46 protein-coding genes are annotated in these 54,269 nt (G+C 62.1%); 20 read left to right on the top strand and 26 right to left on the bottom strand.

The window, feature by feature from the left end; translation table 11 throughout:
- Positions 1-373 precede the first annotated feature (373 nt).
- The 3 genes from ACM6IP_RS14970 (at position 374) to ACM6IP_RS14980 (ending at position 4,382) form a co-directional block, all read left to right on the top strand.
- Complete coding sequence (locus ACM6IP_RS14970; RefSeq protein ID WP_159994302.1) at positions 374-1,495, top strand: beta-ketoacyl-ACP synthase III; 1,122 nt, start codon at positions 374-376, stop codon at positions 1,493-1,495.
- A 272-nt stretch (positions 1,496-1,767) separates the two neighbouring features.
- On the top strand, positions 1,768-3,111 hold the full coding sequence (locus ACM6IP_RS14975; protein WP_095170900.1) for an OprO/OprP family phosphate-selective porin: 1,344 nt from the start codon (positions 1,768-1,770) through the stop codon (positions 3,109-3,111).
- A 146-nt stretch (positions 3,112-3,257) separates the two neighbouring features.
- Positions 3,258-4,382, top strand: coding sequence for a GNAT family N-acetyltransferase (locus tag ACM6IP_RS14980; RefSeq protein ID WP_414861766.1), 1,125 nt, complete (start codon positions 3,258-3,260; stop codon positions 4,380-4,382).
- Positions 4,383-4,402: 20 nt separating this feature from the next.
- On the opposite strand, the gene aqpZ is transcribed toward ACM6IP_RS14980, so the two are convergent.
- From aqpZ to ACM6IP_RS15005, 5 genes are all read right to left on the bottom strand, one after another.
- On the bottom strand, positions 4,403-5,101 hold the full coding sequence (aqpZ, locus tag ACM6IP_RS14985) for an aquaporin Z (protein ID WP_095170905.1): 699 nt from the start codon (positions 5,099-5,101) through the stop codon (positions 4,403-4,405).
- Between the two features lie 271 nt (positions 5,102-5,372).
- Positions 5,373-7,205: an ABC transporter ATP-binding protein gene (locus ACM6IP_RS14990; RefSeq protein WP_414861767.1), complete on the bottom strand. Its 1,833-nt coding sequence runs from the start codon at positions 7,203-7,205 to the stop codon at positions 5,373-5,375.
- 88 nt (positions 7,206-7,293) lie between these two features.
- Positions 7,294-7,857 carry a peptidylprolyl isomerase gene (locus ACM6IP_RS14995; protein WP_095170909.1) on the bottom strand — a complete coding sequence of 188 codons (564 nt, stop codon included), beginning with the start codon at positions 7,855-7,857 and terminating at the stop codon, positions 7,294-7,296.
- Between the two features lie 3 nt (positions 7,858-7,860).
- On the bottom strand, positions 7,861-8,664 hold the full coding sequence (locus tag ACM6IP_RS15000) for an alpha/beta fold hydrolase (RefSeq protein WP_095170911.1): 804 nt from the start codon (positions 8,662-8,664) through the stop codon (positions 7,861-7,863).
- Between the two features lie 14 nt (positions 8,665-8,678).
- On the bottom strand, positions 8,679-9,602 hold the full coding sequence (locus ACM6IP_RS15005; protein ID WP_166592111.1) for a LysR family transcriptional regulator: 924 nt from the start codon (positions 9,600-9,602) through the stop codon (positions 8,679-8,681).
- Positions 9,603-9,651: 49 nt separating this feature from the next.
- Between ACM6IP_RS15005 and ACM6IP_RS15010 the strand changes: the two genes are divergently transcribed.
- The 3 genes from ACM6IP_RS15010 to ACM6IP_RS15020 all read left to right on the top strand — a co-directional run bounded on the left by ACM6IP_RS15010 (position 9,652) and on the right by ACM6IP_RS15020 (position 11,862).
- Positions 9,652-9,966, top strand: a complete 315-nt coding sequence (locus tag ACM6IP_RS15010) for a 3-phosphoglycerate kinase (RefSeq protein WP_095170914.1) — start codon at positions 9,652-9,654, stop codon at positions 9,964-9,966.
- Positions 9,967-10,115: 149 nt separating this feature from the next.
- Positions 10,116-10,715, top strand: a complete 600-nt coding sequence (locus tag ACM6IP_RS15015; protein WP_095170916.1) for an FMN-dependent NADH-azoreductase — start codon at positions 10,116-10,118, stop codon at positions 10,713-10,715.
- 280 nt (positions 10,716-10,995) lie between these two features.
- Positions 10,996-11,862 (top strand): carboxylate/amino acid/amine transporter, encoded by an 867-nt coding sequence (locus ACM6IP_RS15020; RefSeq protein WP_095170918.1) that lies wholly within the window; start codon positions 10,996-10,998, stop codon positions 11,860-11,862.
- Between the two features lie 10 nt (positions 11,863-11,872).
- On the opposite strand, the gene ACM6IP_RS15025 is transcribed toward ACM6IP_RS15020, so the two are convergent.
- Complete coding sequence (locus ACM6IP_RS15025; RefSeq protein WP_095170920.1) at positions 11,873-13,171, bottom strand: mechanosensitive ion channel family protein; 1,299 nt, start codon at positions 13,169-13,171, stop codon at positions 11,873-11,875.
- 194 nt (positions 13,172-13,365) lie between these two features.
- On the opposite strand from ACM6IP_RS15025, the gene ACM6IP_RS15030 reads away from it, so the two are divergent.
- On the top strand, positions 13,366-14,712 hold the full coding sequence (locus ACM6IP_RS15030) for a DEAD/DEAH box helicase (RefSeq protein ID WP_414861768.1): 1,347 nt from the start codon (positions 13,366-13,368) through the stop codon (positions 14,710-14,712).
- A gap of 193 nt (positions 14,713-14,905) precedes the next feature.
- Here the strand turns inward: ACM6IP_RS15030 and ACM6IP_RS15035 are convergent, their stop codons facing one another.
- Positions 14,906-15,181 carry a hypothetical protein gene (locus ACM6IP_RS15035; protein WP_095170923.1) on the bottom strand — a complete coding sequence of 92 codons (276 nt, stop codon included), beginning with the start codon at positions 15,179-15,181 and terminating at the stop codon, positions 14,906-14,908.
- A gap of 71 nt (positions 15,182-15,252) precedes the next feature.
- Positions 15,253-15,984, bottom strand: a complete 732-nt coding sequence (locus tag ACM6IP_RS15040) for a DUF899 domain-containing protein (RefSeq protein ID WP_159994312.1) — start codon at positions 15,982-15,984, stop codon at positions 15,253-15,255.
- Positions 15,985-16,185: 201 nt separating this feature from the next.
- Between ACM6IP_RS15040 and ACM6IP_RS15045 the strand changes: the two genes are divergently transcribed.
- Entirely contained in the window at positions 16,186-16,578 is a 393-nt protein-coding gene (locus tag ACM6IP_RS15045; protein ID WP_095170926.1) for a transcriptional regulator, read from the top strand.
- A 31-nt stretch (positions 16,579-16,609) separates the two neighbouring features.
- On the opposite strand, the gene ACM6IP_RS15050 is transcribed toward ACM6IP_RS15045, so the two are convergent.
- From ACM6IP_RS15050 to ACM6IP_RS15060, 3 genes are all read right to left on the bottom strand, one after another.
- Positions 16,610-17,467 carry a DUF6279 family lipoprotein gene (locus tag ACM6IP_RS15050; RefSeq protein WP_414861769.1) on the bottom strand — a complete coding sequence of 286 codons (858 nt, stop codon included), beginning with the start codon at positions 17,465-17,467 and terminating at the stop codon, positions 16,610-16,612.
- Positions 17,468-17,533: 66 nt separating this feature from the next.
- A complete protein-coding gene (locus tag ACM6IP_RS15055; protein WP_159994314.1) occupies positions 17,534-18,250 on the bottom strand; it encodes a TorF family putative porin in 717 nt (238 codons plus the stop codon).
- A 91-nt stretch (positions 18,251-18,341) separates the two neighbouring features.
- Positions 18,342-18,530, bottom strand: a complete 189-nt coding sequence (locus tag ACM6IP_RS15060; protein ID WP_030131898.1) for a hypothetical protein — start codon at positions 18,528-18,530, stop codon at positions 18,342-18,344.
- A 351-nt stretch (positions 18,531-18,881) separates the two neighbouring features.
- On the opposite strand from ACM6IP_RS15060, the gene ACM6IP_RS15065 reads away from it, so the two are divergent.
- The 3 genes from ACM6IP_RS15065 to ACM6IP_RS15075 all read left to right on the top strand — a co-directional run bounded on the left by ACM6IP_RS15065 (position 18,882) and on the right by ACM6IP_RS15075 (position 21,120).
- Positions 18,882-19,718, top strand: coding sequence for a S1 RNA-binding domain-containing protein (locus ACM6IP_RS15065; RefSeq protein ID WP_095170932.1), 837 nt, complete (start codon positions 18,882-18,884; stop codon positions 19,716-19,718).
- Positions 19,719-19,919: 201 nt separating this feature from the next.
- The gene (locus ACM6IP_RS15070; RefSeq protein ID WP_095170934.1) at positions 19,920-20,852 is read left to right on the top strand and encodes a DMT family transporter; all 933 of its coding nucleotides are present in this window, start codon (positions 19,920-19,922) and stop codon (positions 20,850-20,852) included.
- 139 nt (positions 20,853-20,991) lie between these two features.
- Entirely contained in the window at positions 20,992-21,120 is a 129-nt protein-coding gene (locus ACM6IP_RS15075) for a PA1414 family protein (protein ID WP_256562504.1), read from the top strand.
- Between the two features lie 210 nt (positions 21,121-21,330).
- Here ACM6IP_RS15075 and ACM6IP_RS15080 read toward each other — a convergent pair whose 3' ends face one another.
- Both ACM6IP_RS15080 and speB read right to left on the bottom strand, forming a co-directional pair.
- Positions 21,331-22,710, bottom strand: a complete 1,380-nt coding sequence (locus tag ACM6IP_RS15080) for a sodium:solute symporter (protein WP_095170936.1) — start codon at positions 22,708-22,710, stop codon at positions 21,331-21,333.
- A 293-nt stretch (positions 22,711-23,003) separates the two neighbouring features.
- Positions 23,004-23,954 carry an agmatinase gene (gene speB, locus ACM6IP_RS15085; RefSeq protein ID WP_159994318.1) on the bottom strand — a complete coding sequence of 317 codons (951 nt, stop codon included), beginning with the start codon at positions 23,952-23,954 and terminating at the stop codon, positions 23,004-23,006.
- Positions 23,955-24,190: 236 nt separating this feature from the next.
- Here speB and ACM6IP_RS15090 point away from each other — a divergent pair, with 236 nt between their 5' ends.
- Together ACM6IP_RS15090 and ACM6IP_RS15095 are read left to right on the top strand one after the other, a co-directional pair.
- Positions 24,191-25,084 carry a LysR family transcriptional regulator gene (locus tag ACM6IP_RS15090; protein ID WP_414861770.1) on the top strand — a complete coding sequence of 298 codons (894 nt, stop codon included), beginning with the start codon at positions 24,191-24,193 and terminating at the stop codon, positions 25,082-25,084.
- Between the two features lie 5 nt (positions 25,085-25,089).
- A complete protein-coding gene (locus ACM6IP_RS15095) occupies positions 25,090-25,686 on the top strand; it encodes a tRNA-uridine aminocarboxypropyltransferase (RefSeq protein WP_159994320.1) in 597 nt (198 codons plus the stop codon).
- Positions 25,687-25,829: 143 nt separating this feature from the next.
- Here the strand turns inward: ACM6IP_RS15095 and ACM6IP_RS15100 are convergent, their stop codons facing one another.
- From ACM6IP_RS15100 to ACM6IP_RS15110, 3 genes are read right to left on the bottom strand one after another with little or no spacing between them, the layout of a single operon-like run.
- Positions 25,830-27,185, bottom strand: coding sequence for an HlyD family type I secretion periplasmic adaptor subunit (locus ACM6IP_RS15100; RefSeq protein ID WP_159994322.1), 1,356 nt, complete (start codon positions 27,183-27,185; stop codon positions 25,830-25,832).
- 9 nt (positions 27,186-27,194) lie between these two features.
- Positions 27,195-29,354 carry a type I secretion system permease/ATPase gene (locus tag ACM6IP_RS15105; RefSeq protein ID WP_095170946.1) on the bottom strand — a complete coding sequence of 720 codons (2,160 nt, stop codon included), beginning with the start codon at positions 29,352-29,354 and terminating at the stop codon, positions 27,195-27,197.
- 18 nt (positions 29,355-29,372) lie between these two features.
- Positions 29,373-30,731, bottom strand: coding sequence for a TolC family outer membrane protein (locus ACM6IP_RS15110; RefSeq protein WP_095170947.1), 1,359 nt, complete (start codon positions 30,729-30,731; stop codon positions 29,373-29,375).
- Between the two features lie 581 nt (positions 30,732-31,312).
- Between ACM6IP_RS15110 and ACM6IP_RS15115 the strand changes: the two genes are divergently transcribed.
- Positions 31,313-37,687, top strand: a complete 6,375-nt coding sequence (locus ACM6IP_RS15115; protein WP_414861771.1) for a retention module-containing protein — start codon at positions 31,313-31,315, stop codon at positions 37,685-37,687.
- A gap of 48 nt (positions 37,688-37,735) precedes the next feature.
- Here ACM6IP_RS15115 and lapD read toward each other — a convergent pair whose 3' ends face one another.
- From lapD to ACM6IP_RS15135, 4 genes are read right to left on the bottom strand one after another with little or no spacing between them, the layout of a single operon-like run.
- On the bottom strand, positions 37,736-39,676 hold the full coding sequence (gene lapD / locus ACM6IP_RS15120; protein ID WP_401130691.1) for a cyclic di-GMP receptor LapD: 1,941 nt from the start codon (positions 39,674-39,676) through the stop codon (positions 37,736-37,738).
- 26 nt (positions 39,677-39,702) lie between these two features.
- Positions 39,703-40,410 (bottom strand): cysteine protease LapG, encoded by a 708-nt coding sequence (lapG, locus tag ACM6IP_RS15125; RefSeq protein WP_414861772.1) that lies wholly within the window; start codon positions 40,408-40,410, stop codon positions 39,703-39,705.
- A 58-nt stretch (positions 40,411-40,468) separates the two neighbouring features.
- Entirely contained in the window at positions 40,469-40,834 is a 366-nt protein-coding gene (locus ACM6IP_RS15130) for a YbaN family protein (RefSeq protein ID WP_162530221.1), read from the bottom strand.
- A 40-nt stretch (positions 40,835-40,874) separates the two neighbouring features.
- Entirely contained in the window at positions 40,875-41,462 is a 588-nt protein-coding gene (locus ACM6IP_RS15135; protein WP_095170955.1) for a YecA family protein, read from the bottom strand.
- Between the two features lie 301 nt (positions 41,463-41,763).
- Here ACM6IP_RS15135 and recQ point away from each other — a divergent pair, with 301 nt between their 5' ends.
- The gene (gene recQ, locus ACM6IP_RS15140; RefSeq protein ID WP_095170957.1) at positions 41,764-43,890 is read left to right on the top strand and encodes a DNA helicase RecQ; all 2,127 of its coding nucleotides are present in this window, start codon (positions 41,764-41,766) and stop codon (positions 43,888-43,890) included.
- Positions 43,891-44,008: 118 nt separating this feature from the next.
- Positions 44,009-44,443 (top strand): MarR family transcriptional regulator, encoded by a 435-nt coding sequence (locus tag ACM6IP_RS15145; protein WP_095170958.1) that lies wholly within the window; start codon positions 44,009-44,011, stop codon positions 44,441-44,443.
- 23 nt (positions 44,444-44,466) lie between these two features.
- Here the strand turns inward: ACM6IP_RS15145 and ACM6IP_RS15150 are convergent, their stop codons facing one another.
- The gene (locus tag ACM6IP_RS15150) at positions 44,467-46,656 is read right to left on the bottom strand and encodes a patatin-like phospholipase family protein (protein WP_414861773.1); all 2,190 of its coding nucleotides are present in this window, start codon (positions 46,654-46,656) and stop codon (positions 44,467-44,469) included.
- A gap of 70 nt (positions 46,657-46,726) precedes the next feature.
- On the opposite strand from ACM6IP_RS15150, the gene ACM6IP_RS15155 reads away from it, so the two are divergent.
- A complete protein-coding gene (locus tag ACM6IP_RS15155; protein ID WP_095170962.1) occupies positions 46,727-47,011 on the top strand; it encodes a SelT/SelW/SelH family protein in 285 nt (94 codons plus the stop codon).
- Positions 47,012-47,020: 9 nt separating this feature from the next.
- Here the strand turns inward: ACM6IP_RS15155 and ACM6IP_RS15160 are convergent, their stop codons facing one another.
- Both ACM6IP_RS15160 and ACM6IP_RS15165 read right to left on the bottom strand, forming a co-directional pair.
- Positions 47,021-47,914 (bottom strand): DMT family transporter, encoded by an 894-nt coding sequence (locus ACM6IP_RS15160; protein WP_401130697.1) that lies wholly within the window; start codon positions 47,912-47,914, stop codon positions 47,021-47,023.
- A 92-nt stretch (positions 47,915-48,006) separates the two neighbouring features.
- Entirely contained in the window at positions 48,007-48,765 is a 759-nt protein-coding gene (locus ACM6IP_RS15165; RefSeq protein ID WP_414861774.1) for an AraC family transcriptional regulator, read from the bottom strand.
- A 134-nt stretch (positions 48,766-48,899) separates the two neighbouring features.
- On the opposite strand from ACM6IP_RS15165, the gene ACM6IP_RS15170 reads away from it, so the two are divergent.
- Complete coding sequence (locus tag ACM6IP_RS15170; protein ID WP_095170967.1) at positions 48,900-49,715, top strand: UDP-2,3-diacylglucosamine diphosphatase; 816 nt, start codon at positions 48,900-48,902, stop codon at positions 49,713-49,715.
- Positions 49,716-49,846: 131 nt separating this feature from the next.
- Here ACM6IP_RS15170 and ACM6IP_RS15175 read toward each other — a convergent pair whose 3' ends face one another.
- Together ACM6IP_RS15175 and ACM6IP_RS15180 are read right to left on the bottom strand one after the other, a co-directional pair.
- The gene (locus ACM6IP_RS15175) at positions 49,847-50,422 is read right to left on the bottom strand and encodes an HD domain-containing protein (protein WP_159994332.1); all 576 of its coding nucleotides are present in this window, start codon (positions 50,420-50,422) and stop codon (positions 49,847-49,849) included.
- A 98-nt stretch (positions 50,423-50,520) separates the two neighbouring features.
- Entirely contained in the window at positions 50,521-50,832 is a 312-nt protein-coding gene (locus tag ACM6IP_RS15180; RefSeq protein WP_159994334.1) for a DUF962 domain-containing protein, read from the bottom strand.
- Between the two features lie 161 nt (positions 50,833-50,993).
- On the opposite strand from ACM6IP_RS15180, the gene ACM6IP_RS15185 reads away from it, so the two are divergent.
- Positions 50,994-52,055 carry an AraC family transcriptional regulator gene (locus ACM6IP_RS15185; protein WP_095170971.1) on the top strand — a complete coding sequence of 354 codons (1,062 nt, stop codon included), beginning with the start codon at positions 50,994-50,996 and terminating at the stop codon, positions 52,053-52,055.
- On the opposite strand, the gene ACM6IP_RS15190 is transcribed toward ACM6IP_RS15185, so the two are convergent.
- Complete coding sequence (locus ACM6IP_RS15190) at positions 52,012-53,466, bottom strand: TrkH family potassium uptake protein (protein WP_095170972.1); 1,455 nt, start codon at positions 53,464-53,466, stop codon at positions 52,012-52,014. The two genes, ACM6IP_RS15185 and ACM6IP_RS15190, sit on opposite strands and share 44 nt — an antisense overlap.
- A 119-nt stretch (positions 53,467-53,585) precedes the next feature.
- Here ACM6IP_RS15190 and ACM6IP_RS15195 point away from each other — a divergent pair, with 119 nt between their 5' ends.
- Entirely contained in the window at positions 53,586-54,152 is a 567-nt protein-coding gene (locus tag ACM6IP_RS15195; protein ID WP_095170974.1) for an NAD(P)H nitroreductase, read from the top strand.
- The last annotated feature ends 117 nt before the right edge of the window (positions 54,153-54,269 follow it).

The raw sequence follows: 54,269 nt of genomic DNA on the forward strand, positions 1-54,269 counted from the left end.
GTAAGAGCGGAACCATAGGTGGCCGTTACCGAAGAAATGGATATGTACTCGGCCTAATCCCACACCCCGGTCGGCCCAGAGGCCGCCACGGGAGCAAGTCCACGTAGATACCTATGCCCATCGCGGGCAAGCCCGCTCCCACCGGCAAAGTGTTGGGTCGATGGCCGTTTGATCCAGCCAATAGGGCCAAACCCCGAGGTTTATGGCAAACTTCGCGCCTATAAACGCCGGTCCCGCGGTTTTGCGTGTCTGCAGGCCAGGACGGATCGGAATAAAGCGACGCCAGGTCGATGCCCACTGACGGGATACGACCATTTATGTATTGGTACGTCGGTGCCAATGCTTTCTGCCTGAACAGATTAGAGAAACGAGCATGCATAACGTCGTCATCAGCGGCACCGGCCTGTATACCCCGGCCAACAGCATCTCCAACGAAGAGCTGGTGCAGTCTTTCAATACTTACGTCGCCCAGTTCAACGCCGAAAACGCCCAGGCCATCGAGCGTGGCGAAGTCGAGGCGCTGACCGAGTCCAGCGCTGCCTTTATCGAAAAAGCTTCCGGGATCAAGAGCCGCTTTGTCATGGACAAGGAAGGCATTCTCGATCCCGCGCGCATGGCGCCACGCCTGCCTGAGCGCTCCAACGACGAATGGTCGGTGCTCTGCCAGATGGCCATCGGCGCTGCCGAACAAGCCCTGCAACGTGCCGGCAAGACCGCCGCGGACATCGACGGGGTAATCGTCGCCTGCTCCAACCTGCAGCGCGCCTATCCGGCCATTGCCATCGAAGTTCAGGAAGCCTTGGGCATCCAGGGGTTCGGGTTTGACATGAACGTGGCCTGCTCCTCGGCCACCTTCGGCATCCAGGCCGCCGCCAACAGCGTGCAACTGGGCCAGGCCCGGGCCATCCTGATGGTCAACCCGGAAGTCTGCACCGGTCACCTGAACTTCCGTGACCGCGACAGCCACTTCATCTTCGGTGATGCCGCCACGGCGGTGATCATCGAACGTGCGGACCTGGCGACCTCCCCGTACCAGTTCGATGTGGTCAGCACCAAGCTGTTGACCAAGTTCTCCAACAACATCCGCAACAACTTCGGCTTCCTCAACCGCGCAGCAGAAGAGGGCATCGGTGCCCGCGACAAACTGTTCGTCCAGGAAGGCCGCAAGGTGTTCCGTGACGTTTGCCCGATGGTCGCGGAGCTGGTGGGCAGCCACCTGCAGGAGAACAACCTGAACGTCAGCGACGTCAAGCGTTTCTGGCTGCACCAGGCCAACCTCAGCATGAACCACCTGATCGTCAAGAAGCTGCTGGGCCGTGAAGCCACGGAAGAAGAGGCACCGGTGATCCTCGACACTTACGCCAACACCAGCTCGGCCGGTTCGGTGATTGCTTTTCACAAGCATCAGGATGATCTGCCTGCCGGCTCCCTGGCGGTGCTCAGCTCGTTTGGCGCCGGTTACTCGATCGGCAGCGTGATTCTGCGCAAACGCTGATCCTGCGTTAGCAAAATGCCCCCCACAGCCTGCAGTCGCACTGCAGGCTGTCGCTTTGCCTCCCTCGTAATCGCCCTATCTCGCGGCTCTCAGCCCGCTCGACGACGCGTAGCAGATTTATTTCGATTCGAAGTAAAAAAGTTCCGTTGTCATCAAATCTTTATCTAATGGCAACTTGCCTGCAATACGTCCTCGCCAAGATTCCCTCCCAACACAAGCGGGCCTGAACCGCGTGTTTCCAGCTTTAGACCACCAATTAGGGGAACTCTTCGATGATCCGTAAGCACTTCGCCGGTTTTGCTGCCAGCGCACTGGCCATGGCAGTGACCGCCCAGGCTTTCGCTGGCACCGTCACCTCTGACGGCGCTGATATCGTAGTCAAGACCAAGGGCGGCCTCGAGGTCGCAACCACCGATAAAGAATTCAGCTTCAAACTGGGCGGCCGCGTGCAGGCGGACTACAGCCAGTTCGACGGCATCTACACCAAGAATGGTGACACTGCGGATGCGGCCTACCTGCGTCGCGCGTTCCTGGAACTGTCCGGTGTGCTCTACACCGACTGGGCCTACACCGTCAGCTACGACTTCTCCCACAACAGCGGCGACTCCGACAACGGCTACTTCGACGAAGCGTCCCTGGCCTACAACGGCTTCAAGCCGGTGTCGATCAAGGTCGGTCGTTTTGACCCGGACTTCGGCCTGGAAAAAGCCACCAGCTCCAAGTGGGTCACCGCGCCAGAGCGCAACATGGCCTATGACATGGTCGACTGGGCCAACGGTCACCAGAATGGCCTGGGCCTGCAAGCCTCGAGCACCTTTGCCGAGTCGTTCTATGCCTCCGCCGGCGTGTTCAGCAAGGACACCGACGACACCGACGGCAACAGCGTCAAGCAGGTCAACGGACGTTTTGTCTTCGCCCCGATGCACGATGCCGGCAATGTCCTGCACTTCGGTCTGAACCTGGCGTCGCGTGATGTCTCGGATACGGCCTTCGACTCCCGTTATCGCACCCGGATGGGCATGCGTGGCGTGGAAACCCTGGGCGGCAACGATGCGGGCAGCAACGGCAACCGTCCGGTGCTGGGTGGCAGCTCCTCGTCGCCAGCCGGTTCTTTCGACCGCGACGACGCATTGGGTCTGGAAGCGGCCTTCGCCATGGGCCCAGCCTCGATCCAGGGTGAATACGTTACCCGCAAGACCAAGGCCGACGACAGCGCCTATGAAGACATCAAGGGCCACGGCTTCTACGTACAGGGCGCCTACACCCTGACTGGCGAATCGCGCGGCTATAAAGTCGGCAAGTTCGACGCAATCAAGCCGGCCAACAAGTCGATTGGTGCCTGGGAAGTGTTCTATCGCTACGACAGCCTGACCGTCGAAGACGACAACATCACCACCGCCACCCTGACCCGAGACGTCGGCGATGCCGAAGCCAAGGTGCACACCCTGGGTGTCAACTGGTACGCCAACGAAGCAGTGAAGATCTCCGCGGCCTACCTCAACGCCAAGACCGAGAAGGTCACCAACGCCACCGCAGCCAGCGGTACGACCCCGGCACAGCGCACTGGCGATGACAACGGCGACGGTTTCGTGGTCCGCGCGCAATACGTGTTCTAAATCGCAGCACCCGCAGCACGAGCTCTTACTTCATCCGTTAAAGCTCCTTTCGTTTCCCCCGCCTCGGCGGGGTTTTTTTTATTTCGGCAAGCCTCAGGGATGGGCGATACTCGGCAGGTCTTGGGGTTGTGCCTGCGGGGAACAGAATGCCGTTACATGTTTTGGACAGTCTGTCCGCCATTGCGCCGACAGAGTGGGACGCCCTGGTACCCGACACTCAGCCGTTTCTGCGGCATGCTTTTCTCAGCAGCCTGGAAGACAGTGCCAGCCTCGGCCCGCACTCGGGCTGGCAGCCGGAACACCTGCTGCACATCGAAGACGGTCGCTTGCTGGCAGCATTGCCCAGTTACCGCAAATGGCACTCCTATGGCGAGTACGTGTTCGACCACGCCTGGGCCGATGCCTGTGAGCGTGCGGGAATCGCCTATTACCCCAAGCTGCTGAGCGCCGTGCCGTTCAGTCCGGTCAGTGGCCCGCGCTTGCTCGCGGCCGATGGGCAGGATGGTGTCGAGTTACTCAAGAGCTTGGCGGGGTATCTGGAGATCGAAGAACTCTCCAGCGCCCATATCAATTTCACCGATGCTTTTACCGACGCCGCCCTGGCCCAGCAACCGGGCTGGTTGCAGCGCATCGGCTGCCAGTATCACTGGCAGAATCGCGGCTACCGGGACTTCCAGGACTTTCTCGATGTGCTCAGTTCGCGCAAGCGCAAGCAGATGCGCAAGGAGCGTGAGCAGGTGGCGGGGCAGGGCATCGAGTTTGAATGGCTGGAGGGGAGGCAACTTGATGAGGTGCAGTGGGATTTTGTCTATGCCTGCTACGCCAATACTTACGCCGTGCGCCGGCAGACACCCTACCTGACCCGGGAGTTTTTCAGCCTGCTGGCCGAGCGTATGCCGCAAGCCATTCGTGTGGTGTTGGCCAAGCAAGGTTCACGGCCGGTGGCCATGGCTTTCAGCCTGGTGGGCGGCGATAGTTTTTATGGTCGTTACTGGGGCTGCCTGGCGGAGTTCGATCGCCTGCACTTCGAGACCTGCTTTTATCAGGGCATGGACTATGCGATTGCCAATGGGTTCCAGCGCTTTGATGCCGGTGCCCAGGGCGAGCACAAGCTGATTCGTGGTTTTGAACCGGTGATCACCCATTCCTGGCATTACTTGCGTCACCCTGGACTCAAGTCGGCGGTGCAGGACTTCCTGGCGCGTGAGCGCGTCGGGGTGCTGGGGTATGCCGAGGAAGCGAGGAGCGCCTTGCCTTATCGACAAGGCTGATCCTCGCGTCAGCGCGCCGCTCAGTTGTCCTCTTTGCCCAGCCAGCGATAGACCACGCCGCCAATCACCGCGCCCAGCAGTGGTGCCAGCCAGAACAGCCACAGTTGCTGGATCGCCCAGCCGCCGACAATCAGCGCCGGTCCGGTGCTGCGTGCCGGGTTGACCGAGGTGTTGGTGACCGGGATCGAGATCAGGTGAATCAGGGTCAGTGCCAGGCCGATGGCGATCGGGGCAAAGCCTGCGGGTGCACGCTTGTCGGTGGCACCGAGGATGATCAGGATGAACATCGCGGTCATCACCAGCTCAGTGACAAAACCTGCGGCCATCGAGTAGCCGCCGGGGGAGTGTTCACCGTAGCCGTTGGAAGCCAGGCCGCTGGCCAGTTCGAAGCCGGGTTTGCCGCTGGCGATGAAGTAGAGCAGGGCGGCAGCGATGATCCCGCCGAGCACCTGGGCGATGACGTAGGCCGGCAGTTCCTTGGCCGGGAAGCGTCCGCCGACCACCAGCCCGAGGGATACTGCCGGGTTGAGGTGGCAACCGGAGATGTGGCCGATGGCAAAGGCCATGGTCAGCACCGTCAGGCCAAACGCCAGTGATACCCCCAGCAGGCCGATGCCCACCTCGGGAAAACCCGCCGCCAGCACCGCACTGCCGCAACCACCCAAAACCAGCCAGAACGTACCTACCAACTCTGTAGCCGAACGTTTTAACAGAGACATGAGAGTGTGCCCTTTCGAGTTAACGCTGCCTTGTGCCTCCGCAGATGGACTACAGAACCATCTCCAGAACCTTTGCTGAGTGAAGCAGGGTTTTTCTGGAATGCCAGTGTGAGGAAAAACCCCAGAGGCTCTGAGTAAAGGGCTTTGGTGGGTTGTGGGGGCATATCGAGCAGCGTTTGTGGGAGCGAGCCTGCTCGCGATGGCAGTGTGTCAGGCGTCATTGATGTTGGCTGTGCTGGCGCCATCGCGGGCAAGCCAGCTCGCTACGATTTCAATCGATGCCGACAAATCCTCCGGTCTGGTGCTGCCACAGCCGTGCATACAAGCCGCCGTGGGCGAGCAGTTCGGCGTGGGTGCCGCTTTCGGCGATCTGGCCGTTTTCCAGGACTACCAGGCGGTCCATGCGGGCGATGGTGGAGAGGCGGTGGGCGATGGCGATCACCGTTTTGCCCTGCATCAGGGTTTCCAGGCTTTCCTGGATTGCTGCTTCGACTTCCGAGTCGAGGGCCGAGGTCGCTTCGTCCATGATCAGGATCGGCGCATCCTTGAGCAGCACCCGGGCGATGGCGATCCGTTGGCGCTGGCCGCCGGACAGTTTCACCCCGCGCTCACCGACGTGAGCGTCGAAGCCGCTCCGCCCTTCGGCGTCCGACAGCAGCGGGATGAATTCATCGGCGCGGGCCTTGTGCGCCGCCTCCCAGAGTTCGGCGTCGCTGGCGTCAGGTTTGCCGTACAGCAAGTTGTCGCGGATCGAGCGGTGCAGCAGCGAGGTGTCCTGGGTGATCATGCCAATCCGCTCGCGCAGGCTTTCCTGGGCGACGTGGGCGATGTTCTGGCCGTCGATCAGGATCTGCCCGGCCTGCACGTCGTACAGGCGCAGCAGCAGGTTGACCAGGGTCGATTTGCCAGCGCCCGATGGGCCGATCAAGCCGATCTTCTCACCGGGCTGGATGACCAGGTTGAGGTCGCTGATGATTCCGCTTTTTTTTCCATAGTGGAACGCCACGTGCTCGAAGCGCACTTCGCCACGAGTCACTTCCAGGCGGGGCGCCGGTTCGCGGTCGGTCACGCTGATCGGCTGGGCGATAGTCTGCAGGCCGTCCTGGACCATGCCGATGTTTTCGAAAATGCCGTTGACCACCCACATGATCCAGCCCGACATGTTGACGATGCGGATCACCAGGCCGGTGGCCAGGGCAATCGCCCCCACCGAGATCAGCGACTGGGTCCACAGCCACAACGCCAGGCCGGTGGTGCCGACGATCAACAAGCCGTTCATGGTGGTGATGACCACGTCCATGCTGGTGACCACACGGCCGGCCAACTGGGATTTTTCGGTCTGTTCCGCGATTGCCTCGCGGGCGTACTGCTGTTCGAAATTGGTGTGGGCGAACAGTTTGAGGGTGGTGATGTTGGTGTAGCCGTCGACGATCCGCCCCATGAGTTTGGAACGAGCATCGGACGACACCACCGAGCGCTCCTTGACCCGGGGCACGAAGTAGCAAAGGGCGGCGATGTACGCGGCGATCCAGGTCAGCAGCGGGATCATCAGGCGCCAGTCGGCCTCGGCGAACAGCACCAGCGAGCTGATGGCATAGATCAGCACGTGCCACAACGCATCCACGGCTTGCACCGCGGAGTCGCGCAGTGAGTTACCGGTTTGCATGATGCGCTGGGCGATGCGCCCGGCGAAGTCGTTCTGGAAGAAATTCAGGCTCTGCTTGAGCACGTAGCTGTGGTTCTGCCAGCGGATCATGCTGGTCATGCCGGGGCTCAGGGTCTGGTGCACCAGCAGGTCGTGCAGGCCGACAAACACTGGCCGCAGAATCAGGGCAACCACGGCCATCCAGGCCAGCTCGGCACCGTGCACCTTGAAGAAGTCGGCATTCGGTGTGCCCTGGGCGAGGTCGATGATCCGGCTCAGGTAGCTGAACAGCGCCACTTCGACCAACGCGGCAAATAGGCCCACCACCAGCAGCGCGACGAAGCTGGGCCAGACCTGGCGCAGGTAGTAGGTATAGAAGGGCAGCACCTGGTCGGGCGGGGCCGCCGTCGGGGCTTCACGGAAGATATCGATGAGTTTTTCGAAGCGGCGATAGAGCATCAGTCAAACGCCCGCGTACGGGCTCTCCTTTTTTTGATGCGAGCGGCGCGATCAACCATCCGCTGCCGCTCAGGACGCCCTGTACAGCTTAGTCGATGCGCTTGGCCGACTTGATCAGCACCGGGTCGATCGGCACGTTCTGCATGCCTTGTTTGGTGGTGGTTTGCGAGTTGACGATGATGTCGACGACGTCCATGCCCTTGACCACTTTGGCGAAGACCGCGTAGCCGGCATCGCGGCCCGGATTGAGGAAATCATTGTCGGCGACGTTGATGAAGAACTGGCTGGTGGCCGAGTCCGGATTGGACGTACGGGCCATCGACAGGGTGCCACGCACGTTGTGCAGGCCGTTGCTGGCTTCGTTCTTGATTGGTGCCTTGGTGTCTTTCTGCGCCATCTGTGGGGTGAAGCCACCGCCCTGGACCATGAAGCCCGGGATCACCCGGTGGAAAATGGTGTTGGTGTAGAAGCCGCTGTCGACGTACTCAAGGAAGTTCTTGGTACTGATCGGCGCCTTGACCGGGTCCAGTTCGATTTCGATCTGACCGTTGGTGGTCTCCAGCAGTACATGGGGAGCCTTGGCTGCTTCGGCGGCCATCAGGTTGGCGGCGAACAGTACGGAGCCGGCCACGAGGGCGATTTTTTTCAGCATGGGTCAGTGATCCTGGGTAGTGGTGTCGACTGTGGTTAAAAACTCAAGCAGGGTTTGGTTGAAGCGGTGTGGCTGATCCAGCGGGGTGGCGTGGCGGGAATCGTCGATCACCACCAGGCGTGCATCGGGCAGCAGTTTGACATAGGCCGCCTTGAGCGCCACCGGGGTGTAGTCGCGGTCGGCGCTGATGACCAGGGTTGGACAGGTCACTCGTGACAGTCGTTCCTCAACCCCCCAGCCAACAATGGCGTTGAAGCTGGCGAGATAAGCACGTTTGTCGTTTTTTGCCCAGCGCTCGGCCATCTTTTGCCGCAGCCCAGCCTGTTCTGGCTTGGGGAACAGCTTGGCGCCCAGGGCTTTGCCGATGGTGCCCAGGCTCAGCACGTGCATCAGGCTCCAGCGCTTGAACCATTGCCAGTAATCATCGGCACTGCGCAGCTTGACCTGGGGTGCGCTGTTGACGATAGACAGGCTCTTGAGCAACGCCGGTTGATCTACCGCCAACTGAAAACCGATCATCCCGCCCATGGACAGTCCCACCAGGTGGGCCGGGCCAAGGTTGAGGTGTTCGATCAAGGCCACCAGGTCGGCGCTGAAGCCGGCAATGCTGTAGCGCTCGCGGGGTTTGTCGGAACGGCCATGGCCGCGCACATCGGGGACGATCACCCGATAGTGTGCCGCGAGCTGGGGAATCTGCTGCTCCCAGTCCAGGGTGCTCGAGCCCAGTCCGTGCACCAGCAGCAACGGTGTGCCGTGGCCATACTCCTCGTAGTGCAGGGTGCAACCTTCATGCTCGAAATAGGCCATGGCGCAACTCCTTGTCAGGCTTGTTCTGGGGCGGCGAACGGGGCATCCAGCGGCGCGGTGTCGAAGGTGCGCAGCAGTTCGATGAGGATCTGCGTGGCCGGACCCAAGGGTTTGTCCTTGTTTGAGTAGAGATAGAAACTGGGGTTGCGGCTGCCACCCTGGTCCAACGGTAGCAGCTTGAGCACGCCTTCCTTGAGTTCACGCTCGATCAGGTGTCGCGGCAGCCAGGCAAACCCCAGGCCGCTGCTGACGAAGGTGGCTGCGGTGGCCAGGCTGCCGACGGTCCAGCGCTGCTCGGCACCCAGCCAGCCGACGTCGCGTGGCTGCTGCCGGCCGGAGTCGCGGATCACCACTTGCAACTGGCTTTCCAGGTCCTGGAAGTTCAACTCGCGATTGAGTCGGTGCAAGGAGTGCTCGGGGTGGGCCACGGCGACAAATTCGACATCGCTCAACTCTGCCCCGAGATAGCCGGGAATGCTGAATCCACAGATGGCCAGGTCGGCCACGCCTTCGAGCAGCACCTCTTCGACCCCGGACAGCACTTCTTCGCGCAAGCGCACGCGGCAACCTCGGCTTTGCGGCATGAACGCGGTGAGCGCGCGGACCAGCCGGGCACTGGGGTAGGCAGCGTCGACCACCAGCCGCACCTCAGCCTCCCAGCCTTGCTCCATGTGGTGGGCCAGGTCTTCCAGCTGGCTGGCCTGCTTGACCAGTTGCCGCGAACGCCGCAACAGCACGCCACCGGCCTCGGTCAGCACCGCTTTGCGCCCGTCGATGCGCAGCAGCGGCACGCCGAGCTGATCCTGCATGCGCGCTACGGTATAGCTGACGGACGATTGCGAGCGGTGCAGCACTTCGGCCGCCTGAGCGAATCCGCCGTGGTCGACCACCGCCTGCAGCGTGCGCCATTGATCAAGGGTCACGCGGGGCGCTTTCATGATGGGCTCCTCTTGTCCTAAGCTGGCGGCTTCCATTGGAGGCTGCCGAATGAAAAAAATCTGTTGTGTGCTGCTGGCGATGTTGCCGTTGAGTGCGTTTGCCTATCCCATCGATGTTGAAAAACACCTCAATGATCTGAAGATTGACTACACCACCTACGCCACCGACTACGACATGGGCTCCATTACCCTGAACAACTACGGCGATAAAGCTGCCGACTGCAAGGTGATCTTCCGCAATGGCCCGGAGTCTCCACGCACCCGCCGAGTCAGTGTCGAGCCGGGGCGCAGCGCCGAGCTGTCGGCCAAGTTCAGCCGCAAGATCATCAAGCTCTACCTCACGGTGACCTGTACCCCGAAATGATGGGCAGCGGGACGCTGTGGTTGAGCATACGTGCTTATAAACGAATTTATTGATGGGTTATAGCAGTTATTTGCGCTTTTTCATCGATATGACTCTGTTTAATCTCCACTCCATCGACTTACAGCATTCACCGATGGAGGCTACATCCCATGTCCCGCGTTCTGATCATCGAAAGCAGTGCCCGCCAGCAAGACTCGGTATCCCGTCAACTGACCCAGACCTTCATCGAGCAGTGGCAGGCCGCACATCCGGCCGACTCGATCAGCGTCCGCGACTTGGCGAGCCAGCCGGTCCCGCACCTGGATGCCAACCTGCTGGGTGGCTGGATGAAGCCTGCCGAGCAGCGCACTGACAGCGAACAGGCTTCGCTGGAGCGCTCCAACCTGCTGACCGACGAACTGTTGGCCGCCGATGTCCTGGTAATGGCCGCGCCGATGTACAACTTCGCGATCCCCAGCACCCTCAAGGCCTGGCTCGACCATGTGCTGCGTGCCGGGGTTACCTTCAAGTACACCGCCACCGGCCCGCAAGGCTTGCTCAGCGGCAAGCGTGCCTATGTGCTGACCGCTCGCGGCGGGATCTACGCTGGCAGCAACAGCGATCACCAGGAACCCTACCTGCGTCAGGTCATGGCCTTCATCGGTATCCACGACGTCACTTTTATTCATGCCGAAGGCATGAACCTGGGTGGCGACTTCCAGGCCAAGGGCCTGGACCAGGCTAACGCCAAGCTGGCCAAAGTGGCTTGATATGTTAATCGCCAGATAATCGCTGGATGGTCTAGTGAACTGGCGTACCCCTTCAAGGTTGCATGCGCATCGAACCTCCCTTTGCACTTGTTGCTCCTGAGTGCTCCCGCCCGATTGCACGCTTTAGCGAGATCGGGCTTTTTTTTGCCTGGAGTTTGCCGGGTGGCCAGCGTGTACCAGTTGTGCAAGCCGGTTTGTCCCACAAGGTTTGTGTTGGTTGGGTGTTCGCGATCAGGCCCAAAACCCGTTATCGTCGCCGCCATTGAAAAATGAGGCGAACATGGGCTATCTACTTTTTGTCACGCTGATCCAGGCGTTTTCCTTCAGCTTGATCGGCGAATACCTGGCCGGTCACGTCGACAGCTACTTTGCGGTGCTGGTGCGGGTGGTCCTGGCCGGGCTGGTGTTCATTCCGCTGACCCGCTGGCGCTCGGTGGAACCGGCGTTCATGCGCGGGATGCTGGTGATCGGCGCCTTGCAGTTCGGCGTGACCTACGTCTGCCTGTACCTGAGCTTTCGAGTGCTGACGGTGCCGGAAGTGCTGCTGTTCACTATCCTTACTCCCCTGCACGTGACCTTGATCGAAGACGCGCTGAACCGCCGTTTCAACCCCTGGGCACTGGTGGCAGCGCTGGTGGCGGTGCTGGGTGCCGCGGTGATCCGCTACGACCGCATCAGCCCCGACTTCCTCATGGGCTTCCTGCTGCTGCAACTGGCCAACTTCACCTTCGCCGCGGGGCAGGTGATGTACAAGCACCTGGTGGCGCGGCACCCCAGTGACCTGCCGCACTACCGACGATTTGGCTATTTCTACCTAGGCGCCTTGCTGGTGGTGTTGCCCGCGTTCCTGATGTTCGGCAAAAGCAACTTCCTGCCCGAAGCCCCGCTGCAATGGGCCGTGCTGCTGTTTCTCGGGCTGGTGTCGACGGCGCTGGGCCTGTACTGGTGGAACAAGGGCGCCTGCCTGGTCAACGGCGGGACCCTGGCGGTAATGAACAACCTGCACGTGCCGGTGGGCTTGCTGCTCAACCTGCTGATCTGGAACCAGCACGAAGAACTGGGGCGGCTGCTGTTGGGCGGGTTGGTGATACTGGCGGCGGTGTGGATCAGCCGGTTGGGCATTCGCCAACCGGCCACCGCCACCTGAGGTTGGGCATTTACCCGCGCTGTTGTTCCTGCGGCGTGATGTGACTGGCCCCCAGCACCGCCGGCAGGATCCCGGCCCGCAGGTCGTTGCCGCTCGGTTGCTGGTACAGGCTCAGGCCAAACTCCGGCAGCACCGCCAACAGGTAGTCGAAGATGTCGCCTTGGATGCGCTCGTAATCGGCCCAGGCGGTGGTGCTGGTAAAGCAATAGATTTCCAGTGGCACGCCCTGGGCAGTGGTCTGCATCTGGCGGACCATGCAGGTCATGTTCGGCTGGATCTGCGCATGGCTTTTCAGATAGGCCAGCGCGTAGGCGCGGAAAGTGCCGATGTTGGTCATCCGTCGGCGGTTGGCGGACATCGCCGCGACGTTGCCCTGGGCCTCGTTCCAGGCCTTGAGTTCGGCCTGTTTGCGCGTCATGTAGTCGGTGAGTAGGTGGATACGGGTCAAGCGCTGTTCTTCATCATCGGTAATGAAACGCACGCCGCTGGCATCAATGAACAGGCTGCGCTTGATCCGCCGCCCCCCGGAGGCCTGCATGCCGCGCCAGTTCTTGAAAGACTCGGACATCAGGCGCCAGGTCGGGATCGAGACGATGGTCTTGTCGAAGTTCTGCACCTTGACCGTGTGCAGGGTGATGTCCACCACATCGCCATCGGCGCCGACCTGGGGCATTTCGATCCAGTCGCCGACCCGCAGCATGTCGTTGCTGGTCAGTTGCACGCTGGCGACGAACGACAGCAGGGTGTCCTTGTAGACCAACAAGATCACCGCCGACATGGCGCCCAGGCCAGACAGCAGCAGCAATGGCGAGCGGTCGATCAGGGTCGCGACGATGATGATCGCACCGAACACGAACAGCACCATCTTCGCCAGTTGCACATACCCTTTGATCGAGCGGGTCCGGGCGTGCTCGGTGCGCGCGTAGATGTCCAGCAGCGCGTTTAGCAGGGCGCTGATGGCCAGCACCAGGAACAGGATGGTGAACGCCAGGGCCACGTTGTCGAGAAAATTGCGGGTGATCTTGTTCAGTTCGGGGATCAGGTTGAGGCCGAACTGAACCACCAGCGACGGGGTCATCTGGGCCAGGCGGTGGAACACCTTGTTGTTGAGCAAGTCATTGAGCCAATGCATGGCCGGCTGCCGGCCGAGCAACTTGACGGCGTGCAGGATCAGGTAGCGCGCCACTCGTCCGACGACCAGCGCCACCGCCAGCAACATCAGCAATGCCAGGCCGGAGTACACGCGCGGGTGTTGCTCCAGCGCGGTCCAGAGTTCTTGGGTATTGAGCCAGAGCTGTTTGAGATCCATAAGCTAAAACGATTCTTCTGTAGGTCAGGACGGGGTCGATTAGAGCATTTAAGCGGAGTCGGGTTCGGTTTTACGACAAATCAGCTAATAAAATACCCACTGTTTGCGACCGTTTGCATAAAGAAACTCGGCCTGAGCGCTCGAAACCGTTACCCTATGCAGCTGATTTTTTGTATTTCTTCGAGGTAGCACCCGTGTTTTCCCAATTCGCCCTGCACGAACGCCTGCTCAAAGCCGTGGCCGAGCTTAAATTTGTCGAGCCAACGCCTGTGCAGGCAGCGGCTATCCCGCTCGCGCTGCAAGGGCGTGACCTGCGGGTGACGGCGCAAACCGGTAGCGGCAAGACCGCTGCGTTTGTCCTGCCGATCCTCCATCGCTTGATCGGCCCGGCGAAAGTCCGTGTCAGCATCAAGACTCTGATCCTGTTGCCGACCCGTGAGCTGGCCCAGCAGACCCTGAAGGAAGTGGAACGCTTTTCGCAGTTCACCTTCATCAAGTCCGGCCTGATCACCGGCGGTGAAGACTTCAAGGTCCAGGCCGCCATGCTGCGCAAGGTGCCGGACATCCTGATCGGTACGCCGGGGCGGATGATCGAGCAACTGAACGCCGGCAACCTCGACTTGAAAGAAGTTGAAGTGCTGGTGCTCGACGAAGCCGACCGTATGCTCGACATGGGCTTCTCCGAAGATGTCCAGCGCCTGGTCGACGAGTGCACCAACCGTCAGCAGACCATGCTGTTCTCCGCCACCACCGGCGGTTCGGGCCTGCGCGAGATGATCGCCAAGGTGCTGAACAACCCTGAGCACCTGCAGCTCAATGCGGTCAGCCAGCTGAATGCGACCACTCGCCAGCAAATCATCACCGCTGACCACAACCAGCACAAAGAACAGATCGTCAACTGGCTGCTGGCCAACGAGACCTACCAGAAGGCCATCGTCTTCACCAACACCCGGGCCATGGCCGACCGTATCTACGGCCGCCTGGTGGCGCAGGAGTACAAGGCGTTTGTCTTGCACGGTGAGAAAGACCAGAAGGACCGCAAGCTGGCGATCGACCGTCTGAAGCAGGGCGGGGTGAAGATCCTGGTGGCTACCGACGTAGCCGCTCGCGGCCTGGACGTGGACGGCCTGGACCTGGTGATCAACTTCGACATGCCACGCAGCGGCGACGAATACGTGCACCGTATCGGTCGTACCGGGCGTGCCGGTAACGATGGCCTGGCGATCTCGCTGATCTGCCACGGCGACTGGAACCTGATGTCGAGCATTGAGCGCTACCTCAAGCAGAGCTTCGAGCGCCGCACCATCAAGGAAGTCAAAGGCACCTACGGCGGACCGAAAAAGGTCAAGGCTTCGGGCAAAGCCGTTGGCGTGAAGAAGAAAAAGACTGACGCCAAGGGTGACAAGAAGAAGTCAGCCGCCAAGGCACCAACCAAGCGCAAGATCGCCAACCGACCGAAGACCGACGCCCTGTCGCTGGTCAGCAAGGACGGCATGGCCCCGCTCAAGCGCCGCAAGCCGGAAGCTCCAGCGGCGGAATAACGCGCTGCGCTGAGACGATAAAAACCCGGACCGGGCGCTCTGGTGTAGGAGCGAGCCTGCTCGCGATGAACTTGAGAGCGCCGCGTGGTGACTGAAACCCCGCGTTATCGTTCACGTCCATCGCGAGCAGGCTCGCTCCCACAGGGGCTGGCCGTATCTCCCTGACTGATCAGCCTCAGAATCTGCCCCGCGATCAACCGTCGGCCTTCTTCTCTGCGCTATCCAGTTCCTTGAGCCGCTGGTCAATCAACTGGCACTTGTCCGGTAGGTCCGCGGCAGCGGTGCCCAGGTCCATTTTCTGCAACTCGTCGTTGATTTCCTTGGCCTTGGTCGGGTTCTGCTCGGTGAGCGTGGCCACGCGCTGGGCCAGTTGCTCACGTTTGGCCGTGGCTTCTTCCGGGGTACAGGCCCAGGCGGGCAGGGCGCTGCACAGTGTGGCGACAAGGGTCAATTTCAGCAGGCTGTTCATCGGGTGGGCCTCCGGTGCCGTTCTTGGGTACCCGGTTGAGGGCCGGCCTCGGGGAAAAGTTCAGCCGGTTGTCATGAGTGGCAGCAACTGGCGCCAGCCGTCTCCTCGTAGCGGTCGTGATGGCGCACCCATTCCATGATCTGCTCTTCATTACGCCCCTTGGGCGTCAGGTCCAGGTAGTTGTAGGCACCCACCAGCAAGTCCAGGCCGCGGGCGTAGGTGGAGTAGGTATGGAAAATCTCGCCGGTTTCGTTGCGATAAAACACACTGAGGCCGGGGAGTTCTTCTTCGGCGCTGTCGGACTTTTCGTAGTTGTAGGTTGCGGAGCCGGCCGCCAGCTCTTCCGCGCGGGCCGAGACGCCGAAGTCGTAGTTGAAATCGCAACCTTCTGACGACAGCCAGTCGAACTTCCAGCCCATGCGCTGTTTGAAGGCCTGTAACTGCGCCAGCGGCGCGTGGGACACCGCCACCAGGGCCACGTCATGGTGAGACAGGTGCTGGTTGGCGCCGTCGATGTGGTCCGCGAGGAAGGAGCAGCCCGGGCAACCTTCGTCCCAGCCGTCGCCATACATGAAGTGGTAGATGACCAGTTGGCTGCGAACGCCAAACAGGTCGGCCAGGCCCAGTTCTCCCGTTGCGCCCTGGAAGCGATAACCCTTGTCGATTTTCACCCAGGGCAGGGCGCGGCGCTCGGCGCTGAGCTTGTCCCGTTCGCGGGTGAAGGCTTTTTCGTGTGCCAGGTGTTGGCGGCGGGCAGCCAGCCATTGCTCCCGGGACACCACCGGGTGATCGTGAATGTGCATGCTGTGTTCTCCTGCCTGCTGAGGTGAAAGTCGATCCGCGCTGCGCGGTTGCACCGTCCTGCATCATCTAGTCGTCTGGGCGCGGGGGATTCGACATACCGTCGGTCGGGAGTGGCAAAAATCCCGGCTGAACGGCTACCGATCGCACCGGTCACAACCTATGCAGACCCTCTCACTTGCAGTTTTGGAGGTTGAATCAGGATGACGACTTATAACTGGGATTTGATCGAACGGCTGTTGCACGAAGTGCAGAATAGCGCTGGCCACAGCTTTACCCCGCGCCCCTACGCCGAACAGCACGCCGCAGCCAAGGCTGCCGAAGGCGAGTCGACCGGCAATCTGGACGAGTTGAAGGTGACGGCCACCGAGTATGAAAAGCTGCTGCTGGACCGTGGCTTCATCGAATCGCGCCCTGAGGATCAGGGTGGCAATGGTGAAAACTTCATCCTGACACCCCGCGGTTCGAGCTTGCTGAGCCTGCTCGACAGTAGCATTCCGGGCAACGAGCACCCTCGCCAAGTGCTGGATGAACAGGCTGATGGGCTGGATCCGCTGACCTTTGATGAAGTGGCGGGCAAGGCGCAGATCGCCTGACCGGCTAGCGGTCACAGGGTCATGGCTGCGCTCAGGCTTTGAGGCATTTCAGGGCTTTCAAGTCGCTGCGCAGCTTTTCAATCTTTTGCACCAGGTGCTGGCGTTGCTCGGCTGTGCTTTGGTCCATGAGGTCGACGAGCAGGCTGCGCGCCTGGGCTTCGGTGTCGCTGAAGGCCTGGCGGTAGGCGGGGGTCCACAGGCTTTCGCGGTCTACCAGCAGGGTTTCGATCCGCGGGGCAAAGTCGGCGCTCTGGCGTTGCGCCATGGCGGCGCTGAACTGCGCTTGCCAATGGGCGCGGTTGGCTATCCATTGCTGGTTCTGCTCACCGAGCGCGGTGGACCAGGCCACCACGCGTGCTTTCTGCGCTTGATTGAGAGGCCCTAGCCAGTCGCTCAGGCGCTTGTCCATGCGTGCGCCGCGTTGACGGATTTGCTGGGCCAGCGGTGGCTTGAGGTATTTGTCCTGGCGTTCACGCAAGTCTTTGGCGAAGGCCTGGTTCATCTCCTCGACCTGTTGATCACTCATGCCCTGCAACAGCTCAACCGCCGAGGGGGTGATTTGCCGGGCGGTCAGGGCGATTGCCTGCCTGGCTTCCAGGGTGCGACTTTGCAACGCGCTGTCGCTGACCTGGTTGCTGGCGACCATCTGCTGCAGATGGCCCAGCCATTCGAGGTAACCCGGCATCTGGGTCGAGCAGTGCCAGCTTAGCGTTTGCTTGAGGCGTGTGCCGAGCCAGTCCTTCTGCTGGCTGTTCATGTCCAGGTAGTCGTCGAGCGTCCAGGGAATCAGCACGTCGAGGTTGCGATAGGCCAGGTCCACACGGTTGCAGGCCGTCAGTGCCAGGCACAGGCTCAGGAGCAGACTCAGGTGGTGCAACCAGCGCGTCATGGGCCAATCCTTGCGAAGGTGTTGTCCTGGTATCTGAACGCGTAAACCGGGTGGCAGTTCAGCCCTTCAATAGAACGAGCGTTCAGCCTTGAAGGTGAGCAGGCCGTCGCATTGGCTGTTGTGCCCGGAATAGGCGCTGCACCCGTTGCCATTGAGGTTTGAATCACTGTAGATCAGGTTCAGGTCGATGCCCAACCACGGTCGCGAAAGCTTGACCGACCAGTCGTTGAAGGTGGAGATGTAACCGCCGTCGGCGATCGACACCGGGCTGTTTAGCCGGTGGCTGGTGTACTTGAGGCTGAGCCCGATGCCGAAGGGTTCGTTACCACTGAGATTGGCGAACAGCGTGCTATTGCGTCGGTCGGGATCGTTGCTGAAGGCGGCGCCGAAGCGGCTGCCGAGCAGGGTCAGGCCGCCGAAAAACTCCTGGCTGTCGAGGGTGTCCAGTTGCGGGTAGCTGTAGTGGATCATGCCCACTTCATAGCCCAGGGTCTCGTCGAAGGGGTGTTTGAAGCCCAGGTAGGAGTCGACCTCCAGGTTGCTGGCTGGCGACAGGCCCATACTCGGCGCCCACTGGCCGACATACCAGCCGCTGTCATGGCTCAGGTCCAGGCCGCCATGGAAGGACCCGCTGCTGGACGGCTTGACCAGGCCCTGGGCCATGCTGCGGCTCGGGCTGGTGCCTAGCTTGAGGTCGTAGTCACCGAGTTCGCGCTGGAATATCTGCGCGTCGGCGTGCATGCAAGCCAGCAGGCTGATCAGGAAAATCGTCGGTTTGAACATACGGGGGAGGTTACGGGTACTGCGGGGAGTGTTCCAGTCCTAGCGCTTCGATAGCCAAAGCGCTTAGGGACCAGGGTAACGCGCGGGGGTATTACTTTTTGCCCAGGGTGATCTGCTTGGATGGGCCGAATGTCTGGCCGCTGACGCCTTTGGCAATTTGCTGGATCTCGCCACCGGACTTGAGGAAAGCAGCAATCTGGTCGTTGATCGATTCGCTGGTTTCAACGGCTGGAGCTGGCTTTGCTTTGCTGTTGGATGCTTTTACGCGCATGGCGGCCATTAACCTGTAGAAAATTAACTTGGCCAGGCATCGTACAGGAAATACTTGACAATTGCTTGGTAAATATCCTCTGGAATAACCAGGGGGAAAGCTTGGTCAATACCAAGTTGCAGTTGTAAATATTCCCCTAAGCCACTGTTTTAAATAACAACCTGGGTGTGCAAGAACGTCAGTCTGGCACCTTGTCAGGTGTGACGGAGGGTTAACTGGCCTGACGAGCGGGGTCGAGCGGCCAGGCCAAACCCAGGAAAATCGCACCTTGCAGCGGAAAATTCACAGCCGGTCCTGCGGCCACCCAACGGCGGCGGCAAAAACGGGTAGAATGCCGCCCACGCAATGAGGGTATTGGAAATGGCTTTAGTCGGGCGCTACAACAGTTTGCAAGTGGTTAAACACACTAACTTCGGTTTATATCTGGACGGCGGCGCGGATGGCGAAATCCTGTTGCCCAATCGTTATATTCCAAAAGATATTCCCAGCGAAGATGAAGACTGGCTCAACGTATTTGTTTATCTGGACAGCGATGACAAACTCATTGCCACCACAGAAAAACCGAAAGTTCAGGTCGGTGAATTTGCCAGCCTGAAAGTGGTTGAGGTCAACAGCATCGGCGTGTTTCTCGACTGGGGCCTGCCCAAGGACCTGCTGCTGCCGTATTCCGAAGAAAAACGCCAGATGACCGCCGGTGAATACTGCGTGGTGCATGTCTATCTCGACAAGCACACCCGTCGTATCACCGCGACTGCGCGTCTGGACCGCTACCTGGACAAAACTCCGGCCAACTACACGCCCGGCCAGGAAGTTGACCTGCTGGTGGCCGAAGCGACCGACATGGGCTTCAAGGCGATCATCAACAACAAGCACTGGGGCCTGATCCACAAGAACGAAATCTTCAAGTTCATGCGCGCCGGCAAGGAAGAGAAGGGTTTCATCAAGGAAGTGCGGGCCGACGGCAAGATCAGCCTGAGCCTGCAGCCGGTCGGAGAAGAGGCCGCCACCAGCCTGAACTCGAAGATCCTCGCCAAGTTGCGTGACAACAACGGCACCTTGCCGGTCAGCGACAAGAGCGACCCGGCACTGATCAGCAGCCTGTTCGGTGTCAGCAAGGGCAACTTCAAGAAGGCCATCGGCGCGCTCTACAAGAACGGCCAGATCGTCATTCACCCGGACCGCATTGAACTGAGCTGACCCTCAAACTGGGTGATGGCTTGATGATGTAGGAGCGAGCTTGCTCGCGATGAACTCATATATTGCGCGTAGCTACAGGAAGTATTGCGTATTCGTTGACGACCATCGCGAGCAAGCTCGCTCCTACATGTCTCCATGGGTTCATTGCACCATTGGTTTTTGAGTAACTGCCATGTCCTCGACCCTGTGTGAGGTTGCCTGATGATTGCCACTCGGCGCAGTGTCGATGGCTTTGCCCTGCAAGTGATGTTTGGCCTGTGCCTGGTGTGGGGCATCCAGCAGGTGATGATCAAGTGGGCGGCGGCGGACATCGCGCCGGTGATGCAGGCGGCCGGTCGCTCGGGGATCTCGGCGTTGCTGGTGGGGTTGCTGATCTGCTGGAAAGGCGGCTGGAATCAGGTCAGTGCGACCTGGCGTGGCGGCTTGCTGGCCGGCAGCCTGTTCGGCCTGGAGTTCCTGTTCATTTCCGAAGGCCTGCAACTGACCACCGCGGCGCACATGTCGGTGTTCCTCTACACCGCGCCGATCTTCACCGCGTTGGGCGTGCACTGGCTATTGCCCAGCGAGCGCTTGCGGGCGGTGCAATGGCTGGGGATCCTGCTGGCCTTCATTGGCATCGGCGTGGCGTTTGCCGGGGGCGTGTCCTGGGACAACCTGGACCGGCGCATGCTGCTGGGCGATGCGCTCGGTGTATTGGCCGGAGCCGCCTGGGGGGCGACCACGGTGGTGGTGCGGGCTTCGCGCCTGTCGGAAGCGCCAGTGACCCTGACCCTGTTCTATCAGTTGATCGTCGGCTTTGTCGGCCTGTTGCTGATCGCCATACTCAGCGGCCAGGTGACCCACGTACACCTGAGCGCCGTGGCGGTCACCAGCGTGCTGTTCCAGGGGTTGGTGGTGTCGTTCTGCAGTTACCTGATCTGGTTCTGGTTGTTGCGCCGCTATCTGGCCGCCAACCTGGCGGTGTTTTCGTTCATGACGCCGCTGTTCGGTGTCACGTTCGGCGTGCTGTTGCTCGGCGAACAACTAACCCTCAACTTTGTCATCGGCGCAGTGCTGGTGTTGCTGGGCATCACCTTTGTCAGCGCCGAACAGTGGGTTCGCCGTCGTTTACGCAAAGCCCTTGGGCAACACTGACCGGGCGCAAGTTGATTTGGATCAATTCGGTAACAGATCTTTGCGTACTGAGGCGAGCATTGCGTAGGAGTTCGGACTACTATCTGTATGAAGCGTTTACAGAACCCGGTCGCTGGGCATTACCCTGAAGGGGGGCACCATGAAAGAGAAATTGCAAAACTGGCTCCATGACCTCGGTGTCGCGCTAGGTTTGATCGAACCACCTCTGCAACCCGTGCCTATTCGCACTGACGACGAACAACGCCGCCGCCAACCGCGCCGCCGGTAAAGCGCATGTTGTCGTAGCAGCTGCCGCAGGCTGCGTCCGCCTGCGCAGCAGGCGTAATCACTATGCCGCAGATCCTCCATCTGCGGCCCATTTTCCGCCGCTCGAAAACCTCCACTTTCTTCTGATTTACTTTTCCCCAGACGAAAAAAAACGGATGCAGCGACCGACGCTGCACCCGCCGAAGAAAGGTGTACGGCGTCTGGCCTGGGGTCAGATCGCGTTGGCCAGGGAGGCCGGGCGACGGGACGCCAGGCTGACCACGATGAAGCTCACCAGGCCGACCGCCAGGCTGTAGTAGATCGGCGTATTGGCATCCAGGCCATCCTTGAACATGAACACCAGGGCGGTGACGAAGCCCAGGCCCATGCTGGCGATGGCACCGGCGGTGGTCGCGCGTTTCCAGAAAATTGCCCCGATCAGCGGTACCAGCATGCCGCCCACCAACAGGTTGTAGGCCAGGGTCAGGGCGCTGATCACGTCGTTCACCACCAGGGCGATGCCCAGTACGGCAATCCCGGTCAGTGCGGTGAACAGGCGGTTGATTCTCAGGCTCGACTGTTTGCCACCACGCAGTTTCGGCAGCAGGTCTTCGGTCAGGGTCGTGGCGGCGGCAAGCAGGCCGGCGCTGGCGGTGGACATCATGGCAGCCAGGGCTGCGGCAATCACCAGGCCACGGATACCGTCAGGCAGCGACAGTTTGACGATGGCGGCGAAGGCGTTGTTGACGTTGTCCAGGTCCGGAATCAGCACGTGTGCCGCCATGCCGATCAGGGCACAGGCCAGGCCGTAGAGAATGCAATAGAACCCGGCGAATGTTCCGGCGTACTGGGCCACTTTGGCAGTGCGCACGGTGAACACCCGTTGCCAGATATCCTGGCCGATCAGGATGCCGAAGAAGTAGATCATGAAGTAGGTGATGATGGTGTCCCAACCGATGGTCGTGAAGCTGAAGTTCGACGCCGGCAGTTTCAACACCAGTTCGTCCCAGCCGCCGACGCGGTACAGGCAGATCGGCAGCAGGATGAACATCAGGCCCACGGTCTTGATCACGAACTGGACGATGTCGGTCAGGGTCAGTGACCACATGCCGCCGATGGCCGAGTAAATCACCACCACACCACCACCCAGCAGTACCGAGATCCAGAACGGCAGGCCGAACAGCACTTGCAGCACAGTGCCGATCGCCAGGATCGAGGTCACGCCGATCATCAGCGCATACGCCAGCATGATGATCGCGCTCGCGGAGCGGGCCATCGGGTTGTAGCGTTTTTCCAGGACCTGGGTCACGGTGTAGATCTTCAGCTTGAGCAGCGGTTTGGCGAGGAACAGGTTCAGCGCCACGATCCCGCAGCCCAGTGCGGCGCACAGCCAGAAACCGGAGATGCCATGCACGTAGCCCAGGCGCACGGTGCCCACGGTGGACGCGCCGCCCAGGACGGTGGCGGCCATGGTGCCCATGTACAGGCTCGGGCCGAGGTTGCGCCCGGCGACCAGGAAGTCCTCGTTGGTCTTGGCTTTGCGCATGCCGTAGTAGCCGAGTATCAGCATCGCGGCGGCGTAGATGAGTACGACGAATAAATCTAAAGCCATGATGGCGTGTCTCCGATTGTCTTTTTTATGGTGAGGCAATAATCAATCTGTCGGCGCAAGGGAGTGCGTTAGCCAGGCGGTTTGGCGCATGACCGGTGTAACCCGCAACGCCATGCCCTTGCGGCATGGCGGATAAGTGTTCGTTGCAGGCCAGCCAATGGCCTTTGGTTGCTGGCGAAACACGATGGTTTCGCCCGCCTGGCTAATGCGTTGCTCCAGGCCCCGCGACCGGTTCAGGCCAAGGCTGTCATCCGGTCGGCGCCAGCCTTGAGCAACTGATCCTGTGGGGACCCTCAGCGGTGGGTCACACCCGGCAGTACGCAGAGCATTTCGTACAGCAGGTTGGCGCCCAGCAGCGAGGTGTTGCCGGTGGTGTCGTACGGCGGCGAGACTTCTACCAGGTCGCAGCCAATCAGGTCGAGACCCTGGCAGCCACGGACGATTTCAATCGCCTGGATGGTGGTCAGGCCACCGATTTCCGGGGTGCCGGTGCCAGGGGCCCAGGCCGGATCGATGCCATCGATGTCGAAGCTCAGGTACACCGGGCCACCGCCGACTTTCTCGCGCACTTCAGCCATCAGCGGCGCCAGGGATTTGTGCCAGCACTCTTCGGCCTGGACCACACGGAACCCCTGTTTGCGGCTCCAGTTGAAGTCCTCCGCGGTATAGCCCTGGGCGCGCAGGCCGATCTGCACCACACGGTCGCAGTCCAGCAGGCCTTCTTCGACGGCGCGGCGGAAGGTGGTGCCATGGGCGATCTTCTCGCCGAACATGTGATCGTTGACATCGGCGTGAGCGTCGATATGCACCAGGCCGACTTTGCCGTGCTTCTTGTGGATGGCCCGCAGGATCGGCAGGGTGATGGTGTGGTCGCCACCAAGGGTCAGCGGGATCACGTCGTGTTCGAGGATCTCGTCGTAGGACTCTTCGATGATGCGCACGGCATCCAGCAGGTTGAAGGTGTTGATCGCCACGTCACCGATGTCGGCAACCGACAGCGAGTCGAACGGCGCGGCACCGGTGGCCATGTTGTACGGGCGGATCATCACCGATTCAGCGCGGATCTCCCGGGGCCCGAAGCGGGTACCGGCGCGCAGCGAGGTGCCGATGTCCAGCGGGATGCCAATGAAGGCAGCGTCCAGGCCGGCAGCGGTTTGTAAGTGGGGGAGTCGCATCATGGTGGCGATGCCGCCGAAGCGCGGCATTTCGTTGCCGCCCAGTGGTTGGTGAAGAATTTTGTCCACGGGTATGGCCTCATCGTCTTTGTTTTATTTATGGGGTTGCGCAGCGCATCGGGAATGCACGGGCACCTGTTGGGCGGATTCTGCGAAATGTAGTTGCGTAGAAGAATCGCTACCGGCAAATACTTAGTTCAGATTTTTCTAAACTAATGCTGACGGGGGCGATAGACTTCGCAGCCGAACGCAGGCTGCACCAGCTGCTACAGGGACTGTGTCGCGACGTCACTCGGAGCTCTGCCATGGCCAACGCTTTACCCGACCTGAAACTATTGCGCATCTTCGTCAGCGTGGTCCGTCATCAGGGGTTCGCCAATGCCCAGCACGAGCTCAACCTGTCGACCTCGGCCATCAGCACCTACATGAGCCAGCTCGAAGCCGCGTTGGGCCTGGTGCTCTGCCATCGTGGGCGGGGCGGGTTCAGCCTGACCAGCAAGGGCGAGCTGTTTCACCAGGAGACCTTGCGCCTGCTCGGCGAGCTCGAAGGCTTCGAGCAATACGCCGCCGCGCTCAAGGGCGAGTTGCGCGGTACGCTCAACCTGGGGGTGATCGACTCCACCGTCAGCGACAAGGCCTTGCCGTTCGCCGAAGCCATCGGCGCCTACACCCTGGAGCACCCGGCGGTGCATTTGCACCTGTCGGTAATGAGCCCCTACGAATTGCAACTCGGGGTGCAGGACAACCGCCTGGACCTGGCTATCGGCGCGTTCTCGACCCGCATGAGCGGCCTGGTCTACATGCCGCTCTATCGTGAGCAGCACTGGTTGTATTGCAGCAACCGCCACCCGTTGTTCTCCGAGCGGCGCATACCCGAACAGTTGATTACCCAGCAACGCATGGTCGGACGTGGCTACTGGAGCCAGGCCGAGCTGGCCCGCCACGGCTTCAAGCACAGCGCCGCGACCGTGGACAGTATGGAGGCGCAGTTGATTCTGGTGCTGTCCGGCGCCTACATCGGCTACCTGCCCGAGCACTACGCCCAGGCCTGGGCCGACAAGGGCGATCTGCGGGTGTTGCTGCCGGCCACCTTCGGCTACCAGGCGCCGTTTTCGATGATTGTGCGGCGTGGCCGCAGTCGCGAACCGCTGATCCAGACCTTCCGTGACTTGCTTAAAGCCCAACTGAATCAGGCCTGAAGACCATGTCCAGAATTCAATGTCCGCGCTGCCTGCGCCCGCAAACCCATTGCCTGTGCCCGCTGATCCCCAGCCTCGACAGCCGCACCCGGGTGCTGCTGCTGCAGCATCCCAGTGAAGTGAACCATGCGCTGAATACCGCGCGTCTGGCGGCGCTTGGGTTGAAGAATGCCGAGTTGATCGTCGGCGAGGTGTTCGAGGATTTGCCGGCGCTGTTGAATCAGCCGGGGTATCGGGCGCGGTTGCTGTTCCCCGGTGACGATGCGCAGCCGATGCAGGCTTATGCCACGACAGACGAACCGTTGCTGCTGGTCGTCCCGGACGGCACCTGGCGCAAGGCGCGCAAGATGCTGCACCTCAATCCGCTGCTGGCGGCGTTGCCGAGGGTGACGCTGGCCGAGGGCGGTGTGTCTCGCTATCGGCTGCGCAAGGCGCCGGGACCGGGGGCGTTGTCGACGGTGGAGGCGATTGTGCAGGCGCTGGAAACCCTCGAAGCGCCGGCGACGTTTGCGCCGTTGTTGAAGCCGTTTGAAGCATTGATCGAGGGGCAGATTGCGGCGATGGGGGAGGAGGTTTTTCAACGCAACCATGGGCCGAAATAGTTGTTGTTTGTGCGGGCCCCATCCCGGGCAAGTCGAATCGTCGCACCGCCGCCCCCACAGGTTCAGTGGTGTTCGCAGATTTTGTGTACACAACGGACACTGTGGGAGCGAGCTTGCTCGCGATGGCGTCGGGTCAGTCGCCGCTACCTTTCCCGCATCGCCTCGGTCCGCGCTTTCAACACCGGTTTAAGCAAGTAATCCAGCACCGTTTTCTCCCCGGTAATGATGTCCACCGTCGCCACCATCCCCGGGATGATCAGCAGTGGTTTAACGTCCCCGCCCAAATGGTTTTTGTCGGTGCGCACCTGGATCAGGTAGAAGCTGTTGCCCTTGTCGTCGGTGATGGTGTCGGCGCCGATCAGTTCTAGTTTGGCGCTCAGCCCGCCGTAGATGGTGTAGTCGTAGGCGCTGAACTTGACCATGGCTTTCTGTCCTGGATGCAGGAAGGCCACGTCCTGCGGGCGGACCTTGGCCTCGATCAGCAGGTTGTCTTCCAGGGGCACGATTTCCAGCATGTCGCTGCCGGGCTGGACCACGCCGCCGATGGTGTTGACCTTGAGCACCTTGATGATCCCGTGCACCGGCGAGACCACGGTGGTGCGGGTGACCCGATCGTCGATGGCGATGCTGGTGGCGGTGATTTTCGACAGCTCGGTGCGCTTCTCGTTGAGCTCCTTGGCCGCGTCCGAGCGAAAGCTCTGTACCGATTCGTCGAGCTTGCTCTTGATCTCGTCGATGGCTGACTCGGCGCGAGGAATGGCCAGGGTGGTGGCGTTCAGCGAGCCACGAATTTCCACCGCACTGCGCTTGAGCCGCAGGATCTCCACCGGCGACACCGCACCGGTGCCGACCAGCGGCGCAGACATATTCATTTCCTGGTTGAGCAGTGCCAGGCTCGAACTGTATTGCCCCTGCTTGGAGCGAAACTCCGCCAGCTCCTGGGTTTTTTGCCGAAGTTGCTCGCTGAGGGTCCGCTGTTCGCTGGCCAGGCGCCGTTGCCGTTGTTCGAACAGCGAGCGCTCGTCTTCCGCGACTTGCGGGGCCTTGGCGATCACCTCGGGGGAGAGTTTGAACGGCCGCCCCTCGGCTTCGGCGGACAGACGTTCGACCTGGGCGGTCAAGGCATACCGATCGGCCTCGCTTTCGCCCTTGTTCGACAGGAACCGCGTGTCATCGAGGCGCAGCAACGTGTCGCCCTTGTTCACCATTTGGCCTTCACGCACGAAGATCTCGGTGACGATCCCGCCTTCGAGGTTCTGGATCACCTGCACTTTGCTCGAGGGAATCGCTTTGCCTTCGCCCATGGTGACTTCCTGCAGCACCGCGAACCTGGCCCAGACCACGGCGCTGATGATCAGCGCGGCGGCGAGCCACACGGTGACCCGCGACCAGCGCGGCGAATCCTGCAGCGAGGCGCTGGCGGTTTCCGGCATGAACTCGCTTTCGGCACTTTTGCCAAAACTGCCAAAGTAGCCGCGATCACCTGTAGGCCCGGACATGTGCCACTCCTAGACGGCCGCAGAGCCGACACGGCCCTTGCGCAGTGCATCGATAACCGCTTCTTTCGGACCGTCGGCGACGATGCGGCCGTTGTCCAGCACCAGCAGCCGGTCCACCAGGCTGAGCATCGAGGTGCGGTGGGTCACCAGCAGCAAGGTCTTGCCCTGGACCCAGGTCTGCAGTTTCTGGCGCAGGACGTCTTCGCTGCTGTTGTCCATGGCGCTGGTGGGTTCGTCGAGCACCAGGATCGGTGGGTCGAGCAGCAGGGCTCGGGCCAGCAGGACCGCCTGGCGCTGACCGCCGGACAGCAGTTGGCCGCGTTCGCCCACGGGGCGGTCAAAGCCCTGGGGATGCTGGCGGGCCAGGTCGGTGACGCCAGTCAGTTCGGCGACCTCGAGCATGCGTGCATCGCTGATGTAGCGTGCGCCGAGGGTCAGGTTATCGCGCAGGCTACCGGCCAGCAGCGGCAGGTCGTGCGCGACATAGCCGATCTGCTGGCGCAGGTCGGCGACATCCAGTTGCCGCAGGTCCAGGCCATCGAGCAGCAACTGGCCTTCGTCCGGGGCATAGAAGCCCATCACCAGGCGCGCCAGGGTGCTTTTGCCCGATCCGCTGCGGCCGATGATGCCGATCCGCTCGCCAGGCTTGAGGCTGAAACTGACCGTGGCCAGCGCCGGGGCGCTTTGCCCCTGGTAGTGGAAGGTCACGCCGCTGACGTCCAGCGCCCCTTGCAGTTGCGTACGCTCCAGGGGCCGCTGTCCGGCGTCGCGTTCCTGGGGCAGGGACATCAGCGCATCGGTGCTCTTCATCGTCAGTTGGGCTTGCTGGTAGCGGGTGATCAACCCGGCAATCTGGCCGAGCGGCGCGAGCACCCGGCTGCCGAGCATGTAGGTCGCCACCAGTGCGCCGACGCTGAGGTTGCCGGCGATGATGCTGTAGACCCCGGCGACGATGGTCGCCATGCCGGAGAATTGCTGGATGAACAGGGTGCCGTTGGTGGCCAGCGCCGCGAGGTTGCGCGCGTGGCTGTCGAGGCGGGTCAGGGCGCCGTGGGTGCTTTCCCAGCGGTGCTGGCGTTCGCTCTCGGCGCTGCAGGCCTTGAGGGTTTCCAGGCCGCCGAGGGTTTCGATCAGCAGCGCCTGGCGTTCGGCGCCCAGGGCCAGGCTCTTGTGCACGGTGTCGCGCAGGCGGGACTGGATCAGCAGGGCGAAGATGATGGTGATGGGGAACGCGAGCATCGGGATCACCACCAGCCAGCCGCCGAGCAGGCCGATCACCACCAGCATCAGCACGGCGAACGGCAGGTCGATCAGGCTGGTGAGGGTCACCGCCGTGAGAAATTCACGCAGGCCCTGGAAGTCGTGGATGCTCTGGGCAAAGCCACCGATGGTCGCCGGCCGGGCTTTCATCGCCATGCCGGTGATGCGCTCGAACAGGGTCGCGGACAGGATCACGTCGGTCTTGCGCCCTGCGGTGTCCAGCAAGTGCGCGCGCACCACCCGCAGCACCAGTTCGAAACCAGTGCCGATCAACAGGCCGATGGCCAACACCCACAGGGTCGAGGTGGCCTGGTTCGGCACCACCCGGTCGTAGGTCTGCATGACGAACAGCGGCACCATCAAGCCCAGCAGGTTGATCAGGAAACTTGCCAGGATCGCGTCGCTGTACAGCCAGCGGGACAGCTTGAGGGTGTCGCGAAACCAAGCGTCGACCCGTGGCACCAGGGGTGAACGCAGCTCTTCGAGTTCATGCCGGGGGCGGGCGAACAGCGCCTGGCCACTGTAGGCTTCGGCCAGTTCTTCGCGGCTGACCCATTGTTCGCCACCTTCGGCCTCGCTGGGCAGGATCAGGGCCTGGCCATCTTCGCCCCAGCGGCGCAGGACCGCGCAGCGGCGGTCCTTGAGAATCAGCAGGACCGGCAGGTTGAGCGCCGACAGCGACCCCAGTTCACGGCGCAGCAAGCGCGCTTGCAGGCTGGCCCGGGCGGCGGCGCGGGGCAGCAGGTCGAGGCTCAGGCGTTGCTTGTCCAGCGGCAGTCCGGCGCTCAGGCTGGCCCGGCTGACATTGCAGCCGTGCAGCTTGCACAGGATCAGCAAGCCATCGAGCAACGGATCATCAAAGCTCAGGCGTGGGTCGGCGCCAGTGTTGCCGGGTTGCATGCTGGTCAATTCGGGTACCCCGGTTCGCTAGCGCATCTCTGGCAGACGGGCCTGGCTTTTCACTTCGCTTTGCGCAATCGCCTCGGCCGGCACCACCACCTTGGCTTTGCTCAACAGCTCGCCCATGTTCGCCAGGATCCGGTACATGGAAAACTCCTCGGTGTAGCGCACTTCGGTGTAGCGGCGATTGGCGTTGTACAGCTCGTTTTCACTGTCCAGCAGGTCGAGCAGGGTGCGCTGGCCGAGGCCGAATTGATCCTGGTAGGCGGCGCGCACGCGCATGGTGGTATCGGCGTATTCGCGGGCGGTGGGGGTTTGTTTCTTGGCGTTGACCATGGCGTTCCAGGCCAGGGTGATGTTTTCGTTGAGCATGCGCAGGGCGTTGTTGCGGATGTCCATGGCCTGGTTGATCTTGTGCGCATCCGATTGCAGGCGGGCCTTGTCACTGCCGCCGCGGAACAGGTTGTAGTTCATGATCACACCGACGCGCCACTCGTTGTCGTGGCCCTGGTCTCCCTGGATGTTGTTGTTGGCACCCACCGCCGCCTCTGCATCGAAGCGCGGGTAGAACGGCGACTTGGCGACTTCGTACTGGCTCTCGGCGGAGTTCACGTCGGCCTGGGCGGACTTGAGGTAGGGGTTGTTTTCCATCATTGCCTGGCGGGCATCCGGCAGGCTCTGCGGAACCTCGCCGCGAATCGAGGGCAGGCTTTCCAGTTCGTCGGGCATGCGCCCCACGGCGCTGAAGAAGTTGGCTTCGGCATCGGCGAGATCGACCTGAGCGGTGTCCAGGTTGTTTTCCGCCAGGGCGCGACGCGCCTTGGATTGATCGAGGTCGGCATTGCTGCCGACGCCGCGCTCGGTGCGCAGGCCGATCTGGTCGTTGACCCGCAAGTGCGCCTGCAGGTTGTTGGTGGCTAGGGTCACCAGTTCCCGGCGCTTGAGTACTTCCAGGTACACCTCGATGGTGCGCAGGGCCAGGCTCTCGGCGGTGCCGCGGGTGTAGTAGGCCCGGGAGTTGACGATGGCCTGGGTGCGCCCGACTTCGTTGGCGGTGTTGAACCCGTCAAACAGCATTTGCCGCAAGCGTAGCTCCGACTGGGTGTACCAATCGATTTCTGTGTGGTGATTGCCCTGCGCGCGGGTGTTGGTGTTGTCGCTGTAGCCACGGCCATAACCGGCGTTCAGATCGAGTGAAGGATAAAAACCGCCCTTGGCGACTTTTACGTCTTCATCCGCAGACAGACGATTGTTCTCACTGGCGTGCAGCTCCGGGTGGTTGTCCAGGGTGCTTTGAATCGCCTCGGTCAGCGACATGGCCTGGGCCTGTTGTGCGCAGGCCATGGCGATCAGAATCGCACTGCAGAGCGGGGTAAATACGCGCATGGGGTGCCTCTCCCTGTGACTAATGGTGCTTGACTGTCGCCAATAATTTGGCGTTATTTTCGGCAAAAACCGTATCAAGCATGTAACAACAGAGCTAAGAACATCCTAGGCAGAAGCTAAGAAGGATTTCTCATAACGCATATGTCGAAAAAAACTTATGCGCCTCGAAAAAACCGGCACATTGTTCCCTGCACAAGCCTTGTATTTATGAGCTCTAGGGAGCTTGGCGAGGCTGGAAAAGGTTCCAACACTTTTGCAACATAGGGTGGAGAAGCGCTGGAGGGGATGGAGGCTGAACGGTTTTTAGGCGACAAAATATTGGCATGTTGCCGAAGATCCATCGTCAGCCACCCTCGTAGAACGGCTAGGCGGCGCTGAGTGAATGATTTCATTCAGTTTTGTCCCGCGATCATCAGCCCGCCTGCGTAGGCACGCGAGGCGAGATCAACGTCAGGCAAGGGCTTGCACCTTGAAGTGCGAGTGCTGCCGGGCAGAAGGTCCGTCCCGCACCCCGGCAAGGCCCTGCATGCTTTCTCTGCACAACCCAGATGCCGATGGACGTCGGCAGCGGAGGAAGGCTCATGGCAACGCTCATCGCAACCGTCAGCAAGGTCGTAGGTCAGGTGTTCGCTGTAGCGGGTGATGGAACCCGACGCGCCCTGGTCGAAGGGGATCGGCTGTTTGCCGGTGAACAACTGGTGACCGGGGCCGAGGGCGCCGTGGCGGCGCACCTGCAAAACGGCCAGGAACTGACGCTGGGACGCGGCAGCAGCATGCTTCTGAGCCCGCAACTGCTGGCCAATCAACCGGCACATGTCGACTCCGCCGAAGCGCTGACGCCCAGCCAGGCGCAATTGAGCGATGTCGAGCAAGTGCAGCAAGCCATCGCTGCCGGTGCCGACCCGACCCAGGTCGCTGAAGCCACTGCTGCCGGGCCGGGCAGTACAGGGGCGCCCGGAACTGCCGGCGGCGGTCACTCGTTTGTCCTGCTTGAAGAAGTGGCGGGTCGAGTCGACCCGGTCATCGGTTTCCCGACCGCCGGTTTCAACGGCATTCCCGAGTTTGTACCGGAACGTGTGGCGGGTTCGCCTGAGGACGGTGGCGACGACACGGGCACTGGGCCTTCGATCAACCCGTTGACTCCCGTTACGCCCATCAACCCCGAATTACCGGTGACCCCGCAGTTGCCGGAGAACCAGCCGGTGACCTTGTCCGGCCTGTCGGTGGCAGGCGGTGAGCTGACCTTGTTTGAAGCCAACCTGGCCAAGGGCTCGGCCAGCAACCCGGGGGCCTTGACCCAGAACGGGACCTTCAGCATTTCCGCGCCGGATGGCTTGCAGAGCCTGAGCATCGGTGGAGTCAGCATCATCAGTGGCGGCGTGGCGGTGGGTTTCCCACAGACGATCACCTCGGCCCTGGGCAACACCCTGACGATCATCGGTTATGACCCGGCCACCGGCGTGGTCAGTTACAGCTACACCCTGGTGGGGAATGAAACCCACTCGGCCGGGGATGGCAGCAACAACCTCAGTGAGCATTTCACCGTGGTCGCCAGCGACGTCAATGGCGATACGGCCAGCAACACCCTGGACATCAACATCACCGACGATGTGCCCCACGCGTTTGACGACGGCAATGGCGTTGCCGCGTCCGAAGCGCATTTGATCCTGACCGGCAACGTACTCGACAACGATGTGCAAGGGGCCGACCGGGTCGTGACTGGGCCGATCACCCCCGGGACCTTCACCGGCACTTACGGCACCCTGGTGCTGGCCGCCGACGGTAGCTATAGCTACACCCTGCACAGCAGCGATCCGGCCTTTCTCGCGCTCAAGGGCGACGTCAGCGAGACCTTCAACTACACCCTGACCGACGCTGATGGCGACAGCAGCAGCGCCAACCTGGTGCTCAACGTTCACAACAACGACGACCCAGTATTGATCGACGGCCTCAAGGTCCTGGGCGGGGAGCTGACGGTCTATGAAAAAGCCCTCAGCGACGGCTCGACCCCAGGCACACCGGCACTGACCCAAAGCGGCACTTTCACCGTCACCGCGCTGGACGGCGTGCAGACCCTGACCGTGGGCGGGATCAATGTGGTGACCGCCGGCGTCACCGCCGGCTTCCCGCAAACCTTCACCACTGCGCTGGGCAACACCCTGACCATCACCGGCTATGACGCGGCGAGTGGGGTGGTGAGCTACAGCTACACCCTCAACGATAACGAAGCTCACCCCACCGCCAACGGCATCAACAGCCTCAGCGAGTCGTTCACCGTCACGGTCACCGACAGCAATGGCACCACCGCCACCGACTCGCTGGACGTCAACATCGTCGACGACGTGCCGCAGGCCAAGGATGACGGCAACGCCGTGACCGCCACTGAACTGCACACGGTCCTCTCCGGCAATGTGCTGGACAACGATGTGCAGGGCGCCGACCGAGTGATCACTGGTCCGGTGACGGCCGGCACCTTGGCAGGCGCCTATGGCCAACTGGTGCTGGCAGCGGACGGTTCCTATACCTACACCGTCGACCCGACCAGCCCGGCATTCCTGGCGCTCAAGGCCGATGCTCACGAAACCTTCACCTACACCCTGACCGACGCCGACGGCGACACCAGCATCGCGACCTTGACCCTGACCGTGCACAACAACGACGATCCGGTATTGATCGACGGCCTCAAGGTCCTGGGCGGGGAACTGACGGTCTATGAAAAAGCCCTCAGCGATGGCTCGACGCCTGGCACCCCGGCACTGACCCAAAGCGGTACCTTCACTGTTACCGCACTGGATGGCGTGCAAAGCTTGAGCGTGGGCGGGATCAACGTGGTGACCGCGGGCGTCACCGCCGGCTTCCCGCAAACCTTCACCACTGCGCTGGGCAACACCCTGACCATCACCGGCTATGACGCGGCGAGCGGGGTGGTGAGCTACAGCTACACCCTCAACGACAACGAAGCTCACCCCACCGCCAACGGCACCAACAGCCTCAGCGAGTCGTTCACCGTCACGGTCACCGACAGCAATGGCACCACCGCCAGCGACTCGCTGGACGTCAACATCGTCGACGACGTGCCGCAGGCCAAGGATGACGGCAACGCCGTGACCGCTACTGAACTGCACACGGTCCTTACCGGCAATGTGCTGGACAACGATGTGCAGGGCGCCGACCGAGTGATCACTGGTCCGGTGACGGCTGGCACCTTGGCAGGCGCCTATGGCCAACTGGTGCTGGCGGCGGACGGTTCCTATACCTACACCGTCGACCCGACCAGCCAGGCATTCCTGGCGCTCAAGGCTGATGCCCACGAAACCTTCACCTACACCCTGACCGACGCCGACGGCGACACCAGCACCGCGACCTTGACCCTGACCGTGCACAACAATGACGATCCGGTCGTGATCGACGGCCTGAACGTGTGCGGCGGTGAACTCACGGTTTATGAAAAAGCCCTCAGCGACGGCTCGACCCCAGGCACACCGGCGCTGACCCAAAGCGGCACCTTTACCGTCACCGCGCTGGACGGCGTGCTGACCCTCACCGTGGGCGGGATCAATGTGGTGAGCGGTGGCCTCATCGCTGGCTTCCCGCAAACCTTCACTACCCTGCTGGGCAACACCCTGACCATCACCGGCTATGACGCGGCGAGCGGCGTAGTGAGCTACAGCTATACCCTCAACGACAATGAGGACCACCCGACGGCCAATGGTGCCAACAGCCTCAGCGAACACTTCACGGTGACCGTGACCGACAGCAATGGCACCACCGCCAGCGATACGCTGGACGTCAACATCGTCGATGACCTGCCAACCGCCAGCCCCGATAGCGCCACGGTGGGCGAGGGCGCGACAGTGAACATTTCGGTGCTCGGCAACGACGTCAATGGCGCCGACGGAGCTGCCACGGGCGGTGCGGTGATCGGTGTGCGGGCGGGTGGCAATACGGCGACCTCGGCCCTCGGTGGCCTGGGCGATCAGATCCAGGGTGCCTACGGCTACTTGACGCTGGATGCCGCCGGCAATGCGGTCTACCACAGCACCGCGAACGGGGTCTGCCCGCCCGGGGCAACGGACGTGTTCACTTACACCATCCGCGATGGTGATGGCGACGAAAGCACCACCACGATCACCATCAATGTCACCGACAGCGGGTTGATCGCTTGCGTCGACGCCTGCCTGACGGTCTACGAAAAAGCCCTGGACCTCAGCCAGGACGGCCAGGACCTGGCCCCCGGCCTGGTCATCGGCAGCGACCCGACGTCAACTGGCGAAACCGCCCACGGTTCGTTGGTCGGCTCGGTCAGCGGAGGCAGCGGGACACTCACCTACACCCTGGTGGGCAGCGCCACCGGCACCTATGGGCAAATCCTGCTCAACCCCGATGGCACCTACACCTACACCCTGACTTCGGCTCCGAAAACCGCCGGGGGCAACGACGGGCCGAACATCCTCACCGAAAGCTTCACTTACAAGGTCACCGATGCCCTGGGCAATACCGCCACCAGCAGCGTGGTGGTCAACATCGTCGATGACGTGCCCCGGGCCCAGCACTCCGAGCGTTCGGTTACGGCGGTGGGGATCGACTCCAACCTGCTGCTGGTGATCGATGTGTCCGGCAGCATGGCCGACCACTCCGGTGTCTCGGGGCTGTCGCGCATGGACCTGGCCAAGCAGGCCATCAGCGCCTTGCTCGACAAGTACGATGCCATGGGTGACGTGAAAGTGCAGATCGTCACCTTCAGCAGCAGCGCCACCGAGCAGACTTCGATCTGGGTCGACGTGGCCACCGCCAAATGGATCATTTCCACCCTGCATGCCGACGGCGGGACCAACTACGACGACGCCCTGGCTGCGGCCAAGCTGGCGTTCATCACCGAAGGCAAACTGGCCGGGGCACAAAACGTCGGCTACTTCTTCTCCGACGGTAAACCCAACGAAGGCTGGGAAACCGATCCGTCGGACGAGGCCGCCTGGAAGGCTTTTCTCGAGGCCAACGGGATCAAGAACTATGCGATCGGCCTGGGCGACGGTGTCAGCAGTGGCAACCTCAACCCGCTGGCCTATGACGGCAGCAACCATGTCAACACCAATGCGCAAGTAGTCACTGACCTCAACCAGCTCAACGCGGTGCTGTCCGGCACCGTGGGTGGTGCGCCGATCAGCGGCTTGCTGATGGGTGAGGGCGGTAGTTTTGGCGCCGATGGCGGCTTTATCAAGACCATCATCATCGAGGGCACCACCTACAGCTTCGATCCCACCGGCGACAACCACAAGGGCGCGCTGACGGTGCTCGAAGGCTTCAATCGCGGCACCTTCAACACCCTGGACAACAGCCTGAGCATTGCCACCACCAAGGGCGGCACTCTGGTGATCAACCTCGACACGGGCGAGTTCACCTACACCTCGCAGACCACCACCTCAGTGGTGCTCACCGAGCAGATTGCCTTCACCGCCAGTGACTACGAAGGCGACCTGGCCAGCCGCACCCTGACCATCAACATCCTGCCGAACGCGGCGCCGGTGGCGGTTGATGACCAGGTGATCACCAACGTCCTGTCGAAACACCTTGCGGTACCGGTTGAAGGCTTGCTGGCCAATGACACGGACGCCAATGGCGACCGCCTGAGCGCCACGCCCACCACGTTCAATACGGGCTGGATTGCCAAGGGCGAGGACTTTACCGGCAGCGGCGCGATCAACTTCGCTGGCCACCAGAACAACTTCGGCAACCGGAACCTGGCGGATGTGCGCAGTGCCTTCGCGGCGGACACCGCCGCGATGACCGCACTGCTGGTGATCAGTGGTTACCTGGGCCAGGTCAGCAACGGCAATGCCAACGATGAGGACTTCATCACCGTCACCCTGAAAAAGGGCGAGACCCTCAACCTGGACCACAACCTGGCGGCAGGGCACATCAGTCTGGAGTACTCGCTCAACGGTGGCGGGTTCCTCGGCATCGACAATCACAGCACCCTCAACGCCGCCGAGGACGGCACCTACCGCATCCACGTGAGCAACCTCAGCAATAGCAGCGGCAGCCACGTCAATGCCGCGGAAAACTATCAGTTGGACCTGACGGTCAACTACGCCGGCGCCCATGAAAGTTCGCCGGACTTTGTCGGTAGCTATACCGCCAGCGACAACCACGGCGGTAGCGACTCGGCCTCCGTCGGTATCTCCTACCAGGCAGGGCATACCCTGACCGGCACTGCCGGTGACGACGTGCTGCTGGCCGGTGGCGGCGACAACCTGCTGAATGCCGGCGACGGCAATGATGTGCTCACCGCCGGCAACGGCAATAACCAGTTGCATGGCGGGGCCGGCAACGACCTGTTGTTCAGTGGCCTGGGCAGCGACCTGCTGGACGGCGGTGATGGCATCGACACCGCCAGCTACGCCCATGCCAGCGCCGGGGTGGTGGTCAACCTCGGCTTGCTCGGGGCGCAGAACACGGGCGGGGCGGGCCTGGATACCCTGACGGGGATCGAGAACCTGATCGGTTCGACGTTCGACGACACCCTGATCGGTAACAGCAACGCCAATACCCTGACCGGCGGCCTGGGCAACAACACCCTGACTGGCGGCGGAGGGGCCGATACCTTCCAGTGGTTACACGGCAACAGCGGGCACGACGTGGTCACCGACTTCACCCTGGGCACCGACAAGCTCGACCTGTCGCAACTGCTGCAAGGTGAAGCCGCCACCGCGTCCTCGCTGGATGATTACCTGCACTTCAGCGTCACCGGCAGCGGTGCGTCACTGCTCACCAGCATCGACGTCAAGGCCACGATCGGTGCGCCTTCGACCCAGACCATCGACCTGGCGGGCGTCAACCTGGCCGAGCATTATGGCGTCACGCCGGGGGCCGGCGGGGTGATCGCCAGTGGGCATGATACGGCGACCATCATCAACGGCATGCTCAACGACCATTCGTTGAAGGTCGATACGGTCTGAGCGCAAGCGAGGGTCCAGGAGTGAGCACTCCTGGGCTCTCGATCCCCCTCACAACGGTTGCGGGTGCCCGATCAATCGGCCCATCGCGCCAAACAGCCCTAGTTCCTTGAGCGCTTGCAGTTCGCCTTGGGTCTCGACCCGTTCGGCAATCAGCGGCAGGTCGATGCTGTGGGTGGCGCGGTAGATGGCTTCGATGAACAGGCGCTTGTCGCTTTGCTCATCGATGGCGCGGATGTAGCTGCCGTCGACCTTCAGGTAGGCCAGGCCCAGTTGAGTCAGGTTGCCGATCTGGCTGAAGCTGCCGCCGAAGTGCTGCAGGCCGATGCGATAACCCGTGTCGCGCAGGCTCAGGCACAACTGGCGCAGGGCGTCGGGCGGTGGCAGTTGGTGTTCGTCGATTTCCAGGGTCAGCAACGGCGCCAGGTCCGGCAGGGCATTGAGGGTGTCCTGGATGATGCGCAACTGTGCGGGGTCGCGCAGGGTGCTGCCGGACAGGCTCAGGGCCAGCGGCTGGCGATGTTCGGCAAGGTGCTCGAGGGTGTGTTCGAGCATCGCCAGGTCAAAGCGTGCGGCCCAGCCCAGGCGTTCGATCCAGGGCAGGAAGTGCCCGGCGGCAATGGCTTCGCCTTGCGGGTCGAGCAGGCGCGCGAGGACTTTGTGATGCAACACCTGGCGGGTGTCGGCGCATTGCACCACCGGTTGAAAGTACAGTTGCAGCTTGCCGTGGCTCAGGGCGTCGTCGATCCAGCTGCGCCAGTCGTGCTGGGTCTGGTGCTGCGGGGCGCTGGACTGTGCCAGGTACACCCACGGCCGTTCCGGTTGCAGTTGCGCCTGGGTCAGCGCCTGATCCAGGCGCATCAGCACGCTGTTGGTGCGCTCGCCGGGGACAAAGGGCACCACGCCCAGGTGCGCGACGGGCATGCAATCGCTGGCACCCGTGAGGCGCAGGTTTTCCAGGGTGGCACTGATTTCCCCGGCCAGGCGTGCCGCTTCCTGGCTGTCCAGCCCCGGGGTCAGCAGGCTGAATTCGCCGCCACGGTTGCGTGCGGCCAACCAGGCCCGCCGCTCGGGTGACTGGGTCAGGCGTTTGAGCAGTTGGCCGATGGTGGTGATCAGCGCATCGGTGTGCTGCCCGCCCAGGCGTTGGTTGAGACCGGCCAGGTCATTGATCCGGAACATCAGCAGGTGACCGGCGCTGCTTTGCTCGGTGACCAGCAGGCGCTCGGCCAGTTGTTCGTCGAGCAAGCGTCGGTTGGCCAGCCCGGTGAGGTTGTCCTGATAGGACTCGGCGCGCAGTTTTTCACTGCGCGCCGCTTCTTCGGCAAACAGGCCCTTGAGTTTCTCGACCATCTGGTTCATCGCCAGCATGACGCGCTTGAGCTCCGGGGTCCTGGGCAGTCTGGCGGTACTGAGGAACTCCCGGTTACTGATGGCCTGCGCCTGGGTCACCAGGGTGTCGAGCGGGCGCAATTGGCGGCGCAGCAGCCAGCCGCCGAACACCGCGCTGAGCAAGCCACACAGCAGCAACCAGAGCAGGCTGCCGAGGCTGCTGTCCCAGAGTTTGGCCAGGGCAAACTGCGGGTTGCTCTGCACTTCGACCCGGGCTACCTGTTCCCAGCCGCGCATGATCAGCGCGTCACCGCCCTGGGGGCGCAGGTCGACCAGCCTGACGAACCAGTGGGGCACTCCTTGGGTTGTGGCCGCGCTGGTGCGCTCGACTAGCAGTTGCTCGTCCTCGATGTTGACCACCCGGATACTGGCGAAGTAGCCGCTGTCAAAAATCGAGCTGACCATCAACTCGATCATCGCCGGGTCGTCCACCTGGCTGGTCAGCGACAGGCCGAGCGCCGTGGCGGCGTCCTGGGCGTGGGAGCGCAATTGACCGAGCATCTGCTCGCGCGAGCTCTCCAGGCTGACAAAAAAACTGCCGCTGAAGGCCACCAGCAAGAACAGGCAGATGGCCAGGAACAACTGTTTGAGTAGCGACATAGGACGCTCCTTGTTGATCGGCGATGTTAGCCGTCGCCCACGGCAAAACCTTCGGCCTGCATCTTCTGCAGCACATCCTGCCAGCGTGACAGGCGCTTGGCGTCGCCTTTGCGTTTGCCGCCGTCCGCCCCCGGCATGTACAGGCCTTCGGCATTGAAGGCGTACACCGGCAGCAGGTCCTTGCGGTTCGAGGCGGGGCGGATGTCGCTGATCAGGTTGTCGAGCACCAGCGGGTCGGCGCTGGGGGTGGCGTAGTAGGTCAGCACCATGTGCGCCTGATTGCGGGTCAGGGCCTTGACGTAGGTAATGCGCAGTTTTTCACTGGGCACGCCGAGGTTGCGCAGGCTGAAATACTTGGCCAGGGCGTAGTCTTCGCAGTCGCCGGCACCCTTGACCAGGGATTCGATGGGGGTTGCCCAATAATCAGTCTGGCGCCAAATGCGAGTGTCGTCGCGAAAGCTCAATTGCTGGTTGAAGAAGCGATTGACGGCGGTCAGCTGCTCGCGTTCGGGTTGTCGGGTTTCGCCTTGCAGCATCTGGTTCCATGCCTCGATCCGTCCCTGGGCGCTGCCCAGAGGGCCGTAGCGTTGCTCGGCCGTTTGCAGGATCTGGGCGAAATTCCAGTTCGCCCGGACATTGCCTAGCCCTGTCAGCCAAAAAACGCTCAACAGCAGCCATCCGCCGAGCCAAAGTCGGAGCGTTGACCATCCTGGGCGACGCCGACTGCGGGACATGTCTGGCTGCTCAAATGCAGATGGGTGAAGTCTAGGCGATATTTTCCGCGGGGCGGGCTCAGGTCCTGGGCAGGGTTTTCTGGCGCAGGATGTACACCGTCACCAGCACCGCGCTGGTCAGCATGAAGCCACGAGCCCACGGCAGGGGCACCAGGTAGCACGACAGGCCGATGCTCAACCACATCAGGCCAATGGCGTAGACCTTGCCCTTGAGGGGAATACCATTGCCGTCCAGGTAGTCGCGGATCCAGGGGCCGAGGCGCGGGTGCTGCACCAGCCACTGGTAGAAACGCGGCGAACTGCGGGCAAAACAGGCGGCCGCCAGCAGCAGGAACGGGGTGGTGGGCAGGACAGGCAGGAAGATGCCGATCACTCCCAACGCTACGCTCAACCAGCCGATGGCCAGGAGCACGTAGCGCAGCATCAGGGAGCGGTTGCCTATGGGATCAGCCACAGGCAGGGACTCAGTGGTGACGAGGCTTGAGGATCGCCGGTTTTTCGTCAGGGGCGTTGCACAGCAGGTACAGCGCGGTCAGGGCTTCCGGGATCTGGACGATCATGTCGTCCATCAGGTTGGCGTCGGCGGCGATGTCGGAGAACTCCGGCTGCTCGTCGAACAGACCCGAACCAACCATGATCGGCAGGAGCATTTCGCTGACTTCGTCTTCGGCGGTTTCGAACCAGGCTTCTTCGCGCAGGAACACCCCTTCCATGAAGCCGATGCACCAGCCACGCAGGTCGGAGTCGTCCGGCTCTTCGCCGAGGTCGAGGTCGCACGGCAGCTCGAATTCTTCATCGGCCGCCAGTTGGCGAGCGATGTGGGCCTTGAGGGCCAGCAAGGTCGCTTCGATTTCTTCGCGCTGGGCGTCGCTGCTGTAGTGCGGTTCTTCGGCGAACAGGGCGTCGATCCATTCGCGGTCCGGCACGGTTTCCGAACAGATCGACAGGGCGGTCAGATAGCCGTGGGCGGCCACGTAGTCCAGCGCCTCGTCATGCAGCTCGTCGGCGTCGAGGAAGGCTTGCAGGCGGGTTAGTTGCTCAGCGAAGGACATTAGGGGGGCTACCTTGGGAATATACGATGAACAATTCTAGGCGTTCTTGAGCGCTCAGGCCAGCCGCGCGGCGGATTTGCCCACAATCGGCAGCTGCTGGATAAGGATATGGGGCGATCAAAGGCGGCTATTCGTCAGTGGTGTCCATTGCCGGGCAGGGCTCGGGTATACTCGCGCGTTTTGCATGCCCTGCAGCTGCCCGCGCACTGCGGACAAATCCGCTAACGGATCTGTCCGTGAACTACTCGGTGTTTTGATCCAGCCTGCATCCAGGGATATTCAGCACCCATCGGAGTTTTCCATGCTCGAACAGGCTCAACGCGTCCTCAAGGACATCTTCGGCTACGACAGTTTCCGTGGCCGCCAGGGTGCCATTATTGAGCGCGTGGCCAGCGGTGGCGACGCCCTGGTCCTGATGCCTACCGGTGGCGGCAAGTCCTTGTGTTTCCAGGTCCCGGCCCTGTTGCGCGAAGGGTTGGCAGTGGTGGTTTCGCCGTTGATCGCCCTGATGGACGATCAAGTCGCCACCCTGGAAGAGCTGGGTGTGGCCGCGGCGTCACTCAACTCCACCTTGAGCGCCGAGCAGCAGCGTGACCTGGCGACGCGGATCAAGCGTGGCGAAGTGAAGATGCTGTACTTGGCGCCGGAACGCCTGGTCCAGCCGCGGATGCTGGCCTTCCTGCAGAGCCTGGAAATCGCCCTGTTCGCCATCGACGAAGCCCACTGTGTGTCGCAATGGGGCCACGACTTCCGCCGCGAGTACTTGCAGCTGGGCCAGTTGGCCGAACTGTTCCCCAACGTTCCGCGTATCGCCCTGACCGCTACCGCCGACAAGCGCACCCGCGAAGAAATCGTCGACCGTCTGCATTTGCAGGACGCCGAACGATTCCTGTCGAGCTTCGACCGACCGAACATCTTCTACCGCATCGTCCCCAAGGAGCAGCCGCGCAAGCAGTTGCTGGCGTTCCTCGCCGAACGCCGCAGCGATGCCGGCATCGTCTACTGCCTGTCGCGCAAGAAAGTCGACGAAGTGGCGGTGTTCCTCAGTGAGCAGGGCTTCCCGGCGCTGCCGTATCACGCCGGCCTGCCCAACGAAACCCGAGCCCATAACCAGAAGCGCTTCCTCAACGAGGAAGGCCTGATCATGGTCGCGACCGTGGCGTTCGGCATGGGTATCGACAAGCCCAACGTGCGGTTCGTCGCGCACCTGGACTTGCCCAAGTCCCTCGAAGCGTACTACCAGGAAACCGGTCGTGGCGGCCGTGATGGCCTGCCGGCAGATGCCTGGATGGCCTACGGCCTGCAGGACGTGGTGATGCTCAAGCAAATGCTGCAGAACTCCGAGGGCGACGAGCGTCACAAGCGCCTGGAGCAGCACAAGCTCGATGCCATGCTCTCGCTGTGTGAAGAGACCCGCTGCCGCCGGCAGACCCTGCTGGCCTACTTCGACGAAGACATGCCGCAACCCTGCGGCCACTGCGACAACTGCGTCGACGGCGTGCAAACCTGGGACGCCACCGAACCGGCGCGCCAGGCGCTGTCGGCCATCTACCGGACTGGCCAGCGTTATGGCGTCGGCCATCTGGTGGAGGTGCTGCTGGGCAAGGACAACGAGAAGGTCCGCGGTGCCGGGCATCAACACCTGTCGGTGTTTGGCGTCGGCAAGGGGCGGGCGGAAGGCGAGTGGCGCTCGTTGTTCCGCCAGCTGGTGGCCCGTGGCCTGGCCGACATCGACCTCGAAGGCTACGGCGGCCTGCGCCTGAGCGACAGTTGCCGACCGCTGCTCAAGGGCGAAGTGACCCTGGAGCTGCGCCGCGACCTGAAACCGCAAACCACCGCCAAGAGCAGCTCCAGCCATGCCAGCCAACTGGTACGCGGCGAAGAGCGCGAACAGTGGGAAGCCTTGCGCGCCCTGCGGCGCAAACTCGCCGAAGAGCATGGCGTGCCGCCCTATGTCATCTTCCCGGACTCGACCCTGCTGGAAATGCTTCGCAGCCAGCCCGGCACCCTGGCGGAAATGGCCCGGGTCAGCGGGGTCGGTGCCCGCAAACTCGAGCGTTATGGCGAGGCGTTCCTCGAAGTGCTCGGCGGCCAGGCGGAGGCGCCGAAGGTGGTGGCCGACCTGCGCCACGAACTGATCACCCTGGCACGCGCGGGCATGACCCCGCTGCAGATTGCCGGCCAACTGCAATGTTCGGAAAAAAACGTCTATACCCTGCTGGCGGAAGCCATTGGCAAACAGCAGTTGTCCCTGGAGCAGGCACTGGATCTGCCCGAAGACCTGTTGGGCGAAATCCAGGACGCGTTCCTCGACGGCGAGGGCGAATTGCCGCCGGTGGCAGAGATCGCACCGTTGTTTGTCGGTCGGGTGCCTGAGGGTGTCCTGTACTGCGTCCGCGCGGCCTTGCAGTCGGAATTCGAGATCTGAGCAACACTTCGCAAGATGTAACGATTCAGTACAGAGTCACCCTTGCTTCGTATCAAGGGTCATGCTTAGCTGACTAATAATTAGTTTCATCCTATTTCAGTCTAATCATGAGTTCTTTATGTCGTTAACCGAACAACACCGTTTTGGCATGCAGTTGGCGCAAATGTCTCGTGGCTGGCGCGCCGAACTGGATCGCCGCCTTGCCGGGCTCGGTCTGTCCCAGGCGCGCTGGTTGGTGCTGCTGCACCTGGCCCGTTTCGAAGACGCGCCGACCCAGCGGGAATTGGCACAAAGCGTGGGTGTTGAAGGTCCCACCCTGGCCCGACTGCTCGACAGCCTGGAAAGCCAGGGGCTGGTGCAACGCCAGGCAGTGGTGGAAGACCGCCGGGCGAAAAAAATTGTCCTGTGTGACACCGCCCGCCCGTTGATCGAACAAATCGAAACCATCGCCAACGCACTGCGCCAGGAACTGTTCGAGGGCGTGGACGAAGCCGAACTGGCATTGTGCATGCGTGTCCACGGGCGCATCCTGGCAAACCTGGAAAAACCCTGAGGCCCGGGGGCACCCGCACCTGATTAGAAGGTCTGCCCCAGGTTCATGTAGATCGCCTGTTCGTCATCGTCGTTGAACCCGTAGCTGAAGTTCAGCGGCCCCAGTGGCGTATCAAAACCCAGGAATATGCTGACGGCGTTGATGTAGCCGCTGTCGAACTCGTTGTCGTTGTTCCACGCCCGGCCGCGTTCCAGCGAGCCGCCGGCGTACAGCGGGAAGTCCAGTGGCAGGTAGGCGCGCGGGGTCAGGCGCCGGTAATAGACTGCCCGGGCCAGGCTGACGTTCTGGCCGGAGATCGAGTCCTCGCGAAAGCCCGAGAGTTGCCGCGCACCGCCCAGCAGGAAGCTGGAAGTCACCACATTGGCCTGGTCCAGGGTGCGTCCGTAGCGACCGCCGAGGATGTAGGTGTCCGGGCCGAAACTCAAGGCCTTGTCCAGTTTGAACTCCCACTGGCGATAGCGCTGGTCCGAGCCCAGTTCCGGCTCGAACTCACGGAATGACAGGCCGATGTCTTCACCCGCGTGGGGGAAGTAGACATTATCCAGCGAGTCGAACGAGTACTTGAGCTCATAGAACCCTTCATTGAAGCTTTCGCTGGGCAGGTCCTGGTCGCCGATACGCACGTCCGCCTTGCCCCAGGCCTCGCCGACCCCCAGGCGGATCTCGCCACTGTTGCCGATCTGCCGCCCGACGTTCAGGCCAAAGCCGTAGCGCTCCAGGCGGTACTCGGCCACCGGGTCGTTGTCGAGGATGGCGTCGACGTTCTGCGACTCGATCGCCGCATAAGGCGCAATGAAGTAGCGCGAGCCCACGTCCAGGGGTTGATAGAACTCACTGTACAGCTCCTGCTGGTCGCCGATCTGCACCCGGGTCAGCCACTCGGCGCCGAGGCGGTTGATGCCGTTCATGCGGTAACTGGCGCCGATGTTGAAGGCGCTGTCGCCTTCCATGTCGTCGGACAGGTTTAGCCCCAGGCGCAGGTAGTCGGTGCCGGTGCGCTTGCCGCGCGCACGGATCACCAGGGTGTTGTCCGCGCCCTTGTGGACCACCCGGTACTGCACCTGCTCGAAGTAATCCAGGCCATACAGGGTGCCCATGTCGGTCTGCAGCCGGCCCATATCCAGTGGTTCGCCGATGTGCTGGCGGATGTAGTAGCGGATCACGTCATCGCCGACTTTCGAATCGTTTTCGACCTTGATCGCGGTAATGATCGGGGTGCGCTGACCGGGTGCGCGGGCGGCCGTCAGTTCGGCATCCACCGTGTCAGTGGGGCGCAGGCGGGCCAGGCGGGCATCGAGGATGCGCGTGGCGCGGTAACCGGCGTCGATCATTTCCTGGGCCTTGCCGAAGTCGGTCACGCCGAAGCTGGCCAGGGCCGGCTGGACCAGCACATCATCGGGGTGCAGGGTCGCCAGTTGTTCTTCGGAGTTGCTGCGGGTCATCAGGGTGATCGACTGGTTCAGCACATCGACCACGGTTGTCAGTTGTTTACGGCTGCGCAGCGGGGTGCCGATGTCGACCACGATGGCGATATCGACGCCCATCTCGCGGGCCACGTCCAGCGGGATATTGTCGGTCATGCCGCCGTCCACCAGCAGCCGGCCGTCGAGTTCGACCGGGGCGAACACCGCCGGGATCGACATGCTCGCGCGGATCACCTGGGGCAAGTGGCCCTTGCGGAACACCACCTTTTCGCCGCTGGCGATATCGGTGGCCACGGCGCGGAACGGAATCGGCAGCTTGTCGAAGTCACGGGTATCACTGGCGTGGGCCAGCAGGCTTTCCAGCAGCAGTGCCAGGTTCTGCCCCTGGATCACGCCCAGAGGCAGGCCGAGGCTGCCGTCGTCGCGAAAGCTCAGTTTCTGTTTGACCAGGAAATCGCGGTCGTCCTGTTTGCGTCGAAACGGCACGTCGGCCCGCGGCGGGGCGTCCGACAGCGCCTGTTGCCAGTCAATCCCCAGCGCCAGCTTTTCCAGCTCATCGACCTTGTACCCTGAGGCATACAGCCCACCGATCACTGCGCCCATGCTGGTGCCGGCGATGGCATCGATATGGATACCTTGTTCTTCCAGCGCCTTGAGCACCCCAATGTGGGCCAGCCCGCGGGCAGCGCCGCCGGACAGGACCAGGCCGATTTTCGGTCGTGGGCTTTCAGCCGCCACGACGCACAAGGGCAGTAAACACAGAAGCAGGCAGGACAGCAGGCGGCGCATCGGGTATCTCGGGTGAGCGGTAAAGGCGGCTATTATAGCGACGCCATCGAACTCAGGAGTCTCGCAAACCATGTCTGCCCGTAAACCGGAAGTGGTCATCACCTATTGCACGCAATGCCAATGGCTGCTGCGCGCCGCCTGGCTGGCTCAGGAACTGCTCAGCACCTTCAGTGACGAGCTGGGCAAAGTGTCATTGGTGCCCGGCACCGGCGGGGTGTTCCAGATTACCTGTGACGACGTGCAGATCTGGGAGCGCAAGGCTGACGGCGGTTTCCCCGAAGCCAAGGTGCTCAAGCAGCGGCTGCGCGACCAGATCGATCCGCAGCGCGACCTGGGCCACAACGATCGCAGTTGAGCGCGACGCTCACTGGGCACTCGCCACCTGGCGGGGCTTGGGTCCGGTGCTGCGGCTGCCCAGCAGGCTGGAGGCGACGATGGCGATAATGATCAGCGCGCCTCCCAGGAGCATGCGCAGGCTGGGGTTTTCGTTGAACAGCAGCCAGGCCACGCTGATCCCGTAGACCGGCTCCAGGGCAAACACCACCGCCGCCGTGCGTGCCTTGATCACCGCCAGGCTGGCGACGAACAGGCTATGGGCCAGGCCGGTGCAGAACACCCCGAGCAGGCCGATCCACAGCCAGTCGAGGGCGCGAACTTCGCTCAGCCCCGGCGCGGCCACCGGCAACAGGCACAACGCAACCACCACGTTCTGGCACAGCGCCGCCTGCACCGGCGGAATGCGCCCAGCGCTGGCGCGGTTGGTCAGCGACAGCAAGGAGAACAGCAAGCCTGACGCAACCGACCAGAGCAGGCCGCTGGTGGCTTGGCTGGCCAGGTCGAAATCCGGGGTCACCAACACCAGGCCGATGCTCACCAGCAGCACCAGGAGGATTTCGTTGAGGCGAATCCGTTCGCGGAAAATCAGCCCTTCGAGGATCACGGTAAACGCCGGGAAGCTGGCGAAACCCAGGGTGGCAATCGCCACGCCGGCAACCTTGACCGCAATGAAGAAACTCACCCAGTGCCCGGCCAGCAACAGGCCGCTGAGCAACAGGCGGCGCAGATCCCGGGCCTGCAGTTGGCGCCAGCCGGTGCTGCTGGCGAACCGCGCAAAAAATGCCAGGGCGAGCACGGCAAAGGTCGCGCGGCCGAAGACGATGATGGCGGGGGAGGCGGCGGCGAGTTTGCCGAGGACACCGGTCAGGCCAAACATCAGTGCACCGATGTGCAGGGCGCCAAGGGCGGAACGGGGAGTCATTTCAATCCTTAAACAGAAGAACGCAGTCTTGCTATTGAAGCGCGCCAAGTGCGGGGCTGTCTGTCGCCAGACTCGCGTTTTCTAGCGCCAGCCTAGCGTTCGTTCACCGTGCGTCGCAACGTGCCGGGGGATGAGCCGAATTCGCGCAGCACCGCAGCGGCGAACGCGCTTTGCGAGGCATAGCCGACCCGGCAGGCGACCTCACCGATGGGCAGCGCGGTTTCGCGCAGCAACTTGACCGCGATATGCAGGCGCCGACTGCGGATATAGTCCATCGGGGTCTGCCCGCACTCGGCGACGAACCGGGCATGCAGCCGGGCGCTGGACAATCCTGCGATTCGGGCCAGGTCAGCGACTTGCAGCGGGTAGGCGGCGTACTGGTCGATGTGCCCATTGAGGGCGGCGTAGGGCAAGCGTTTGCTGGCGACCTGGTGTGGCGCCGCACTGTTGAGACTGGCCAACAGCAAAATCGCGCCTTGCTGGGCAATCAGCGGATCCTGCACCGGACTGCTGGCCAGCCAGCTCACCAGTTGGCTCTGCCCGGCATCGAGCGGCAGCCGGCCCGGGGTGTCGAGCAGGCGCCGACTGGCCTCGGCGTGCTCACCCAACGATTGCACCAGCCATTGTTCACTTGGCACGTCGAGCACCAGGCAGCGGCTGCCTTTCGGGCTGCCGCAGGCATGATGGGCGCCTTGGGGGATCACCACAAAACTCTGTTGCTGCACTTGGCTACCCTGGCCGCCGACCTCGAAATCGAGTGCGCCCGACAGGCCGAACACCAGTTGTGCGTGGTCGTGGCTGTGGACGATCAGGTCGTGGCTGTATTGGCGTAGCGTGAGGATCGGTCTCATCACGGTCTCCTGGGCAGGACCGCAGTTTACACCGGCTGGGTCCTGTTCCGGGCTGTCATCGGATTGGCGTATTTGTGTCATGGGCCATTAATCGCTGCGGTGCAAGCTTGCGAAAACTCTCGCAGAGGTTGCCCATGACCCGTGCCGAACTCGCCAAGCCCAGCCGTAAACAACGCGTGCGCACCTTATGGATTTCCGATGTGCACCTGGGCACTCGGGATTGTCAGGCCGAGCATCTGTCGCAGTTTCTCAAGGGCTATCACGCCGACAAGGTGTACCTGGTCGGCGACATCATCGATGGCTGGAAGCTGCGCAGTGGCATGTACTGGCCCCAGGCGCACACCAACGTAATCCGGCGCCTGCTGACCATGAGCAAGCGTGGGACCGAGGTGATCTATGTCACCGGCAATCACGACGAGTTCCTGCGGCGCTACTCCCGGTTGATCCTGGGCAATATCCAGTTGGTGGACGAGGCGATCCACGTCACGGCCGATGGGCGGCATCTGTTGGTGATCCATGGTGATCAGTTCGACGTGATTACCCGTTATCACCGCTGGTTGGCGTTCCTCGGGGACTGGGCCTACGAACTCACCCTGACCCTCAACCGCTGGCTCAACCACTGGCGTGCCCGCTATGGCTACGGTTACTGGTCGTTGTCGGCGTACCTCAAGCACAAGGTCAAGACGGCGGTCAGCTTTATCAGCGATTTTGAACAGGCGATTGCCCACGAGTGCGTCAAGCGCGGGCTGCACGGGGTGGTGTGCGGGCACATCCACCACGCCGAGATCCGCAAGGTGGGCGAGGTGGATTACCTCAATTGTGGCGATTGGGTGGAGTCCTGCACCGCGCTGATCGAACATTGGGACGGCACGATCGAACTGTACCGCCTGGCCGATGCCCAGGCGCGCGAGGCACAACTCAATGCCATCAAGGTCGCCGAACCGGCCTGACCCCGCTCGTTGTCTGTAAACAACCCAGTCTCCGTGGGAGCGGGCTTGCCCGCGATGAGGCCGGCACATTCACCACCGAGGAGGACTGACATACCGCTATCGTCGGAACGCCGCCCGGAGCAAGCTCGCTCCTACACCATCGCCGCGCTGTAGATGGAGTTTTTCGGCCGGGCGAACAGGCGTTCCATCATCGGCTCGAAGAAGCTCAGGGGCAGGGTGTCATAGCTGGGGTCAAACGCCGCGGCGTCGTATTTGGCGCAGAACTCGATAGTCTGGCGGTACTGCGGGTGTTCGCTGAACTGCTCGCGCAGGTGTCGGTCCATGCCCAGGTGATGGAAGAAGTAGTAACCCTGGAAGATCCCGTGCTGTTCCACCATCCACAGGTTCTCGGCACTGACAAAAGGCTTGAGGATGGCCGCGGCAATGTCCGGGTGGTTGTAGCTGCCGAGGGTGTCGCCAATGTCGTGCAGCAGCGCGCACAGCACGTACTCCTCATCACGCCCGTCACGCCAGGCCCGGCTGGCGGTTTGCAGGGAGTGGGTCAAGCGGTCCACGGGAAAGCCGCCAAAATCACCCTCGAGCAATTTCAGGTGCGCCACGATCCGGCCTGGCAACTGCTTGGCGTAGGCGCTGAAGTCGGCCGCGATGATGCTCCAGTCTTCCTGCGTACCGTCTTTCATGTGGGTGAAACGGGCGTGGGCATTCATCGGCTATCCTCTTGTTCTCTTGCCGGGATGAGTCTGAGTGTAAGGCCTGGCTGCGGGCGCACAGTGGCCGCGCAGGACGGCTTGATGGCCCGGCGGGCCTAGAACGGCACCTTGCCGACGATCATGTCGCGGTACATGACAAAATCGCCGAGCAGGCTGTAGAGCGGGTGCTGGAAGGTTGCTGGACGGTTCTTCTCATAGAAGAAATGCCCTGCCCAGGCGAAGCTGTAGCCGGCCAGTGGCAGTGCCAGCAACAACAGGAAAGCGCCCTTGGCAATGGCCAGGGCAAAAATGAAAATCACCAGGGTGGTCCCGATAAAGTGCAGTCGTCGGCAAGTGCTGTTGCTGTGTTCGTCGAGGTAATAGGGGTAAAACTCGGCGAAGCTGTTGAATCGTCTGACGTTTTCCACGACTGCAATCTCTGTGAAGGACGGTATGGCCAAGCGGATGTGCAACGGGCAGCTTAATTGAGTCTAGAGTGATCATTGGCATCGGCCAGTGACAATAGGCGCCACATTAGTATCCTTGGGAAATCGGCCGTGAAACGCGACTTATCAAGTAAGAAAATCCCATGAGCGAACGAACGACTTCTGCAAGCTGGGCGATGGGGATTGTCAAGGCACTGGAAATGGACGGCCTGGATTGCCGGGCCCTGTTCCAGCAGTTGGGGCTGGACTTTGCAGCGCTGGACGATCCCGATGCGCGTTTTCCACAGGACTCCATGACCCGGCTCTGGCAGCTGGCGGTCGAGCTGTCCGGCAATCCGGCGATTGGCCTGAACATGGGCAAGGTGGTGCGCCCGGCGTCCTTTCATGTCGCCGGCTATGCATTGATGTCCAGCCAGACCCTGGCCGAAGGATTTCAGCGCCTGGTGCGTTATCAGCGGATCATTGCCGAAAGTGCTGACCTGAGCTTTCGCCTGCTACCCGAAGGTTATGCACTGATCCTGACGGTGCACGGCGACCATCTGCCACCGACCCGGCAAAGCGCCGAAGCCTCGCTGGCCTGTGCCCTGGGCCTGTGCGGCTGGCTGACCGGACGTACCTTGCAACCGCGCAAGGTGCTATTCCAGGGCGCGCTGCCGCTGAATCTTGCGCCTTACAAGGAAGCCTTCCATGCCCCGCTGGAATTTGATGCGCCCTACGATGCGTTGATCTTCGAACGGGCAGACATGGAGGCACCGCTGCCTACCGCCAATGAGGCCATGGCGGTGCTGCATGACCGGTTTGCCGGTGAATACCTGGCGCGATTTTCCGAAAGCCGGGTGACCCACAAGGCCCGGCAGGTGCTCTGTCGCCTGTTGCCCCAGGGCGAGCCCAAGCGCGACACCGTGGCGCAAACCCTGCATCTGTCCCAGCGCACCTTGCAGCGGCGCCTGCAGGAAGAGGGCACGAGCTTTCAGACGCTGCTCGACGATACCCGCCGCGAACTGGCCGAGCAGTACCTGGCGCAACCGAGCATGACCCTGCTGGAAATTGCCTACCTGCTGGGGTTCGCCGATCCGAGCAACTTCTTCCGTGCTTTCCGCCGTTGGTTCGACAGCACACCCGGTGAATACCGGCTGCGCCTGGTCGACTCGCCGAAAGTCCTCAGTGACGCCAGAACGCCGGAATACACAGCACAAACACGGTGATGATCTCCAGCCGTCCGAGCAGCATGCCCACCGAGAGAATCCACTTGGCGGCATCGGGCAGGGTGGCGAAGTTGCCGGCCGGGCCAATGGTTTCGCCCAGGCCTGGGCCAACCCCGGAAACGGTGCTGGCCGCGCCGGTCAGGGCGGTCATCCAGTCCACGCCGAGCAGCGACAGCAACAGGGCGATGACGCAGATGGTGATGGCGAAAAAGAACGAGAAGGTCAGGATCGAACGCACGATCTCTTCATCGAGGCGATGGCCGTTGTACTTCTGTTTGATCACCGCACGCGGGTGAATCAATTGGTTCAGGTTGGCCTTGAGCAGGATATAGGCGACCTGGAAACGAAAGATCTTGATCCCGCCGGCGGTTGAACCCGAGCACCCGCCGACAAAACCCAGGTAGAAGAACAACATCAGCGAGAAGTTGCCCCACAGGCTGTAGTCCCCCAGCGCAAAGCCGGTGGTAGTGACCACGGACGTGACGTTCAGCGCCACGTGGCGCAAGGCGTCGAGCCAGTGCAGGTTGGTGGTCCACCAATACCAGGTCCCCAGGACCAGCCAGGTAACCAGCAGCATGCCCAGCAGCCCCTGGACCTGTTGGTCCTTGATCAGCGCCCGGCGATTGCCGCGCAAGGTCGCCACATACAGGGTGAACGGCAGGCTGCCGAGAATCATGATCACCACCGCGACCCAGTGCACCGCCGGTGCGGTCCATTTCGCCAGGGACTGGTCGGAGGTGGAGAAACCACCGGTGGAAATCGCCGACATCGCGTGGTTGATGGCATCGAACGGCGTCATCCCAGCCCACCAGAACGCCAGGCTGCCAAGAATGGTGATCCCGACATAGGCGGCAACGATCAGGCGCGCCACCATGTGCGAGCGCGGCATGACCTTTTCCGAGCGGTCCGAGGATTCGGTCTGGAACAGTCGCATGCCACCAATGCGCAGCAGCGGCAGAATCGCTACTGCCATGCCGATAAAGCCGATCCCGCCCAGCCAGTGCAACAGCGAGCGCCACATCAGGATGCCCGGAGACATGTTGTCCAGGCCACTGAGTACAGTCGCGCCGGTGGCGGTGATGCCGGACATGCTTTCGAAAAACGAGTCGGTGTAGCTGATGTGCTGGGTCAACAGGAACGGCAGCGCGGCAAAGATACACACCACCACCCAGCTGGAGACGGTCAGCAGGTACATGTCGCGCGGGCGCAGGTGCACATGCTCGGGGCGCCCGGGGATGACCAGGGCCAGGCCGGCAAGAAAGGTGATCAGGCTCGACCAGAGGAACGAGGGCAGGTCGTTGGTGCGTTCGTAGATCACCAGCGTCGCCATCGGCACAACCATGCTGATAGACAGGGTGATCAGGAAGATGCCGATGATGAAACCAATGATCCGTAAGGTCGGCAACGCCATGAAGTCCGCTCGGGCTGATGTGGGAGGGCGCCATTCTACCTGCGGGGCGGGGCATGTAAACCGGCATCCGGTGGGCACTTACCGCTAGAATAGCCAAACTTTTTTTCAGGAGGTGGCCGATGCAGGCTCTCGACGCTTTGCTCAACCGTGTTTCCGTTCCGCGTTTGCTTGATCCGGCACCGACTGCCGAACAACGCGAAGTGCTGTTTGGCGCCGCCATGCGCGCGCCGGATCACGGGCATCTGCAGCCGTGGCGTTTCTTGACGGTCGAAGGTGAGGCACGCGAGCAATTGGGCGAGATCCTGGCCCAGGCCGCGCTGTTGCAGGATGCCGAAGCCCCGCAGGCGGTGGTGGACAAGGCCCGCAACGGACCGCTTCGAGCACCATTGGTGGTCGTGGTGATCGCGCGTTTGCAGGATCATCCCAAGTATCCGAAATCCGAACAGTTGCTGGCAGCGGGCTGCGCGGCCCACGGGATTTTGTTGGCGGCCTATGCCCAGGGGATCGGCGCGGTATGGCGCACTGGCGAGCTGGCGTACTCGGCGCACGTGGCCAAGGGCCTGGGCCTGGCCGAGGGGGAGGAGGTGATTGCCTTCCTGTACCTGGGTACCCCGCAGAAAGAACCACGGGTTGCCGAGAAGGTCGACCTGTCGCAGTTTGTCAGCGCCTGGTCGGTCCAGGGCTGAAGGCTCATTTGATCTTGGCTTTTGGGGGCATATCCGTTGCTGCGGTAATGGCCTCCTATGGTTCCGCCTGACGGCGGCTCACTTTTGAACAGCGCAAAAGTAAGCAAAACGCTCTTA

The sequence above is a fragment of the Pseudomonas sp. IT-P176 genome (assembly GCF_949767245.1).
Taxonomy (GTDB): domain Bacteria; phylum Pseudomonadota; class Gammaproteobacteria; order Pseudomonadales; family Pseudomonadaceae; genus Aquipseudomonas.

What these genes read in the sequence shown, in the direction of transcription:
- ACM6IP_RS15035 (WP_095170923.1), bottom strand. Translation starts at nt 15,181, where the DNA reads ATGAACAGCCTGCTGAAATTGACCCTTGTCGCCACACTGTGCAGCGCC.
- ACM6IP_RS15165 (WP_414861774.1), bottom strand. Translation starts at nt 48,765, where the DNA reads ATGAGACCGATCCTCACGCTACGCCAATACAGCCACGACCTGATCGTC.
- ACM6IP_RS15045 (WP_095170926.1), top strand. Translation starts at nt 16,186, where the DNA reads ATGACGACTTATAACTGGGATTTGATCGAACGGCTGTTGCACGAAGTG.
- lapD (WP_401130691.1), bottom strand. Translation starts at nt 39,676, where the DNA reads ATGTCGCTACTCAAACAGTTGTTCCTGGCCATCTGCCTGTTCTTGCTG.
- recQ (WP_095170957.1), top strand. Translation starts at nt 41,764, where the DNA reads ATGCTCGAACAGGCTCAACGCGTCCTCAAGGACATCTTCGGCTACGAC.
- ACM6IP_RS15055 (WP_159994314.1), bottom strand. Translation starts at nt 18,250, where the DNA reads ATGTTCAAACCGACGATTTTCCTGATCAGCCTGCTGGCTTGCATGCAC.
- ACM6IP_RS15060 (WP_030131898.1), bottom strand. Translation starts at nt 18,530, where the DNA reads ATGGCCGCCATGCGCGTAAAAGCATCCAACAGCAAAGCAAAGCCAGCT.
- ACM6IP_RS14970 (WP_159994302.1), top strand. Translation starts at nt 374, where the DNA reads ATGCATAACGTCGTCATCAGCGGCACCGGCCTGTATACCCCGGCCAAC.
- ACM6IP_RS15080 (WP_095170936.1), bottom strand. Translation starts at nt 22,710, where the DNA reads ATGGCTTTAGATTTATTCGTCGTACTCATCTACGCCGCCGCGATGCTG.
- ACM6IP_RS15040 (WP_159994312.1), bottom strand. Translation starts at nt 15,984, where the DNA reads ATGCACATTCACGATCACCCGGTGGTGTCCCGGGAGCAATGGCTGGCT.
- ACM6IP_RS15135 (WP_095170955.1), bottom strand. Translation starts at nt 41,462, where the DNA reads ATGTCCTTCGCTGAGCAACTAACCCGCCTGCAAGCCTTCCTCGACGCC.
- ACM6IP_RS15145 (WP_095170958.1), top strand. Translation starts at nt 44,009, where the DNA reads ATGTCGTTAACCGAACAACACCGTTTTGGCATGCAGTTGGCGCAAATG.
- lapG (WP_414861772.1), bottom strand. Translation starts at nt 40,410, where the DNA reads ATGTCCCGCAGTCGGCGTCGCCCAGGATGGTCAACGCTCCGACTTTGG.
- ACM6IP_RS15110 (WP_095170947.1), bottom strand. Translation starts at nt 30,731, where the DNA reads ATGCGCGTATTTACCCCGCTCTGCAGTGCGATTCTGATCGCCATGGCC.
- ACM6IP_RS15050 (WP_414861769.1), bottom strand. Translation starts at nt 17,467, where the DNA reads ATGACGCGCTGGTTGCACCACCTGAGTCTGCTCCTGAGCCTGTGCCTG.
- ACM6IP_RS14980 (WP_414861766.1), top strand. Translation starts at nt 3,258, where the DNA reads ATGCCGTTACATGTTTTGGACAGTCTGTCCGCCATTGCGCCGACAGAG.
- ACM6IP_RS15170 (WP_095170967.1), top strand. Translation starts at nt 48,900, where the DNA reads ATGACCCGTGCCGAACTCGCCAAGCCCAGCCGTAAACAACGCGTGCGC.
- ACM6IP_RS15020 (WP_095170918.1), top strand. Translation starts at nt 10,996, where the DNA reads ATGGGCTATCTACTTTTTGTCACGCTGATCCAGGCGTTTTCCTTCAGC.
- ACM6IP_RS15150 (WP_414861773.1), bottom strand. Translation starts at nt 46,656, where the DNA reads ATGCGCCGCCTGCTGTCCTGCCTGCTTCTGTGTTTACTGCCCTTGTGC.
- ACM6IP_RS14995 (WP_095170909.1), bottom strand. Translation starts at nt 7,857, where the DNA reads ATGCTGAAAAAAATCGCCCTCGTGGCCGGCTCCGTACTGTTCGCCGCC.
- ACM6IP_RS15000 (WP_095170911.1), bottom strand. Translation starts at nt 8,664, where the DNA reads ATGGCCTATTTCGAGCATGAAGGTTGCACCCTGCACTACGAGGAGTAT.
- ACM6IP_RS15160 (WP_401130697.1), bottom strand. Translation starts at nt 47,914, where the DNA reads ATGACTCCCCGTTCCGCCCTTGGCGCCCTGCACATCGGTGCACTGATG.
- ACM6IP_RS15070 (WP_095170934.1), top strand. Translation starts at nt 19,920, where the DNA reads ATGATTGCCACTCGGCGCAGTGTCGATGGCTTTGCCCTGCAAGTGATG.
- ACM6IP_RS15190 (WP_095170972.1), bottom strand. Translation starts at nt 53,466, where the DNA reads ATGGCGTTGCCGACCTTACGGATCATTGGTTTCATCATCGGCATCTTC.
- ACM6IP_RS15100 (WP_159994322.1), bottom strand. Translation starts at nt 27,185, where the DNA reads ATGTCCGGGCCTACAGGTGATCGCGGCTACTTTGGCAGTTTTGGCAAA.
- ACM6IP_RS15095 (WP_159994320.1), top strand. Translation starts at nt 25,090, where the DNA reads ATGTCCAGAATTCAATGTCCGCGCTGCCTGCGCCCGCAAACCCATTGC.
- ACM6IP_RS15115 (WP_414861771.1), top strand. Translation starts at nt 31,313, where the DNA reads ATGGCAACGCTCATCGCAACCGTCAGCAAGGTCGTAGGTCAGGTGTTC.
- ACM6IP_RS15185 (WP_095170971.1), top strand. Translation starts at nt 50,994, where the DNA reads ATGAGCGAACGAACGACTTCTGCAAGCTGGGCGATGGGGATTGTCAAG.
- aqpZ (WP_095170905.1), bottom strand. Translation starts at nt 5,101, where the DNA reads ATGTCTCTGTTAAAACGTTCGGCTACAGAGTTGGTAGGTACGTTCTGG.
- ACM6IP_RS15090 (WP_414861770.1), top strand. Translation starts at nt 24,191, where the DNA reads ATGGCCAACGCTTTACCCGACCTGAAACTATTGCGCATCTTCGTCAGC.
- ACM6IP_RS14975 (WP_095170900.1), top strand. Translation starts at nt 1,768, where the DNA reads ATGATCCGTAAGCACTTCGCCGGTTTTGCTGCCAGCGCACTGGCCATG.
- ACM6IP_RS15005 (WP_166592111.1), bottom strand. Translation starts at nt 9,602, where the DNA reads ATGAAAGCGCCCCGCGTGACCCTTGATCAATGGCGCACGCTGCAGGCG.
- ACM6IP_RS15010 (WP_095170914.1), top strand. Translation starts at nt 9,652, where the DNA reads ATGAAAAAAATCTGTTGTGTGCTGCTGGCGATGTTGCCGTTGAGTGCG.
- ACM6IP_RS15015 (WP_095170916.1), top strand. Translation starts at nt 10,116, where the DNA reads ATGTCCCGCGTTCTGATCATCGAAAGCAGTGCCCGCCAGCAAGACTCG.
- ACM6IP_RS15195 (WP_095170974.1), top strand. Translation starts at nt 53,586, where the DNA reads ATGCAGGCTCTCGACGCTTTGCTCAACCGTGTTTCCGTTCCGCGTTTG.
- ACM6IP_RS14990 (WP_414861767.1), bottom strand. Translation starts at nt 7,205, where the DNA reads ATGCTCTATCGCCGCTTCGAAAAACTCATCGATATCTTCCGTGAAGCC.
- ACM6IP_RS15075 (WP_256562504.1), top strand. Translation starts at nt 20,992, where the DNA reads ATGAAAGAGAAATTGCAAAACTGGCTCCATGACCTCGGTGTCGCGCTA.
- ACM6IP_RS15065 (WP_095170932.1), top strand. Translation starts at nt 18,882, where the DNA reads ATGGCTTTAGTCGGGCGCTACAACAGTTTGCAAGTGGTTAAACACACT.
- ACM6IP_RS15130 (WP_162530221.1), bottom strand. Translation starts at nt 40,834, where the DNA reads ATGCTGCGCTACGTGCTCCTGGCCATCGGCTGGTTGAGCGTAGCGTTG.
- ACM6IP_RS15025 (WP_095170920.1), bottom strand. Translation starts at nt 13,171, where the DNA reads ATGGATCTCAAACAGCTCTGGCTCAATACCCAAGAACTCTGGACCGCG.
- ACM6IP_RS15175 (WP_159994332.1), bottom strand. Translation starts at nt 50,422, where the DNA reads ATGAATGCCCACGCCCGTTTCACCCACATGAAAGACGGTACGCAGGAA.
- ACM6IP_RS15155 (WP_095170962.1), top strand. Translation starts at nt 46,727, where the DNA reads ATGTCTGCCCGTAAACCGGAAGTGGTCATCACCTATTGCACGCAATGC.